This window comes from Pseudomonas sp. NPDC008258, assembly GCF_042956345.1.
Taxonomy (GTDB): Bacteria; Pseudomonadota; Gammaproteobacteria; order Pseudomonadales; family Pseudomonadaceae; genus Aquipseudomonas.
Window position 1 is genome coordinate 1 of record NZ_JBIBGE010000039.1, and the last position, 57,481, is coordinate 57,481.

The 57,481-nt window shown below is 60.1% G+C and carries 50 protein-coding genes and 2 pseudogenes; 24 read left to right on the plus strand and 28 right to left on the minus strand.

Translation table 11 applies throughout. From position 1 onward, the window contains the following. Positions 1–184: 184 nt before the first annotated feature. The 3 genes from ACFY9W_RS24845 to ACFY9W_RS24855 form a co-directional block, all read right to left on the minus strand. Complete coding sequence (locus ACFY9W_RS24845; protein WP_391136102.1) at positions 185–2,674, minus strand: TonB-dependent siderophore receptor; 2,490 nt, start codon at positions 2,672–2,674, stop codon at positions 185–187. Positions 2,675–2,769: 95 nt separating this feature from the next. Next, a complete protein-coding gene (locus tag ACFY9W_RS24850; protein ID WP_391136105.1) occupies positions 2,770–3,702 on the minus strand; it encodes a FecR domain-containing protein in 933 nt (310 codons plus the stop codon). After that, entirely contained in the window at positions 3,699–4,226 is a 528-nt protein-coding gene (locus ACFY9W_RS24855) for a sigma-70 family RNA polymerase sigma factor (RefSeq protein WP_391136108.1), read from the minus strand. Before ACFY9W_RS24855 ends, ACFY9W_RS24850 begins: the two co-directional genes overlap by 4 nt. Before the next feature lie 166 nt (positions 4,227–4,392). Here ACFY9W_RS24855 and ACFY9W_RS24860 point away from each other — a divergent pair, with 166 nt between their 5' ends. From ACFY9W_RS24860 to ACFY9W_RS24880, 5 genes are all read left to right on the plus strand, one after another. Beyond that, the gene (locus ACFY9W_RS24860) at positions 4,393–4,962 is read left to right on the plus strand and encodes a TetR family transcriptional regulator (RefSeq protein ID WP_391136238.1); all 570 of its coding nucleotides are present in this window, start codon (positions 4,393–4,395) and stop codon (positions 4,960–4,962) included. A gap of 60 nt (positions 4,963–5,022) precedes the next feature. Then, a complete protein-coding gene (locus ACFY9W_RS24865) occupies positions 5,023–5,499 on the plus strand; it encodes a DUF1348 family protein (RefSeq protein ID WP_391136111.1) in 477 nt (158 codons plus the stop codon). 260 nt (positions 5,500–5,759) lie between these two features. Beyond that, complete coding sequence (locus ACFY9W_RS24870; protein ID WP_391136113.1) at positions 5,760–6,353, plus strand: GNAT family N-acetyltransferase; 594 nt, start codon at positions 5,760–5,762, stop codon at positions 6,351–6,353. Beyond that, entirely contained in the window at positions 6,350–6,709 is a 360-nt protein-coding gene (locus ACFY9W_RS24875; RefSeq protein WP_391136116.1) for a cupin domain-containing protein, read from the plus strand. Before ACFY9W_RS24870 ends, ACFY9W_RS24875 begins: the two co-directional genes overlap by 4 nt. A 202-nt stretch (positions 6,710–6,911) precedes the next feature. After that, entirely contained in the window at positions 6,912–8,567 is a 1,656-nt protein-coding gene (locus ACFY9W_RS24880; RefSeq protein WP_391136119.1) for an ABC transporter substrate-binding protein, read from the plus strand. Between the two features lie 299 nt (positions 8,568–8,866). Here the strand turns inward: ACFY9W_RS24880 and ACFY9W_RS24885 are convergent, their stop codons facing one another. From ACFY9W_RS24885 to ACFY9W_RS24895, 3 genes are all read right to left on the minus strand, one after another. After that, positions 8,867–12,898: a YCF48-related protein gene (locus ACFY9W_RS24885; RefSeq protein WP_391136122.1), complete on the minus strand. Its 4,032-nt coding sequence runs from the start codon at positions 12,896–12,898 to the stop codon at positions 8,867–8,869. 630 nt (positions 12,899–13,528) lie between these two features. After that, a complete protein-coding gene (locus ACFY9W_RS24890; RefSeq protein WP_391136125.1) occupies positions 13,529–14,893 on the minus strand; it encodes a Dyp-type peroxidase in 1,365 nt (454 codons plus the stop codon). 74 nt (positions 14,894–14,967) lie between these two features. After that, positions 14,968–15,417, minus strand: a complete 450-nt coding sequence (locus ACFY9W_RS24895; protein ID WP_391136128.1) for a hypothetical protein — start codon at positions 15,415–15,417, stop codon at positions 14,968–14,970. A 402-nt stretch (positions 15,418–15,819) separates the two neighbouring features. On the opposite strand from ACFY9W_RS24895, the gene ACFY9W_RS24900 reads away from it, so the two are divergent. Continuing rightward, positions 15,820–16,242 carry a hypothetical protein gene (locus tag ACFY9W_RS24900; RefSeq protein WP_391136131.1) on the plus strand — a complete coding sequence of 141 codons (423 nt, stop codon included), beginning with the start codon at positions 15,820–15,822 and terminating at the stop codon, positions 16,240–16,242. Next, positions 16,239–17,426, plus strand: coding sequence for an MBL fold metallo-hydrolase (locus ACFY9W_RS24905; protein ID WP_391136134.1), 1,188 nt, complete (start codon positions 16,239–16,241; stop codon positions 17,424–17,426). The genes ACFY9W_RS24900 and ACFY9W_RS24905 overlap by 4 nt, the downstream gene beginning before the upstream one ends. A gap of 640 nt (positions 17,427–18,066) precedes the next feature. Here ACFY9W_RS24905 and ACFY9W_RS24910 read toward each other — a convergent pair. After that, positions 18,067–18,249, minus strand: coding sequence for a hypothetical protein (locus tag ACFY9W_RS24910; protein WP_391136137.1), 183 nt, complete (start codon positions 18,247–18,249; stop codon positions 18,067–18,069). A gap of 732 nt (positions 18,250–18,981) precedes the next feature. On the opposite strand from ACFY9W_RS24910, the gene ACFY9W_RS24915 reads away from it, so the two are divergent. Continuing rightward, positions 18,982–21,252 (plus strand): C1 family peptidase, encoded by a 2,271-nt coding sequence (locus ACFY9W_RS24915; RefSeq protein ID WP_391136140.1) that lies wholly within the window; start codon positions 18,982–18,984, stop codon positions 21,250–21,252. A 55-nt stretch (positions 21,253–21,307) separates the two neighbouring features. On the opposite strand, the pseudogene ACFY9W_RS24920 reads toward ACFY9W_RS24915, so the two are convergent. Further along, positions 21,308–21,624: pseudogene (locus tag ACFY9W_RS24920) on the minus strand (GTP-binding protein); the annotation flags it as partial. A 1,035-nt stretch (positions 21,625–22,659) separates the two neighbouring features. Between ACFY9W_RS24920 and ACFY9W_RS24925 the strand changes: the two are divergent. Then, positions 22,660–23,319: a hypothetical protein gene (locus tag ACFY9W_RS24925; RefSeq protein ID WP_391136143.1), complete on the plus strand. Its 660-nt coding sequence runs from the start codon at positions 22,660–22,662 to the stop codon at positions 23,317–23,319. Positions 23,320–23,581: 262 nt separating this feature from the next. Here ACFY9W_RS24925 and ACFY9W_RS24930 read toward each other — a convergent pair whose 3' ends face one another. From ACFY9W_RS24930 to ACFY9W_RS24940, 3 genes are read right to left on the minus strand one after another with little or no spacing between them, the layout of a single operon-like run. Next, positions 23,582–23,887, minus strand: coding sequence for an NIPSNAP family protein (locus ACFY9W_RS24930; protein WP_391136146.1), 306 nt, complete (start codon positions 23,885–23,887; stop codon positions 23,582–23,584). Further along, the gene (locus ACFY9W_RS24935) at positions 23,884–24,615 is read right to left on the minus strand and encodes a hypothetical protein (protein ID WP_391136149.1); all 732 of its coding nucleotides are present in this window, start codon (positions 24,613–24,615) and stop codon (positions 23,884–23,886) included. The genes ACFY9W_RS24930 and ACFY9W_RS24935 overlap by 4 nt, the downstream gene beginning before the upstream one ends. A gap of 47 nt (positions 24,616–24,662) precedes the next feature. Beyond that, entirely contained in the window at positions 24,663–25,223 is a 561-nt protein-coding gene (locus ACFY9W_RS24940; protein ID WP_391136152.1) for an isochorismatase family protein, read from the minus strand. Positions 25,224–25,423: 200 nt separating this feature from the next. On the opposite strand from ACFY9W_RS24940, the gene ACFY9W_RS24945 reads away from it, so the two are divergent. From ACFY9W_RS24945 to ACFY9W_RS24955, 3 genes are all read left to right on the plus strand, one after another. Beyond that, positions 25,424–26,401: a threonine/serine dehydratase gene (locus tag ACFY9W_RS24945; RefSeq protein WP_391136155.1), complete on the plus strand. Its 978-nt coding sequence runs from the start codon at positions 25,424–25,426 to the stop codon at positions 26,399–26,401. Next, positions 26,398–27,345 (plus strand): ornithine cyclodeaminase family protein, encoded by a 948-nt coding sequence (locus ACFY9W_RS24950; protein WP_391136158.1) that lies wholly within the window; start codon positions 26,398–26,400, stop codon positions 27,343–27,345. The genes ACFY9W_RS24945 and ACFY9W_RS24950 overlap by 4 nt, the downstream gene beginning before the upstream one ends. A 158-nt stretch (positions 27,346–27,503) precedes the next feature. Next, a complete protein-coding gene (locus ACFY9W_RS24955; RefSeq protein ID WP_391136161.1) occupies positions 27,504–28,013 on the plus strand; it encodes a ProQ/FINO family protein in 510 nt (169 codons plus the stop codon). 48 nt (positions 28,014–28,061) lie between these two features. Here the strand turns inward: ACFY9W_RS24955 and ACFY9W_RS24960 are convergent, their stop codons facing one another. The 3 genes from ACFY9W_RS24960 to ACFY9W_RS24970 form a co-directional block, all read right to left on the minus strand. Continuing rightward, on the minus strand, positions 28,062–28,568 hold the full coding sequence (locus tag ACFY9W_RS24960) for a GNAT family N-acetyltransferase (protein ID WP_391136241.1): 507 nt from the start codon (positions 28,566–28,568) through the stop codon (positions 28,062–28,064). Positions 28,569–28,687: 119 nt separating this feature from the next. Continuing rightward, positions 28,688–29,872: an amidohydrolase gene (locus tag ACFY9W_RS24965; RefSeq protein WP_391136164.1), complete on the minus strand. Its 1,185-nt coding sequence runs from the start codon at positions 29,870–29,872 to the stop codon at positions 28,688–28,690. A 1-nt stretch (position 29,873) separates the two neighbouring features. Next, on the minus strand, positions 29,874–31,175 hold the full coding sequence (locus tag ACFY9W_RS24970; protein ID WP_391136167.1) for an MFS transporter: 1,302 nt from the start codon (positions 31,173–31,175) through the stop codon (positions 29,874–29,876). Positions 31,176–31,549: 374 nt separating this feature from the next. Between ACFY9W_RS24970 and ACFY9W_RS24975 the strand changes: the two genes are divergently transcribed. Continuing rightward, on the plus strand, positions 31,550–32,680 hold the full coding sequence (locus ACFY9W_RS24975; protein WP_391136170.1) for a porin: 1,131 nt from the start codon (positions 31,550–31,552) through the stop codon (positions 32,678–32,680). Here ACFY9W_RS24975 and ACFY9W_RS24980 read toward each other — a convergent pair. The 3 genes from ACFY9W_RS24980 to ACFY9W_RS24990 all read right to left on the minus strand — a co-directional run bounded on the left by ACFY9W_RS24980 (position 32,657) and on the right by ACFY9W_RS24990 (position 34,397). Beyond that, positions 32,657–33,595: a LysR family transcriptional regulator gene (locus ACFY9W_RS24980; protein WP_391136173.1), complete on the minus strand. Its 939-nt coding sequence runs from the start codon at positions 33,593–33,595 to the stop codon at positions 32,657–32,659. The genes ACFY9W_RS24975 and ACFY9W_RS24980 overlap by 24 nt on opposite strands. Before the next feature lie 57 nt (positions 33,596–33,652). Further along, positions 33,653–34,153 carry a redoxin family protein gene (locus ACFY9W_RS24985; protein WP_391136176.1) on the minus strand — a complete coding sequence of 167 codons (501 nt, stop codon included), beginning with the start codon at positions 34,151–34,153 and terminating at the stop codon, positions 33,653–33,655. Positions 34,154–34,256: 103 nt separating this feature from the next. After that, positions 34,257–34,397 carry a hypothetical protein gene (locus ACFY9W_RS24990; RefSeq protein ID WP_391136179.1) on the minus strand — a complete coding sequence of 47 codons (141 nt, stop codon included), beginning with the start codon at positions 34,395–34,397 and terminating at the stop codon, positions 34,257–34,259. 416 nt (positions 34,398–34,813) lie between these two features. Here ACFY9W_RS24990 and ACFY9W_RS24995 point away from each other — a divergent pair, with 416 nt between their 5' ends. The 7 genes from ACFY9W_RS24995 (at position 34,814) to ACFY9W_RS25025 (ending at position 42,836) form a co-directional block, all read left to right on the plus strand. Beyond that, positions 34,814–35,743, plus strand: coding sequence for a LysR substrate-binding domain-containing protein (locus ACFY9W_RS24995; protein WP_391136182.1), 930 nt, complete (start codon positions 34,814–34,816; stop codon positions 35,741–35,743). A 405-nt stretch (positions 35,744–36,148) separates the two neighbouring features. Then, complete coding sequence (locus tag ACFY9W_RS25000) at positions 36,149–37,558, plus strand: circularly permuted type 2 ATP-grasp protein (RefSeq protein ID WP_391136185.1); 1,410 nt, start codon at positions 36,149–36,151, stop codon at positions 37,556–37,558. A 3-nt stretch (positions 37,559–37,561) separates the two neighbouring features. Beyond that, positions 37,562–38,512 carry an alpha-E domain-containing protein gene (locus ACFY9W_RS25005; protein ID WP_391136188.1) on the plus strand — a complete coding sequence of 317 codons (951 nt, stop codon included), beginning with the start codon at positions 37,562–37,564 and terminating at the stop codon, positions 38,510–38,512. Continuing rightward, a complete protein-coding gene (locus ACFY9W_RS25010; protein WP_391136191.1) occupies positions 38,509–39,288 on the plus strand; it encodes a transglutaminase domain-containing protein in 780 nt (259 codons plus the stop codon). Before ACFY9W_RS25005 ends, ACFY9W_RS25010 begins: the two co-directional genes overlap by 4 nt. Before the next feature lie 70 nt (positions 39,289–39,358). Continuing rightward, positions 39,359–40,081, plus strand: a complete 723-nt coding sequence (locus ACFY9W_RS25015; protein ID WP_391136193.1) for a peptidase — start codon at positions 39,359–39,361, stop codon at positions 40,079–40,081. Between the two features lie 217 nt (positions 40,082–40,298). Further along, a complete protein-coding gene (locus ACFY9W_RS25020; RefSeq protein ID WP_391136196.1) occupies positions 40,299–41,441 on the plus strand; it encodes an MFS transporter in 1,143 nt (380 codons plus the stop codon). 45 nt (positions 41,442–41,486) lie between these two features. Then, positions 41,487–42,836, plus strand: coding sequence for a D-serine ammonia-lyase (locus ACFY9W_RS25025; RefSeq protein WP_391136199.1), 1,350 nt, complete (start codon positions 41,487–41,489; stop codon positions 42,834–42,836). A 57-nt stretch (positions 42,837–42,893) separates the two neighbouring features. Here the strand turns inward: ACFY9W_RS25025 and ACFY9W_RS25030 are convergent, their stop codons facing one another. From ACFY9W_RS25030 to ACFY9W_RS25080, 11 genes are all read right to left on the minus strand, one after another. Further along, positions 42,894–44,156 carry a HipA domain-containing protein gene (locus ACFY9W_RS25030; protein ID WP_391136202.1) on the minus strand — a complete coding sequence of 421 codons (1,263 nt, stop codon included), beginning with the start codon at positions 44,154–44,156 and terminating at the stop codon, positions 42,894–42,896. Beyond that, the gene (locus ACFY9W_RS25035; protein WP_391136205.1) at positions 44,149–44,466 is read right to left on the minus strand and encodes a helix-turn-helix domain-containing protein; all 318 of its coding nucleotides are present in this window, start codon (positions 44,464–44,466) and stop codon (positions 44,149–44,151) included. Before ACFY9W_RS25035 ends, ACFY9W_RS25030 begins: the two co-directional genes overlap by 8 nt. Before the next feature lie 244 nt (positions 44,467–44,710). Continuing rightward, entirely contained in the window at positions 44,711–45,325 is a 615-nt protein-coding gene (locus ACFY9W_RS25040; protein ID WP_391136245.1) for a hypothetical protein, read from the minus strand. Positions 45,326–45,864: 539 nt separating this feature from the next. Further along, the gene (locus ACFY9W_RS25045; RefSeq protein WP_391136208.1) at positions 45,865–46,818 is read right to left on the minus strand and encodes a 2Fe-2S iron-sulfur cluster-binding protein; all 954 of its coding nucleotides are present in this window, start codon (positions 46,816–46,818) and stop codon (positions 45,865–45,867) included. Further along, entirely contained in the window at positions 46,815–47,846 is a 1,032-nt protein-coding gene (locus tag ACFY9W_RS25050) for a Rieske 2Fe-2S domain-containing protein (protein WP_391136210.1), read from the minus strand. Before ACFY9W_RS25050 ends, ACFY9W_RS25045 begins: the two co-directional genes overlap by 4 nt. A 28-nt stretch (positions 47,847–47,874) precedes the next feature. Further along, positions 47,875–48,690: an SDR family oxidoreductase gene (locus tag ACFY9W_RS25055; RefSeq protein ID WP_391136213.1), complete on the minus strand. Its 816-nt coding sequence runs from the start codon at positions 48,688–48,690 to the stop codon at positions 47,875–47,877. A gap of 27 nt (positions 48,691–48,717) precedes the next feature. After that, positions 48,718–49,134 (minus strand): VOC family protein, encoded by a 417-nt coding sequence (locus ACFY9W_RS25060; protein WP_391136216.1) that lies wholly within the window; start codon positions 49,132–49,134, stop codon positions 48,718–48,720. A 32-nt stretch (positions 49,135–49,166) separates the two neighbouring features. Beyond that, positions 49,167–50,222, minus strand: coding sequence for a C45 family autoproteolytic acyltransferase/hydolase (locus ACFY9W_RS25065; RefSeq protein ID WP_391136219.1), 1,056 nt, complete (start codon positions 50,220–50,222; stop codon positions 49,167–49,169). Continuing rightward, a complete protein-coding gene (locus ACFY9W_RS25070; RefSeq protein ID WP_391136222.1) occupies positions 50,219–51,058 on the minus strand; it encodes a polysaccharide deacetylase family protein in 840 nt (279 codons plus the stop codon). Before ACFY9W_RS25070 ends, ACFY9W_RS25065 begins: the two co-directional genes overlap by 4 nt. Positions 51,059–51,162: 104 nt before the next feature. After that, a complete protein-coding gene (locus ACFY9W_RS25075; RefSeq protein ID WP_391136225.1) occupies positions 51,163–52,791 on the minus strand; it encodes an amino acid permease in 1,629 nt (542 codons plus the stop codon). Positions 52,792–53,199: 408 nt separating this feature from the next. Next, positions 53,200–53,667 (minus strand): Lrp/AsnC family transcriptional regulator, encoded by a 468-nt coding sequence (locus ACFY9W_RS25080; protein ID WP_264359558.1) that lies wholly within the window; start codon positions 53,665–53,667, stop codon positions 53,200–53,202. A gap of 202 nt (positions 53,668–53,869) precedes the next feature. Between ACFY9W_RS25080 and ACFY9W_RS25085 the strand changes: the two genes are divergently transcribed. The 4 genes and pseudogenes from ACFY9W_RS25085 to ACFY9W_RS25100 form a co-directional block, all read left to right on the plus strand. Next, on the plus strand, positions 53,870–55,234 hold the full coding sequence (locus tag ACFY9W_RS25085) for a glutamine synthetase family protein (RefSeq protein ID WP_391136229.1): 1,365 nt from the start codon (positions 53,870–53,872) through the stop codon (positions 55,232–55,234). A 22-nt stretch (positions 55,235–55,256) separates the two neighbouring features. Then, entirely contained in the window at positions 55,257–56,567 is a 1,311-nt protein-coding gene (locus ACFY9W_RS25090; protein ID WP_391136232.1) for an FAD-dependent oxidoreductase, read from the plus strand. Then, positions 56,567–57,346: a gamma-glutamyl-gamma-aminobutyrate hydrolase family protein gene (locus tag ACFY9W_RS25095; RefSeq protein WP_391136235.1), complete on the plus strand. Its 780-nt coding sequence runs from the start codon at positions 56,567–56,569 to the stop codon at positions 57,344–57,346. The genes ACFY9W_RS25090 and ACFY9W_RS25095 overlap by 1 nt, the downstream gene beginning before the upstream one ends. Next, positions 57,333–57,481: pseudogene (locus ACFY9W_RS25100) on the plus strand (aldehyde dehydrogenase PuuC); the annotation flags it as partial. The gene ACFY9W_RS25095 and the pseudogene ACFY9W_RS25100, both read left to right, overlap by 14 nt.

A 57,481-nucleotide genomic window follows, 5' to 3' on the forward strand; every position in this document is an offset into this window, starting at 1 on the left:
TCTCCCACGGTCTGTACTGCGCTAACAGTCAGAAGCTGGCTTTGTCCCTCCTCCTCCCTTCAAGTCTAACCATACAAGCTGGCTTGCCGGCGATGAGGCCAGCACAGACGATCGAACCTTGAATGGGTCCTGTCAGCTGCAACCCGAGTGAAATGCTTTCTGGAAAGCTGCTTCAGTTCGCCTTTCAATACTCCCAACGCAATGTGGCGGTCACGCTACGTGGCTCCCCGTAAAGGTCGCTGTAAACACTGGTACTGGCGTAATACTTCCTGTCGAAAAGATTGTTGACATTGACTGTACCGGTGAAATGGTCGTCGAAGCGGTAGCGTGCCAATAAGTCAACCAAGGCATAGCTGCCTTGGCTTGCCTCCAGGGTTGTACCTGGAATCACTTCGGCGTTGCCGTAACTGGTTGCGCTTTCCCAGCGAATGCCGCCGCCCAGGGTCAAGCGATTAAGGTCACCGGTCAGGTCATAGGTAGTGAACAGCTTGAAAGCGTTCTTCGGAAAGCCGACGTTTACGTCGACGCCGTCCGGGTAATAGGTATTGACGTGGCTGTAAGACGCCTGCATCTGCCAGCCTGGCATCAATTCCCCCGCCACTTCCAGCTCAAGCCCTTTGATTTTCACATCCGCAGGCTGTACCAGGGTCGCAAACGACACCGGATCGGTCAGGCCTGAATCGACCGGGTAGTTGCTGACTTTCGATTCGAACAAGGCCGCAGTCAGGTTCAGCTTACCATCATAGTATTCGCCCTTGGCGCCCACCTCGTAGCTGTCACCTTCGGTCGGGTCCATGAAAGTGCCCTGCACAGTTTTGCTCGATTGCGGCTTGAAGATGCTGGTGTAACTGGCATAGACCGAATGGTGGTCATCCAGGTCATAGACAATGCCGGCGTAGGGTGTCAGCTCGCCGTTCTCGCGCTTCTTGCCATCACCCGGCGCGTAGTCGGTAGGGTCGCCGTAGTAGGTCACCGACTGGTCCAGTTTAAAGTAGCTCAGCCGCGTGCCAAGAATGACCGACAACGCATCGGTGGGCTTGAGCCGTAAGGTGCTGTAGGCCGCGTATTGACGCTGGCTGTACTTGACATCCCCCAGGCGGCCGAATGGCGGCTTGTCGATATCGCCGCGCCACTCGAAGACATTGGGGATCGTTGGGTCCCATCCACTGCCACTGCGGTCGACCCAGAGCGGATAGGCGCCTGTGTTGCTGCGGTAGCGCATGGCACTGACCCCAACCACCAATTCGTGCTCGCGCCCCAACAGGTTGAAGGGGCCGGTGATATAGGCGTCCAGCGAGTTCTGCTCGGGCTTGCTCGGCCACTTTGCCATGAACAGCCCGGTACCGGCGCCGGTCTGTTGGTTGGGGTAGCCGAAGCTGCTGAACCAGCCGTATTCGATATCATTGTCGTCACGCACATTGGTGACCGCGACCTTGGCTAGCCAGTTATTGTCGAAGCGGTGCTCGTAGGTGCCAAAGATCGAGGTGCGCTGGCGGTCGGCATGGCTCCAGTCCGCGGCGGAGTTGAACGAGCGCTTGAAGTCGGTGCGTTGGCCATTGCTGTAGAACGCCGGGAAGCCGAAGTACCCGCAAGCGTCACAATTGCGCACCTGGTAGTCGATACCGAAGCTCACGGTATCGCGCTCGCTCAGGTCCGCCTCGATGATGCCGTAGGCCACCTGCCGCTCGGTGCTGAGGCGGTCGGTGAAGGAGTTGGCGGTCTGGTAGGCACCGACCAGGCGCCCACGCACGGTACCGTTTTCCACCAGCGGGCCTGAAACGTCGACCTCGGTGCGGTAATTGTCCCAAGAGCCGACACTGCCCTGGACCGAGGCGGCGAACTCGCGTGTTGGCCGCTTGCGCACCATGTTGATGGTGGCCGAAGGTTGCCCGGTACCGCTGAGCAGGCCGGTGGAGCCGCGCACGATCTCGACCCGGTCATAGACCGCCATGTCGTTCGACTGGCTGCTCATGGAGGGCTCGAATACCGTGGGAATGCCATCCACCTGGAACGTTTCGACCTTCATGCCACGCGAGAAGATACCCACTTCATCGTCCGAAGCATTGCTCTTTTTCTTGTAGAGCACGCCAGGCGCCTGGGCCAGCACGTCCTCCAGGCTGACCAGGTCCTGATCACGCATACGTTGGTTGGTCATCACACTGACCGCCTGGGGTGTTTCGCGGATCGACAGCGGCAGCTTGGTTGCGGTCCGGGCAACCCCTGTGGTGTAGGAGCCAGTGCCTTGCGTAGTATCACCCAGGCCGCTGGCATTGACGTTGGTGGCGCCCAGTTGCAACGCAGTACTGCCTGCGGTTTTTTCCGTCAGCAGATAGTTGCCTCCGGTTCTGAGCGCCTCCAGCCCGGTACCTTGAAGCAGCACGGCGAACCCCTGGTCCACGCTGTAGCGGCCTTGCAGGCCGGGGGTGTGACGACCATCGGTCAATGCGGTTTCGAACGAAAGGACGACCCCTGCATCGCGTGCAAACTGGTTCAATGCCGCGCCGAGCGGGCCAGGCGCAATCCGGTAAGCCTGAAGCGCTTGTTCTGCACAGGCCTGGCTGGCCTTGTTGGTGAGCGGCTGGATAAAACCGACCTGGATTACGACCGCTGCACCCAGTAAAAGCCTGGGCAATGTGCGTGGTGAGGTACTGGCGGGTGGGGTGAGGCGTGGCATGTCTGCTCCTTCAATTGCCATTGGCAGGCTGTTTGAAGGGAAAGCACGAACGAGCTTTAAAAATCGACAATGGCATCGAAACTTTTTTTCAGGTTTTACGAGAAGCGAACCCAGTAGCGGGTGCGTGTTTCCATTTTCAGCTTCAGCGCCTGGCCGATTACAAGCAACGTGCGCTCCATATCGTCCAAAGGGAATACACCGGAAACGCGCACGCCGGCCACTGCATCGCTGCATCGTATGAAACCTGTCCGATAGCGCTCCAGTTCACGCAAGGTTCGGTCAAGTCGCCAGCCGTTCACTACCAGAAGCCCATGGTTCCATTCGCTTACACTCAGGTCAGCGGGCTGTGGTGCAAGCAGTTGCGTGTTGTCAAAGTCCAGGCGCATGCCAGCCTGGACGATGGTTGCCTGGTTGCGGCTGTCGTTACGCACAGCCACCGCATGCTCCAGTACTGTCAGCCGAGTGCGGTCGCTCAATAGCCGGACATTGAAGCGGGTACCCAAGGCTCGCATGTCACCGTGCGAACTGCGCACATGCAAGGGGCGGGAATCGGCTGCGGTTTCCACGAGGATTTCACCTGCGTGCAACACAATAAGCCGATTTTCGGCGTCGTAGCGAATGTCTGCGGCAGAGGCCGTATTGAGATGAAGTCGAGTACCGTCGGCAAGGGTGAGACTACGACGCTCACCCACGCGGGTGCGCAGGTCTGCAAACCATTCCGGCGCCTGCATGTAACCACCGCCAAGGACGGTTGCCGTCCCCAAGCCAAGCATCAGCCCCTTCAGCAGCGCACGCCGCCCCATGGTACTCGCGTCCTGGCTAAGCGTTTGCCGAGCCAGCGCTGCGGGGACGCCTTGCAAGCGGCACTGTAAACGCTCTACCCGTGACCACGCCCACTGGTGCATAGGGTCAAGCCGAAGCCAGTCTTCCTGCTGACGACGTGTGACCAGGCAGTCTGGCAATTCACCTAATCTGGCATGCCATTGTGCTGCGGCGCGCAAGGCCAAGTGCCGATCGGACAAGCTCATGCTTCTGAGTCCAGCTCGAAAAACAGGCAGCGTTCAGTTGCCTTGGCAATGTACTTGGTGACGGAGCTGACCGAAACATTCAAGCGTTCAGCGACCTCCCTGTAGCTGAGCCCGTCCAACTGAACGAAGAAAAATGCTTGCCGTACCTTGCTGCCCAGGCCATCGAGCATTGCGTCCAGTTGCATCAGTGTTTCCAGCACGATCAGACGGTGCTCGGGCGAACACGCCTGTGATGCCGGCTCGTTGGCCAGGTACTCAAGGTACGCTTGCTCCAACTGGCGGCGACGAAGTTGATCGATCATCAACCGCTTGGCCACGGTCGCAAGATAACTCCGGGGCTCTTGAGGAATGCGGGTCAGCGCACCACTTATCAACCGTACGAAGGTGTCGTGAGTAAGGTCTGCTGCACGCTCGTTGTCACCCAGACGTCTGCGTATCCATCCCGTCAGCCACTGACTGTGATCACGGTAAAGGCTGTGAATGCCGTCGCCGATCGAGGCAGGCGGTTGCGGCCCGTTCGACATCCTTGACTCCTCGCGACCACTAATGCAGATAAGAATTGATCGCGATTGTAAACGGCCAATGAAGTTTTGGAAACACAAACGATTTCCTAATCGACCCATGGCGGGCATTCGAAGAAATCACTTTATGGTGCTTGACCGGAGAGAACGATCGTTCTACATTGAACCCATGAGCAGACCAACGATAGATCACACCGCCCAGATCCTGGCCACCGCCGAGAAACTCATCTACGAAAACGGGATTCATGCCACGGGCATGGACCTACTGGTGAAGACCTCTGGCGTGTCAAGGAAGGCTATCTACAACCACTTCGCTACCAAAGATGATGTCGCAGCTGCAGCCTTGAGTGCCCGCGACGTACGCTGGATGCAATGGTTCAGGACTGAATGCGACAAAGCAGCTACGCCGTACGATCGCATACTGAACATGTTTACTGTTTTGAAGGGCTGGTTCGAGACTGATGGTTTCCGCGGCTGTGCGTTCATTAACACCGCAGGCGAGGTAGGGGATCCCGATGACCCCATCCGCCAGATCGCAAAGTTGCACAAGCAAAAGCTCCTGGATTATACGCTTGAACTGACTGAACAACTGAACACCGAGCAACCTTTGGTCTTAGCCAGTCAGCTGTTTATTTTGATAGAAGGCGCAATCACCACGGCTCGTGTTATGGGTGATTATCACGCTGCGGATAATGCAAAGGAAGTTGCGCAGCTGTTGCTGAAATCTCTCGCACCCTAAAGTTTTAGCTTCAGAGGTGTTATTCACACTTATCTATCCAACTAGACTGGAGGCACCACCATGTCCAATACCCAAGCCCGCCCGCCACTTCCTCCTTTCACTCTCGAAACGGCGATTGAAAAGGTCCGGCTGGCTGAAGATGGCTGGAATAGCCGCGACGCGGAAAAAGTTTCGCTCGCCTACACGCTGGATACCAAATGGCGTAACCGCACTGAGTTTGCTACCAATCGCGAGGAGGCTAAAGGCTTCCTCACCCGCAAGTGGAAAAAAGAGCTGGATTATCGCCTGATCAAAGAGCTCTGGGCCTTTACCGAGAACCGCATTGCCGTCCGTTACGCGTACGAGTGGCATGATGATTCCGGTAACTGGTTCCGCTCCTATGGTAACGAGAACTGGGAATTCGAAGCTGATGGTCTGATGCACCGTCGCTTCGCTTGCATAAACGACATGCCCATCAAGGAAAGCGAGCGTAAGTTCCACTGGCCACTGGGCCGCCGTCCGGATGACCACCCAGGCCTGACCGAGCTCGGCCTGTAAGTCATCGTTAACCTGATCCTTTTGACTTAAAAGGATCGGGTTTTTTCGTTGCGCTAAAACGTGATCGCGCAACTGGCCAAAGATCGCTGTGAGCTCTCTGGCTTCCGCCACATGGAGATCCGCCTCCGGGGCCAGCGTCGCACTTCGTGCTGACGGTGTTCGCCCTGAGCATGATGGGAACCGTTCAACCCGCCTACCCTGCCCTGTCAAAGGCGTAATCCCTGAACAACCCGCCACCCGATCCCACGGAAGCTCCTTACATGTCTATCGACTTCAGACCCGCTCAAGCCTCGGACGCGCACGATATTGCGCGCTTCTTCCAACTGACATCGGAGGGCATGGCCGACTACATCTGGAGCAAGCTTGCCGCACCTGGCGAAGCATTGCTGAGTGTCGGTGCGTCTCGCTATGCCAGGGAACAGGGCGACTTTTCCTACAAGAACTGCCTGATGGCTACTTTCGAAGGGCGCGTCATCGGCATGATGCATAGCTATGCCTTGGACGAAACCCCTCACAGGCCTGTCGAAACAGACCCGGTCCTCGCGCCTTATTCCGACATGGAAATACCCGGTACCTTGTACATATCCAGCCTGGCCCTGGATGAGGCCTGGCGCAGCCAGGGGCTGGGCGTCCAGTTTCTTCGCCACGCCCAGCAGCGCGCTGAGGACGCTGGCCTGGATGGGCTATGCCTGATCGATTATGCAGAAAACCACGGTGCGCGGCGCTTCTACGAACGTCACGGCTTTCAAGTTGTTAAAACCTGCCAGATCGTTCCGCACCCGATGCTGGGCGTAACCGGTGAAGCCTATTTGATGTATCGCCCTACCCACACTCTGCTCGAGAAAAAACCATGAACAAGAAGCTGACCGTGTTCCGCGAACTGGACATCCAACCGGTGCGCGACCTTCCCTTTTTTGAAGAAGTCCTGGAAGGCACCCCGCATACGCTGACATCCAAGTTCTATCACGATGAACAGCAAGGTCGCATTTCCGGAGAATGGGAAGCCAGCATCGGCGCGTGGCGCATCGACTACAAAGTCTGGGAGTTCTGCCATGTGCTGAGTGGATGCTGCGTCATCGAGCTTGAAGGTTGTGCCCCTGTCACCCTGGCCGCTGGCGACACGTTCATTATCGAACCGGGCGCCAAGGGCAAATGGACCGTGCTGGAAGACATGAAAAAGAACTTCGTGATCCTCTTGCCCGCGAACTAGGCACGGGTTCGCGTTTCATCGAGCGCAGCGCAAGAGCAGTTTGCAGTTACCGCAATGCCTGATGGGGCTGGTGCCACGGGCTATTACCAACGCTGCAGACCACCGCCATGGCGCGTGATTGCTGGCACCGCATCAGTAATGCCACAATGCCGCGCCAAGCCTTGCACGCTAAACGATAAGCGCGATTCACGGACCCTCCTCTATGCCCAGCCTCAGTAGCTGCTCCAACACGCCAGGTCAGCCGCCAAGACATCTTTCGGGTCGGCTGCGTCGGCTGCTGGGTTTGGTGCTGTTCTCGGCTCAGGCTGCATGGGCTAGCCCGGTCACGCAACATGATGGCGTGCTACAGGTGGTTGATGTACAGCTGCGGTGGAAACACCAGTTTCAGTTCGCGGGCTATTACGCCGCCATCGCACAGGGCTATTACCGCGAAGAAGGGTTGGAGGTGCGCTTACACGAGGGTGGCCCCAACATCACCCCCGTTGAAGAAGTGCTTTCCGGGCGCGCTCAATATGGCGAAGCCAACAGCGAACTGCTTTACGCACGCCTGCATGGCAAGCCCTTGGTCGCACTTGCGGTGATTTTTCAGCATTCCCCCTCTGTGCTGCTGGCTCGCACCGACGAAGGGGTACACACCGCGCACGACCTGATCGACAAGCCGGTGATGCTGATGGATGCACAGACCGATGCCGATTTCCTTGCGATGTTCCGCAGCGAGGGTATACCCCTCGAAAAACTGCAACTGCTGCCCAGCAGTTTTCAGGTTGAGGACCTGGCCAACGGCAAAGTGATGGCCTTCAATTCGTACTCGACCAACGAGCCCTTCTACCTGCAACAGCGCGGTGTAGCGTACAACGTTATCTCACCCGTCACCTACGGGATCGACTTCTACAGCGACATCCTGTTCACCACGCAAGCCGAAATTGACGAGCATCCACAACGGGTCGAGGCTTTGCGCCGCGCCACGCTGCGCGGCTGGCGCTACGCGATGGACAACCCTCAGGAAATCATCAATCTGCTGCTCGATGAATACTCGGTGGAGAAAAGCCGTGCGCACCTGGAGTTCGAAGCCCAAGCCATGCGCCCACTGGTGCAATCCGACTTGATCGAGATCGGGCATATGAACCCGGGGCGCTGGCAACGTATGGCTGAAACGTTCCTCGATCTGGGCATGGTCGACAGCATCGACGGCCTGGAAAACTTCATCTACGACGCCAACCCGCCACAGCTTGTCGAGCGGCTGCGCAAAACGATTGTGCTAATCAGTATTGGCGGCGTGCTGGTGCTGATGTTCACACTGGTGCTGTTGAACACTCAGCGCCATCTGCGCAACGAGATCAAGTTACGCAAACGCGCTGAAGAGGAAGTCCGCAAGCTGGCCTTCCATGACAGCCTGACGGGGTTGCCCAACCGCAATAGTTTCATTCCCTTCGTCAGCCAGAAGCTGCTTGGCGCCAAGCGTCGTGGAGAGCATCTGGCCCTGTGCTATATCGACTTGAACAACTTCAAGCAGATCAATGATTGTTTTGGCCACCAGGCGGGCGATGCCGTGCTGGTGCATGTAGCCGCGGCCATCAAATCCCATATTCGCGAGTTTGAAATCGCCGCGCGCATGGGCGGAGATGAATTTGTCTTGCTCCTTGATGGCGCACATCACAAACACGATATCGAACGCATCACCCAGGAAATCTGCAAGGCTATCGAGCTGCCAATGCCATGGAAAGGCAAGCAGATCAAGGTCAGCGCCAGCCTGGGTGTGGCCTGGTACCCGGAAGATGGCGAACACCTTGACGAACTGATGTTCAAGGCCGATACCGCCATGTTCCAAAGCAAAGCCAGTAACGCTGCGCAGGCCTGAGCTATTTTACGAGCAGCGCCTTGGAAAAGACGCTTATGGCGATTAAATGGATCGGAAGCTACCGGTCTTGATTGACGGCTGTCGACCCATTGCAGTCATTCGAGAAAGACAGCAATCTGCCAACCGCGGTCACTGGAGACAAGCAGCATTCGAGCTGCTACCACTCGCTCCCCCAACCGCAAACAGTCGCCCCTAGGCTTCAACGTCACTCTCTTACATTCCTGCTTCCGCTCAAGGGGGGAGCGCCTCCACCCCACCCCACCCCACCCAATGACAAAGCCTTTAGCTAGCTGTTGAAGTCAGTTCAAGGGCACACGAATCCCCTGCAACGACCTTTCGAATCTGTCCATTTCGGTGTCGGTGGGTGGCCAGTGCGTTCCGTCGCCCAAGTGCAAGTGGTCCATAATGGCTTTACCCACAGCCTCCTCCAGACCGACCGGTAAACTCCCTTCTACACACCTTCTCCAACCGGATCCACAGACCTCATAAAGTGCACCAAGTGCAACGATCAAGTCTTCCGCTAAACCATTTCCGCTCAGGGTAAGCGGAGCGATTTCAATAGGTTCGGTCGGTGCAATGCCCTCGCCTTTCGCCTTACACCACCAACTGGAAACTACTCTGGACAGCGCATCAATTCGCGATTCGTCCAAGCGTTCGGCCTGTTGAAGCATCGCGAGGTAACGAATACGATTGCCAAAGCGCTTCAGCGCTCGGGGCGTCTTCCGATGTTGTTGCACAAGCGGCATCCATACACGCAACGCTTCCGAGAACGCACGCGAATCCTTTACCTGGTAAAAATTGGTGCGCAGCCTGATCAATGTAAAGCCTGCGGCCCATATCACAATCATCCCAACTGGGACTGCAAACACAATCCATGCGATCCCTCGATCATCACCAGCCTGCAATTCGGATATAGTTGACGCCGATGGTGCAATCAAATCTGACTGAGGACTAATCGGACGCGAAGGGTCGTCAGGAGTTATCGAGGGGGGCGCAACCTCGCTGGCCTGCCATTCAGTCGCCGGCGGTGGATCAGAAAACTGCAAGCGTGCACCGACATTCCATCCTGCTGAAATCGCTGCTGCTAATAACACGAGCGGCCAAATACTAATGAACGAACGCAGGGCCTGATGCAATCTTCCTGCATTGTCATCCGGAGACTCCAATAACCTTTCAGGTTCTGTGTTAACACTAGTTGGTACGCGGATTTCCAGATTGATCAACTTTTCCATGTACTCACGTGCGTAACTTTGTCTACGCTCGCGCTCGAGACGTTCTTTCTCATCAGCAGCGGGTGCTTCGCTTGGTCTAGTAGCAAGGTCGACCATTTCTGCTGCGATCTTCTCAAAAGACATCGCTAACGCCGCCTGAACACGATTTGTGGCCATTCCGAAAATAACAAAGCACTTACCTGAGCTGACAAGAAAGTTAACCGCCTCCATTACGTCAAGCACGGACTCCGGTCGGCACCGGTCTAAATCGTCGACAACGATGACCATACGGTAGGGCAAGCACTGTGTTACCTCATCAAATTGTGCGGCAAAGCGCGCCCTAAAATTGGTCAAGGCGCTCGCGTCTTTCATTCGAAATTGCTCGGCGGTCGCAGCCAACAACACGGCCGGGTCGGCACCAAAGGCTGTCAGTGCCTTGCGCAAGGCAACCAGTACTGTAATACCGCTGGCAAGTTGCGCCGTGAGTTTTCCCAGATCCCCGGCGGATATCTTGTCGGCATTTCCCGTTGCTGTCGTATCGAGCCAAGGCAGGATTCTAGCAACACTGTTCCAAAGCTTACTCCATACTTCTAAGTCGTGCGTCACAAGAAACGCAATTACCGCAGACACTGCACCCACGGTTAGGAAGGCAAGCAAAAAATGCTTCTTCGAGCGAAGAAATAGTAAACGAAGTCTGAAAATCCAACCGGCGGGGGTAGCCGATGATGGCAAGGCCTGGTTTTGAATGGCATTGAGCAGAGCCGCCAGTAGCTGATCTTCCTTTTGATGGTGCCATGCATTAAACCAGACCGGACGACTTCGATGCCGGCGCAGGTGATTACACACAAGGGCCATCAAACTACTCTTACCAGTGCCCCAATCACCTGAGATAGCCAACGTTAACGAAGGCTCGGTAGAAGCATTGCGCAAGAACCGAGAGATACCTTTGGCCAATGGTCCAAAGCGTAGGCGATCTTGCGCAAAATCGGTGGTAGGCGCGTCAGTCGTGACCATCGTCTCAGCACCTTGCTCCGTCGCATTGGGAGCGGATCGCAAGGAGAGCCACCAGCAAAACGCAGCGGCGATCAGGCTCAACCCGAACCAGGGAGCTGGATAGCGAGAATAGGGCATCGACCATGGCCCGACAGCCCAGTTATGACCGCCATCGTTCGTAGTCAGTATCTTTCCATTCCAGTCCAACACCCAGCCACGCTGGCCATCTGCATTGAACTGCACGTCCCTCAATGTTTCTTCCGGTATCCCACTGGACTGGGCAACCCAAGTGATACCGCCATCGCTCGTGGCCAGGATTGTCCCACGTTCACCCACTACCCAGCCGAGCAAGCCATCGGCGTTGAAATGCACCGCTCGCAGAGTGGTCTGTACACCGCTGGACTGCGACATCCAGGTGAGCCCGCCATCTCTTGTGGCTAGGATTGCACCTTCAGTGCCAACTGCCCAACCACGTACACCATCTGCGCTGAACCGCACCTGCAACAAAGAGCCCTTTACCCCACTGGGCTGCTCTGCCCAACTTCGGCCGCCATCACGCGTAACAAAGATGTTGCCATAGAGATTCACCATCCAGCCGCGCTGGCCGTCTGCATTGAACTGTATCGTGCAGATATTGCCCTTCTCCCCACTGGGTCGTGCGGTCCAGAGACGGCCGCCATCATTTGTGGCCAGGATCGTGCCATAACTACTCACAGCCCAGCCGCGACGGCCATCCTCATTGAACTGCACCGCGCACAGATGATCCGGCAGCCCACTGACCTGCGCGAACCAGTTACGGCCGCCATCGTTTGTGGCCAAGATCGTGCCGTTTTCACCCACAGCCCAGCCGCGCTGGCCATCGGCGTTGAACTGCAGCGACTTAAGGCTGGCCTGAGGCAAGTGGGCCTGCTGGACCCAGCTACGGCCGCCATCGCCCGTGGCCAGGATCATGCCATCACTCACAGCCCAGCCACGCTGGCCATCTGCATTGAACTGCACTGCCGCTAGAGTGGGCTGGAGTACACGAGTCTGCGACCCCCACGTACGACCGCCATCGCTCGTGGCAAGGATCGTACCTCTATCACCTACTGCCCAACCGCGCTGGCCATCATAGTTGAACTGCACTGACCTCAGATGGGCTTGTATCCCACTAGGCTGCACTACCCAATTATGACCGCCATTGCTCGTGAACAGGATCCTGCCGTAACTACCCACTGCCCAGCCGTGCTGGCCATCGGCGCTGAACTGCACTGCGCACAGAGCTTCCTTCACCCCGCTGGGCTGTCTGACCCAAGAATGGCCGCCATCGTTTGTGGCCAAAATAGTGCCTTCTTCACCCACCACCCAGCCGCGTTGGCCGTCGATGAACTGCACTCCGCACAGAGTGCCCTTCACCCCAATAGCCTTCGCAGCCCAAGTGCGGCCGCCATTGCTCGTGCTAAGAAACATGCCATTGTAACTCACAGCCCAGCCATGCAGACCATCGGCGTTGAACTTCACCCCCGTCACAGTTTCCTGCACCCTACTGGGCTGCTGATCCCAAGTGCGGCCGCCATCGCTTGTGGCCAGGATAGTACCGCCTTCTCCCGCGACCCAGCCGCGCAAGCCATCATCGTTGAACTGTACCGCCCTTAGATAAGTCAGAACCCCACTTTGCTGTGCGGCCCAAGTGTGGCCGCCATCGCTCGTGGTCAAGATAGTGCCGGTCTTGCCCGTCACCCAACCACGCAGGCCATCGCTGTTGAAATCGACTGCAATCAGATCCTCCAGCACCCCACTAGACTGCGAGGTCCAATTGCGACCGCCATTGCTTGTGGACAGGATCGTGCCTCTATCACCCACTACCCAGCCACGCTTGCCATCAGGCAAAAATTTGGCATTTCCAATCCCGCTCGTCACCGTTTGCAGGCGTTGGATCGCGTTGCGTTCAATCGGATATTGAAGCAGCTCAAACCAGCTTCTCTGCGAGATGCTTTTGTACGGGCTTGGGTGGGGTGCCTGTAACGAAGCGATTGTCAGCGAGATCAGTACAAGCGCAATACTCAACAACGCCCATAGTGGTTGAACATGGAGTTGCCTGAATCCGGATCGCTCCGGCTTTTCCCTTGCAGAGTCCCGTTTCTGCATCTCGCACACCTAAACTCTTGATGAAGTGGGAATGAGAACGTTGCACTTCGGATCAGGAAGTAGTCGCCAAAGCCATAACACTTTGAGAGTTAAGTTCAATACTTCCCTCCGGTCAAAAACTCGCAAGTGAACGTCTAGAGACATTTACTCCAGACAGACAACTCAAATTATCAACCGCGCCGATCAGCGTCTTGTGTGACCACAGCTCAATCTCACCACACAGGTACGATCAGGAAAAAAACGATCGTCTTATTTTAGGATCGACTCGGGGCATCCTCGACCGGCCGCAATGGGTCGTAAGCAGCCATCGCGACAGCCCACCAGGCCCCATAGGAGTCGCCCCACGGGCAAGGCTTAGCATGCATTTTAGCCTCGAACTACCAGGTACGGTTAACCATCTCCACTTGCGCTGCAACAGCGCAATTAGACGACCTTTCACCCGCTGCCGGTTTCTGACATAAATGCGACATCTGACAGACAAACGCCTCAATTGGCGGCTTCAGAACTTCGAAATACCTGCGACTGATGATGGCAGTTAATGCGACTGCCCTAAGTTCTGCCGGCTATAGCTGCGACACCTGTGCAATTTTCCATGATCAGTATCAGGCAGGGTCATCCGGTGCAATGCCCCTATTGATACTGACCGTCTGCGAGTTTTTGGAGCGTCCGCACACCGGGGAGCAGGAAAAAGGCGGTACCTTTGGTGGTCACGAAATCCCGCAATGTCACTGTTCGATTGCCGGTCGCCGTCGGGATCAGGAACTCACTGGAGGCATCCGGAGTCAAGCGATTAGCCAAGGGGTCTTGCGAGTGCTGGTTGGGAAATGCTGGACTGAAATTGTTTGCCTTCATCCAACCGGTCAGCTTGTAGAACTGTCGCAGAATGCTAGCGCAGAGGAACATGCCCACCAACCCTCGTTCGACCTGATCATCAACGGTCCCTGTGAGCTTCGGCCCATACGGTGCGCCGCGCCGAATCACACGTGGGACGCCGCCCATCTGTGAAATGACATCGAGTTCCTGATCGCGCGGATTCGACACACGGATATGTGCCGAGAATGGACATTGGCGCCCTTTGGTATCGTTGGCATAGCCAAAATCATTCCTGGTGTTCAAGTCTTGATTTGGTGCGTTGGGAGACATTACCAGCGGTGTTCCGTCACGCCACCGCCCCATCAACTTTGCGGCGAGCAATTCCTCGGCGTCTGTAGGCGACAGATCCGGAAATGCATTGGGGCCTTCCGAAATAAGGAAGCGGTTGAACAGCGCCACGTCCTGGTAGAGCCATCGAAAGACCGAATACGTGCCATTGCGCCCCAGTTCAGCCGCCCGACGTGAATCCGGATCAGAAGCAAACGCCATGGGTGCCGACTGGATCTCATTCGTGGAATAGCCAAGAATAAAATGACGATAGTTAACTTCGGTCGGCTGAAGGGGGGCGTCGTCCCAGCGAACCGTCGGCTGCGAAATACCGTCACGGTAACCAAAGTGAAGTTCGCCTGGTATGTCTCCGAGCCTCCCCGCTTCGATTGCCTCACCCGCCTTGGTGGGGAGCAGTTCACGATTCCCGTCGGCCGCTGCACGAACAGCGGCTGTCACTTCGTCAAGGGCTTCGGGGGATTGGCCATACAGATGGACCACCAGATGCACCTGTCGGGTCGTGAATTTTCCGTTCCACCAGTTCACGGGATCGCTTGAGCCGAAATCTCCCATGGTGAGCGGGTCCGGCTCGCTACGAAACTCCAGCGGGAATCCTTTAAGAAACTGGGGGTTCACCTCGAGCGCTTGGAGTCCGCTATACGTGATACCGACGTTGAGCAACGACTCGGGCTTCGGATCGAGCGGGACCGCCGCATGGGTCGTTAGCGGCGCGAGGAACTTGAGCAGACGCATGCCCGCCGGCGGATTGCTGATTGAGAACAAGAGGTGACGCGTTATGGGGTACCCATAGACGTGGTGAATCAAACCTTGAATGTCCGTCAGATCCAACGACATTTGGGTACACCTCTAAGAGTGGTGGAAAACAGGGAGCCGACCGGCTGCCGATCCCCATGCACACATATTGCGTTCTACTTGGCCAGCGCTTCCTTGATGTCCTTCACTGTCTTGGTACCAAAGGCCGAGAACAGCCATCCGGCATCCGGGTCGTCATACTTGGTTCCGAGCGCCCGTAGATTGAATTTCCCAGCGGTTTCAACAAAGAGGTCTTCACTCGCCTCCAACTTATCCCACGACGGAGCACCCTCCACCAGTTCAAAGATGGCCTTGAACACTGCAGGCAGCTGCCTGAAGAAGAAGACCGCGTATTCATGTTTGTCACCGTCAAATTCGGTGAGTACCTGGATGTATTTGTTGCCGATGACTAGGACCCGAGCGAAGTGGACGATCTCTGACCCGGCCAGTGCTTCGGCAATCGCCTGCTGTATCCCGTTTGCGAAATTCGCCTTGAGTGCCTCCAGCTTTTGTTGTGACTGAGCATCCTGCTTCAACGGCATCGTCATGTTCAGCGCGTGTAGCATTGTGAGACTCCTCAAAGAGATGATGTGGAATACCCGCTCGCCGGAAAAACCGGGCTCAAGGTGGGCATCCTTTGGGTGATGCGCCTAGTCGACGGTAGTCACTCTGCGTCATCGGTTCTGAATCGGTTATCAGACCGGTTTCACCTCCCGCCCACCTCATGAGTCTAGCGGCATTTGAAACAGCGACAGTTTTTTGCAGCCGCAAAAGTGCAGCGACTTCCAACCTTCCTTGATACTCCAACCGGATCGGGTGAGATTGCGTTTGACAAGTAACGACGGGGCGCCTAGACACACTTAATGGTCACCCACGTCTTTGGCCAACGACCTCAAAATTTTTGGGTGGTTGGATGAAGCCGCTGATGTCTTTACCAGGTTCAATCCCTTCAACAAATAGGAACAGCCGTGAACGACCTAGCGCTTTCTCCGCCCTTCGGTGCATCACACTTGCTCGTGCAAACCGAGGTTTCATCACGCGACAATTGGGCGGACACCGAGGTCATCCTGGAGCAGGGCACGCGATATTTCTTCAGGGCAACTGGTAAGTGGTGGGATGCCTACATCCGTTGTGATGCTAATGGCTACAGTCGCTGGTACACGAATTTTGCCAAGGACCACCTGCGTTGCCGGAAGGACGGAGCCACCTGGTTCACCCTGATCGGGGCCATCGAAGAGACGAACGACTCATTGTTTGTCATTGGCGATGGCTCGCGTTGGCGCGATGGATGGGTTGCCACCATGAAAGGAAGGCTCACTGTCTTCGCCAACGACATGCCCGGCATGTACTGGAACAACATCTCATCCATCTCGTTGGAGGTGTGGCGATGACCGAGCCCCTGACCCAAACGGGTTGTGCCTGCACCAATAAAACCTTCCCGCAGATGAACAGGCAAAAGCTCCTTGGGTTTGCTGGGTTGATGCTTTTCAGTATCTTCGCCCACGGCTCGGACACTGAGAACCTTGATATTTCCCGTGGCCACGATTTACTCGAGCCAAAAATTCAGTATCTGGGCGTAGGCGGTTGGCTGGTGCACTGGCGTGGAGAGGGCCTGCTATTAGCGCCATCCTTCAGCAACCCTGAAAGTTTCCTGGGCCTTCCACCGTTGCGGGTTGTAGCCAACAAGGGTCGGATCGACAAGTACATGCCTGAAGCTAAGGACGTCACGATGCTTCTTGTTGGACACGGCCACTATGACCACCTGTTAGACGTGCCCTGGGTGATGAAAATGCACTCCCCGAAAGCTACGCTCTACGGCTCAGACACAGTTGTAAACATTTTGCGTTCGATGCGCTTCGAAAACAAAACGGTGGATGACCCTTGGACACACGTGGACCCCAATCGACTCCGGACAGTTAACACGAAAATTGTGGTGAACGGAGAAACCTGGACATCCGGGTATATGGCAACCGTTCAGAGCTGCGAAGGTAGACAGGATGCGTCAACACCTGGACATTGGATTCGCTCAACCGGTGGCCATATCCGAGCAATGCCCATCCAAAGCATGCACGCAAACCACTTTCTGGGTATTACCATCGCTGACGGATCCTACCCGACGGAACTGAACGAGGTGCCGACAAGCGTGTTCAAATGGAAGCAAGGCCAGTCGATGGCTTGGTTGATTGATTTGCTGGATGACACTCAACCAGATGACAGCAAGGCAAAGGTCGAACACCGCATCCACTTCCAGGACAGTGCTGCCAACCCGCCTTGCGGATTCCCCTCACCGTTGCCAGAGAATCATCCCATTGACGTGGAGATCCTCGGCGTAGGGTCATGGGATAACGTGAAAAACTATCCGGATGAGATACTGAAGCTGACAAGACCCAAGCTTGTGCTGCTCGGCCACTGGGAAAATTTCTTCGGGAATGACCCCGGTGACGAAAATCCAAAACCACTACCTCACCAAGACATTATTGGTATGCGCAAGGCAGTGGATAGGGTCGTCAAGGAAGCCGGAATCAATGCAACCGTAAGCATGCCAGCCCCCCTAAAGGAAGTTAAGCTGCCATAACCTAAGTGCCGGCGAGCACTCCTGACCGATGGGCTGAAAATCTGGCGCCAAATTGCTTCATCTCGAAAGAATGTGGTCTGAGCCAACTCTTGTCGCATAAAGCTGACCGGTTTGAAATGACACCCTCATAAGAATCTTCTAGTCAGCCCGTCGACCTCTATGAGTAGGGTTAGCTTTATAGTGGCCGAGTACCACTGGATGCTGGGAAGTTGAGGCAGCCCAGGAAAACGTTCTGGGCGATCCCGTTATTCATGGCCCGAGCATACCGAGCGGTCATTGCACCACACACCCCGGACATTCCTGCCCATCATTAGTACTGAGTGATAGAACGCGCTCGTTGAACTCGAGGTCCCCCTCTGGCGCTTCTACGATCCTAACCGAATCAGCAGCCGGTACTGAACTCATCACTGGCTGATGCAGCATTCTCCTGTTGGGGGCCTTGAACCACTCAATGAGACGGCTCCAGTCGACCAGCTGCACGCTGGTCCCCAAGGCAAATTTCCAAACATCTTTGCAAAGACCCCAGAGGTAACCACGAATCCGCCGGCTGCACCGCGTACGTACATGACGCCGTAAAGCCCGCGCACGATTTGCACGCTTACCTTGGCGGCTTTTCGTGCGGTTATGCGTCTTTTTCCTCTCAATTTGTATTCCGCAAATCTAACAACCCTGCCTGTGTCGCGCCCAGTTCAATACCCGGCATCCGGGAGGCGTCGAGAATCGCCTGTTCGGCGTGGCAGGCATCGGACATTTGAGCAGGCCGTTCGCCATTTTCAAGCGGCAGGCCTGCTGCTTGCCGAATCATCTTGATCGCAAAACGCATGCAGGCTGTCCTGCGGGACGGTGAACTGCTTACTCGGCGCGTGATACAGCATGGTCGTTTCGCGATGTGTGCGACTTGTTTACAGGCGGCTGGGCAGCGGCGAGCTGGCCAATCCTGGCAGCCAGATAACCCACCACCATCCCGCTGGCAAACAACCCGCCAGCACCTACCAACTACAGCGGGAAGCTCTATGACTGCAGCGTGACCATCAGGGCGACGGCAAAGCCGATCATGGCTAGCGCGGCACACTGGTGACGCCGCGCCATTTCAATGCGCCGCTCGAGCGGTTCGAGGGTCATCGGCGGTTTCCTTGATTGGCGGATCAGCGAGAACCCATGCCTGTTTCGACGCACTCAAGGCGCTCAACGAGCCGGTCCAATCGGTGCTCCAGTGCTTCGATGTACTGGACAAGTTCCACATTACCGGGGCAGCCATGCTGCTCCCCTCGCTTCTCCAGACGCGCTTGTGTCTCGGCGGCCCACTTGGCTTTGCACTCATCGCTGTAGGCCTGCAACTCGCCGTGGTGAGCCTCAAAGCCACCAGTCTCTTCAAGATCCCAGCACGGATCTGCAAACCATCCGCGCTTGATCTAGGCTCTGTGGTGCCGTTTGGACAGTGGCGATGCCTTCATCCTGGACCCGGGTGGTAGTGAGCCGAGGCCGGCTTTGCAGTCAGATGGACATGCCATGACCAATGGACCCCACGTCAGGCATTTCCAATGGAGCAACAGACATGCCCAAGGCACCCAGCGCATCCGCCAAAGCGCCACGAAAAACTGCAGCAACCAAAAGCAATGCTATCGCCACCCAGCCACCGAAGCCGCCGGTCCATCGCACCCCCATCGCCGGCCGGGTGTTTGACGCCCGCCCCGACCGCCTTGATTTTCGCGACCTGCCCTACACGCCTCCGCTACGTTCCCTGTCACCCTGCTGGCCATTGCAAACGGACCTGGCACGATACCTCAAAAGCTATGTGGCCGCAGGCCTGGTCCTCGATCAGGGCAGTGATGGCGCGTGTACCGGCTTCGGGCTGGCCTGCGTGGTCAATTACCTGTTGTGGCTGCAGCATCTGTCCCTCGGTGACGGGCACGTCTTCACCGCGGTCAGCCCACGCATGCTCTACGAACTGGCCCGGCGCTACGATGAGTGGCCGGGGGATGACTACGAGGGCTCAAGCTGCCGGGGTGCGCTCAAAGGCTGGCACAAGCACGGTGTCTGCAGCGAAACGCTCTGGCCCTTTTCGCAGAAGGGCTTTGTCCGGCCGCTACCCGGATGGGACAGCGACGCTCCGTCCCGGCCACTGGGTGTCTACTACCGCATCGATCGCACCTCGGTGGTCGACCTGCAGGCGGCGATTCTCAACATTGGTGCCATCTATGTTTCGGCAAAGGTCCATGACGGTTGGGACACACTGATGCGCAGCCGCGCAACCGCCGTACCGAAGAACCATGCCAGCCTTTCGATGATCCCCGCGGCGAAAGACCCAGGCACCCTGGGCGGTCATGCTTTTGCACTGGTTGGCTACAACCAGCGGGGCTTTATCGTGCAGAATTCCTGGGGCACCCGCTGGGGCAACGCGGGGTTTGCCATTCTGCCTTACGAGGAATGGGTGCTGTACGGCACCGACGCCTGGGCCTGTGCCTTGGGCGTTCCACAGCTGCTGCCGGCGGCGCAGCAGAAAGCCGGGGCTGTGGCCATGCGTACGCAGATAGCCTCGGCCTTTCGCCTGGGCTCGGGCCGTTCACTGACCAGCCTCGACCGTAGCGCACGGCAGCCGGCCAACCCGGTGGATGATCCCTGGCCCTTCGATCACCCCTTCCTACAACCTCTGTATCATCCCTTGACCACTCCCCGTGCCTACGAGCTGACCCTGGTCACCGGCAACGACGGCGAAATCGTCCCCACTGATTTTACCCACGATCCGCTGAACCGAGTCGGCCTGGTCCAGGAAACCGTGCACGAGCGGCCACTCGCCTGGCTTGCTACCCAGAACCCGAAGACGACACTACGCTTGGCGATCTATGCCCACGGAGGGCTGAACGCTGAGGATGAGTCGATCCAGCGCAACCGCGTGCTGGCGCCCTACTTCCTGGCCAACGGCATCTACCCACTGTTCCTGACCTGGAAAACCGGCCCCGGCGAAACCTTGGCGAATATGGCCGCTGACTGGTTCCATTCGTTATTCGGTGACCGCGATGCCCTGGCCACCGGAGTCTTCGAGGATCTCAAGGATGCCAAGGACCGCATGGTCGAGGCATTGGGCAATGTGCTGGGCACCGGCATCTGGTCGCAAATGCGCAACAATGCCCGTGATAGCAGTAAGCCGGGGCATGGCATTGACCTGCTGGCCGAGGCTCTGCGCGACCTGTCCAACACCCTGCAGCAACAAGGGGCGACACTTGAACTGCACCTTATCGGGCACTCCGCCGGTTCCATTCTCCTAGGCCACCTGCTTGACCGCCTCGGCCCTGCGGGTGGCAGTGTGGTGAAGGTGCGCAGCTGCGAGCTGTTCGCAGCAGCCTGCTCGTCGCGCTTTGCCCTGGATCACTACCTCAAGGCCCACGCCAACGGCGTATTGCCGCTGGATCAACTGTGGCTGGATGTGCTGCGCGATGAAGATGAGAAAGCCGATGGTCTGCCCACGCCGGGCTTCGCCGCCTATGGCAAATCTCTGCTGTACCTGGTATCCCGCGCCCTAGAGGATGTGCGCAAGCAACCCTTGCTGGGCATGGACCGCGCCCTGGACATGAAGTTTGCCACCAACCAGGACCAATGGGATGCCGGTTCCCTGGCCGATGTGCAGCAATGGCTGGCGAACTGGCCGAGCAAACCGGATCGCTTGCGAGTCTGGCCATCACCCTGGGTCCGGCACACCCGTGATGGCCAGCAAATCCAGGCGACCCATGGCTCTTTTGATAACAATATCGAGGTTATGACCTTCGTGCTCCGGCGCATCCTCGCCGGCAAGAAACTTGTAGGCGATCTGGAGTGGCTTGACTACTGAACTACTCTACAGCCGGTGAAAGATGCAAGCCCGCCGTGAGCTGGCGGGCTTCTCCCTATAGGTCTGGATGACCTTTGCCTGCCTTGAGCAGTCCGCGCTCGACGATAAAGTCGATCAGCGCCTGCAATCCTTGCCCGGTCTTTAGATTGATAAAGCCCCACGGCCGCTGTGGACACATGTGCTGGGTATCTTTTTCCATGACCTCCAGCGAAGTACCGACATAAGGTGCCAGGTTGATCTTGTTGATCACCAGGAAGTCCGACTTGGTAATGCCCACCCCGCCTTTCGCGGAATCTTCTCGTCCTCGGCGACATCGATCACATTGACCGTCAGGTCGGCCAGTTCCGGGCTGAAGGTGGCACTGAGGTTGTCAATGGTGAAGCGAGCGTAGGTCTCATGAGCGTGCGCATGCTCATCCATCAGCTTCAGGACGTAATCGCTGACCAGACCATTGCTGCCTAGGCCGACCTTTCTGTCGGCTTTTTCCAGCTATTGGCGCGCGCCTTCAACTTGGACCATCACCACTCTGAGCGGTGCAGCATCAATCATCAGCGACATAGCGACGGGCTCAACCATCAGTAGATGGGCCTTCAGTTTAGCGCGCCCGTGCTGCCTGGAAACTGGATGCGCGAACGTCACAGAACATCAGATGCGCCCTCAGGCCCGCGTGTGCGGTTTTTTTGTCATCTTTGTAGTCGCAGCTATTTCCAAAATTTCGCATTTATTTCGGAATCCGACACACGCGGCCCCGTATGCGGCCAGCAGGCGGCGATTTTGGGGAGTATCCGGCCACTGCTGATCCAGCTCGAAGTCTGATCTGTTGACTGCATGGGTGCATCATGCCAAGGATAAGGTCGACATCGCTTTACTCCTTCCATCATGGAGTGTGTATTGGGACGGCTCTCAATGCCGCCCCACATAGCCAAGTACACTATCCAAGGATGTCTAGTGTCAGCCGTCTCTGATTTAGTCGGTTGGGTAGTCATTTGTCTGCCTGGCTACGAGGAGTACTGAGGGTGCCGCGCAAAGAGAAAGGCGGCAGGGCATATGTAAAAAACCATTGTGGCAAACAGAAGCTTTCTACGGAGGCACCTAGAAAACGCTACGTGGAGGCTGCCGGAGAGTTCAATCCGCTAGGGCGAGGAACAAGAGGTTGAATTTTTGAATCCAAAACCGCTGGGGTGGAGAGGCTGCTTATGACCCATAGTTGCCCTTCATACAGGGTGGCTTACGGCCAAGAGTGGACGCGCGAGTGGCGATGGATAGTGAGGTCAGAGAGAACGTTTTATCTGAGGCAGATCACTAGCGACCGCCGGGCAAATTCAAAAGCGTATTCCCCGAGCGCTCGCGTCTGGATAGAAATGGACCAAGCTATTTTTGGGTAGCCACTCCTCAGAGGTGCTCCAGATGACTGTCACTAAGAACATACACAACGCTGCCTGGTTGATCTCTCCGGCTTGGATTTTGATGACTACAGCCGCAATGGCGGCTGAGAACCCTGACCTGGGCAATCCATTCTCACCAACCACACTCAAGGACTGGGTATCGGTCTTCAGCACCTTGGTCACCATGATCCTGGCGATATGGGGTATCGGGAGCGGCTTGAATTCAGCCCGAAAAGCGATCCAGGAGAAGCGCAAAGAACACCGTCAGAAGCAGCTCGCCGCTGCACGTGACATGATGAAGGAAATTTTCACAGATCCACTCGCCCGCGCTGCGATGCGAATGATGGACTGGTCGGGCCGAACCTTCACTCATGAAGGCCAGACCTACGTCATTCACTGGAGAAACCTCAAGCCAGCCCTTGTCGTGCATGAGAAGGGAATGGCTTTCAGCAAGCAGCAGGAGTTCATTCGTGACTGCTTTGAGGCTCTATTCGATCACTTGCTGGTGCTTAAGCACTTCCTTCAGCAGGACTACCTGCATGCAGCCGACATTGCTGTGCCCTTGAAGTATTACGCTGGGCGCGTCATGGCATATCCCGATACCTACGAAGGGTTCCTTCGGGCTTATGGGTATAGTGAAGTATATGACCTGATACAACTCCTTGCGGGGGATGGAAAATAGGGGCCGTGGTCACCAAGTTGTTTCAGTTGCTGTTGCGAGAGCGAGCCTGCCGCCCCCAAGCAGTATGATCGAGACGGCGGGGAGGCGCGCACGATATGGAGTCAAGTCGCAATTGGCAATGATGCTTACCTGGCCGCCGTCAGAGCCATCGAGGCCAATGCATGAATTGCGAGGGGCCGCTTCACGCCCTGAGGAAGTCAGTCACTCCTGCACGCATGCTTGCGCCCCTTTGTCTGGATTAGTTGATACAGCCCGGCCTACCTCACTCCAGCACAGCCCGAAGAAAGCTCCGCTCGTAACTGACAATAAACTTCAACTCGCAAGCTTCCGCGACCAGCCGCCGACCCTCAGCATCCTGCGCAGCCTCCAGGCGATAGCGCTCGTAGTCGCAAAGGCTGGCGAAACTGAACAGGCAGTAAGCGACGTTATTCGCCCCTTCCGCCGGCAGGAAATACCCGTGATGCTGCCCACCCAGACGGGTTACCACCGCAATCCAAGCGCGCGAGTAACGTTCAAAGGCATCGACTTGATACGGGTCGATGATGTATCGGACATGGCAGGTAATCATGAAATCGCTCCTTGATCAGAGTGTCTGGTTTTATGGGGTGCCTGCGCTTGGTCGAGCGTGACTGATTCCGAATACTCCAGATCCCAGCCCGCCATGTCCAGATAGCGCTTTATCCAGGCTTTCTGATAAGCCCCGCTGTAGATGCCATCCAGTACCAGCCAATAAATGAACATCGCAACAACCCCGATCATCACCAAGGCCAAGCCCTGGCTGGTGAACACGTCGGCGTTCTTGATCAGTTCCGTGCTGATGGCAATCATGAACGCGACCAGCGACGCAAAGCCCAGGTTTTGCGACACTGGTGGCCTTGCAGGTTTGCCGATCAGGTCGGAATACGCTGACAACTCACGGGCCTTGGCCCCCGTGTAGCCTTCATTGCGCAGGCTCTCGAGGAAAAAGGCGTAACAGAGGGTGCTTTCGCGATGGTGGAATGCCTGCCTGTCGATCACATGGTCGTCGAACGCCTGCGCATGCGTGGCGCGCAACCCCATCAGGCGCGTGAAATAAAGCGCGAGGCCCCAGGGTAGCAACGCCATGTAGGCATAAGGCAACAACACCGGGCGGGCCATGGCCACGAGCGCAAAGGCTACCAGCAATACCGTCGAGGCCAAGGCAGCCCACATCGGCCACAAGCGGCGGGCGTTGGCCAGGTTGAACAACCGCTTGTTCGGTTGCCGACGGCTGCGTTTATAGATTTCCTGCACCTGCGCCCACTCTGCCAGTTTCATGACGGCTCATTCCCTCGAAGTCGTTGATATATGCGCCAGGTAAACAGCTAAGGCTGCTCGCCCGCCAAGAAGGCTTTGCTGATTTCCCGGAACTGTTCGTGGCTGGCGGTACGCAGCAGTTCGAACACGACCATTTCCCGAGTGACTACCTGAACACCCAACGCCGCCATGCGCTGGAGCGCCGCAAGGTGGTTTTCCGCCGTGCGGCTCGACGTGGCGTCGGCAACCACGAACACCTGCTTGCCGCTGGCCACCAGGTCGAGCGCAGTCTGCAGCACGCACACATGGCTTTCGATACCACAGAGAACAACCTGCCCGCGCTGCATCAGCGATTGCGACAGGCAGTCGGCAGGTACGCAGGAAAAATGCAACTTCTCCACCACCGGCGCCGAGGCGCAGGCCTCTTTCAACCGTGACAGGGTCGGGCCCAGGCCCTTCGGGTACTGCTCGGAAAAAACCACAGGCAGCGCCAGCCGTGTGCAGGCTGCCACCAGCCACTCGATTCGTGCGGTGAGGCGCTCGGCCTCATGCATGGCGCCGATCAGTTTTTCCTGTACATCGACAACCAGCAATGTCGCCTGGCTTGCATCAATCAAAGCACCGCTCATAAAGCACCTACCCTTTTGTTGTTGTCAGTACCGGTCACAGCACCGCGCTGTTGGCCTTCAGCTTCGCAATCTGCCCGGCAGTGTAACCCGCAGCCTGCTCAAAATCGGCCAGAAGAAAAACACTCGGGATTGAAGGTGCTTGCCGCAAATAGATTGATAGTCTACGGTAGATAGTTATTCTACAAAAGGATTCTGCAAAAATGTCTGTCGACGCCACTTACCTATTGTCGCTTTACAAGGCGATTAGCGAAGCTCACCAGGCGCTGCGCCCGCAAGTGAGTGTTACCCCGCTAACCCACAGCGCCCGGCTGTCCGCAATGACCGGGTGCACAGTCTTGCTCAAATGCGAGCACCTTCAGCACACGGGCTCGTTCAAGTTCCGCGGAGCCAGCAACAAACTCCGGCTGCTGCCGCAAGCCCAGCGCAAGCTGGGGGTGATCACTGCTTCGTCAGGGAACCACGGGCAAGGCCTGGCGCTTGCCGGGAAAATGCTCGGCGTACCGGTCACGGTCTACACCACCACTTCCGCATCCTCGTACAAGCTGGACGCCATCCGGGCCCTCGGCGCCGCCATCGTCGGCCTGGATACGGATCCGCTGAGCGTCGAGCTTGAAGCTGCCCGTCAGGCTCAGGTCCAGCGCATTCCTTTTGTGTCGCCGTACAACGACCCCGAAGTCATCGCAGGCCAAGGTACGATCGGCATCGAACTGTTTGAGCAAGCCCCGGACCTTGACGCGGTGTTCGTCGCCGTTGGCGGTGGCGGGATGATTTCCGGCATCGGTGCAGCGCTTCGCGCACTGAACCCGAACATCGACATCATCGGTTGCTGGCCAGCCAACGCCCCAACCTTGCAGAAATCGCTCGAAGCCGGCGAGATCATAGAAATGCAGGAGGACGACACGCTGTCCGATGGCACTGCGGGTGGTGTCGAACCTGGCAGTATCACTTTCCCCCTCTGCCAGCGCCTCATCACCCGAACCGTGCTGGTCAGCGAGCAAGCAATCAAGGCAGCCATGCGCGATGTCGCCAGCGCTGAGCGCTGGATCATCGAAGGCGCAGCGGCCGTTGCCGTAGCCGGCATGCAAAAGCTGGCGGGTGAATACCAGGGCAAGCGCGTCGCGGTGATCATTTGCGGCCGTAACATCGTGCTTGAAAAGTTCCTGGGGGCCGTTCAATGAAGGTCTACAGCAAAGCGCAAATCATCGCTCGGCTTGACCTGGAGCTCGCCGTAAAGCGCCTTGAAGAAGGCTTTATCGCCTTTTCGGCGGGCAAGGCCCAGGTGCCCCCGGTACAAGCATTTGCGTTCACCGAGGCGAATGGCGACTGCTGCGTAAAGTCGGCTTACCTGGAAGGCAGCGACACCTTTACGGTGAAAGTGTCGACGGGTTTCTATGACAACCCGTCAAAAGGCCTGGAAAGCAACGATGGCTTGATGTTGGTGCTGTCTGCCACCACCGGGCAGCCGCTTGCACTGATGCAGGATGAAGGTTGGCTGACGGGTATCCGCACCGCCTTGGCCGGCCGTATTGCTGCACGCTTGCTGGCCCCCAGTAACGTGACAGCCATCGGCATCCTTGGCACGGGCATGCAGGCACGCCTGCAGCTTGAGCAACTGGGCGCCGTTACGCCCTGCAGGAAAGTGGTCGTCTGGGGCCGTGATGAGCCCGGGCTCGATGCGTACAAGGCCTTCGCGACCGGGTTAGGGTTTCAGGTGCAAACTACCCGAAACGCGGCGGATGTAGCCTACGCAGCCAACCTGATCGTCAGCGCAACGCCCTCTCGCGAGCCACTGCTGATGAGCGAATGGGTACAGCCTGGTACGCATATCACAGCGGTTGGTGCCGACACAGCGGGCAAACAGGAACTCGACGCAGCGCTCGTCGCCCGGGCAGACCGCATCATCGTCGACTCGCTTCGCCAGTGCAGCCAGTACGGTGAGGTGTCACACGCACTCAAGGCCGGTTTGATCTGCGACAACCAACTGGCGGAACTGGGTGCGCTGCTTGCCGGCCAAGTGCGCGGGCGTGACAACGACCATCAAATCACCTTGGTCGATCTGACGGGTGTAGCTGTTCAGGATGCCCAGATTTCGCGTTGTGCATTGGCCTGCATGGAAGGCTGAGAAACACAAACATCACCAGCATTACCAACCATGCAGCCTTCATCAGGCTGCTTGGTATCCCCAGGAAAAATGGGTATTCATCCTGTTTATGCTGATCTGTAGCGCTATATGGAATATCCTTGCGCCACGCAATCAACTTCGAAGCAGTGAATTGAACGATGGGTTTTGAACAACTAGCCGAGCTACGTGACCGCCTGCGGGCAGAAAAGGTGCAGGAAAAGGCCGATACCGCGAAACAGCCAAAGCGCAAGCCCGCCCCAAAGGCGAAGCCTCGTGAGCAGGATCCGGCGGTGGCAGCGATCTGGCCGTTGCAAAAGCACTTTCCGCTGGCCTTCCCAGTGAACCCGGCGCCCAAGGTGCCGCTCAAGGAAGGTATTTTCAAGGATGCCGAGCAACACCTGGAACTGCTTGGGTTAACCCCTGAACAGCTCAAGCTGGGCATCTCGACCTGGTGCCGGGGCAGCCGATACTGGGCAAGCATGGTGGAAAATGCGCCGCGCCTGGACCTGAATGGCCAACCCGCTGGCACAGTGACCGCCTCTCAGGCGATGTATGCCAAGCAGCAAGCATCGCGCCAGCGCAGCCAGGACCGCCGTAACCGTGAAAAGGCCAAAGCACGCGCTGCGGCGCCGGCCGCCGATAGCGCAGTGGAGCAGGCTACGGACTAAACCAGGTCGCAAGCAGCCCGGCCTGGTTTTTTCCGCTTCATGATCCGCTCATTCCGTGGCGTTGAAAGCAGGGTGGTATTCCACCACCCCCGCCGGAAACCCACCACGGAATGAAAGCGCCTGGAAATACGCCTGAGGAACGCCAGGCAGCACCAACCCTGTGTTCGCAATGAAGCCGAAACGGCTGTAGTAAGCAGGGTCGCCAAGCACCACACAGCCGGCTGCACCCTGCTTTTGCAAATCGCTCAACGCAGCCTTCATCAGGGCAGCGCCAACACCCCGGCCTTGCCAGGCAGGCAGCACGGATATGGGCCCAAGCCCGTACCAACCCGCTGCCCCCGTAGACACGGTCACTGGAGAGATCACGACGTGCCCGACGACTTGATCTTCGTCCACTGCTACCAGCGAAACAATCAACTGCCCAGCTTCACGTAGAGCATCGACAATGAATTGCTCGGTGTGACTGGAGTGCTCTGCCTGCTCGAACGCAGCCACAGTCACTGCGGTAATCTGCTTCAGGTCTTCGGCGCGCTCGTCACGGATTTCCAGTTTCATGATGATTTCTCTCAAGAGTCTGGGCCGATCATAACGCGCACTGCGTCGGCAGTGCCTGTCGACAGCAGTTTTGAGCCCAAAACTGCCGCCAACCAGCGACATGGATCAATGAATCGGCATCAAGCCAGGTAATCCTCAACCCACTTCACCCAACACTCGGCCCCAATCTTCACCAATGCATCGTTGAAGTCGTAGTGTGGGTTGTGCACCGAACACCCATGAAACTCACCCGTGCCGTTGCCCAGCATGAAGTAGCAGCCAGGCCGTGCCTGCAACATGTAGGCGAAGTCTTCGGTACCCATCACCTTCTTCGGCATCTTGTCCAGCAGCGCCCCATCGGCGAAAAGCGGCCTCAGGCTTTCACGCAGCAGCGCGCTCTCGTGATCGCTGTTGCACAACGCAGGCGCCAACTGGGTGAACTGCACCTCGATCTGCACGCCAAAGCTTTCGGCGTGCCCCTTCACCAGGGCTTCAATGCGGCTGTTGATCTTCTGCTGGGTCTCGGCCGTGTCGGTGCGCACGCTCAGCAGCATGCAGGCCTCGTCGGGGATGATGTTGTAGACGGTTCCGGCCTGGATCATGCCGATGCTGATCACGGCATATTCCTCCACGCTCAGGTTGCGCGACTTGATGGTCTGGATGCCACCGATCAGGCTGTTCAATGCCATCACCGGGTCCACCGACAGCTCGGGCATCGCACCGTGCCCACCTTTGCCGGTGATACGGATGCTGACGCGCTCGGAGGACGCCATGGTCGGCCCCGCCTGCACCACACAGGTCCCCACCGGCATGCCGGGCATGTTGTGCAGCGCATACACCGAGTCACACGGGAAGCGCTCGAACAGGCCATCGTCGATCATCGCCTTGGCCCCGGCCAGGCCTTCCTCGTCCGGCTGGAAGATCACGTTCAGCGTGCCGTTGAAGTTGCGCGTGGCCGCCAGTTGCGCAGCGGCTGCCAGCAGGATGGCGGTATGCCCGTCATGGCCACAGGCATGCATACGGCCAGGAATTTTGCTGGCATGTTCGAAGGGGTTCTTTTCGCTCATGGGCAAGGCGTCCATGTCGGCACGCAAGCCGATGCTGCGCGGGCTATCCCCCACTTTCAACACCCCGACCACGCCATGCCCGCCTACTTTACGATGCACTTCATAGCCGGCTGCCTGAAGCTTTGCGGCCACCAGCGCCGCCGTGTCTGGCGTGTCGCCGCCAAGTTCTGGCGCGGCGTGGATCCGCCGACGGATCATGACGAACTCATCCAGCTCTGCTGGCGAGCGCCGTGGTTCATTGCTCTGGAAAGTGCCCATGTCACTCGCATCCTTTGTTTTCAGGGAAGTATTTGAGGCAGGCCAGGCTGACAGCTCCCCCGGCCAGCAGGAAGTAGGCCGGCGCCAGCGGGGTGCCCAGTGCGGCAATCAGCCAGGTCGCCACCAGCGGCGAGAAGCCGCCGAAAATCGTGACCCCCAGGCTGTAGCTGACCGAGGTGCCGAAAGAGCGCCGTGCTTTCGGGAAACCCTCCATGATCAGCGCAAAGAACGCACCGGCACCGATGCAGGTCGGCAGGATCAGCACCGCCACGCACATCATCGCCAGGCCCATGTGCTGCACCTGTCCAAGCAGGTAGAACACCGGCAGCGTCAGTACCACCGGGGCGGCAACCGTCCACCCAAGCAGGCGCTTCCTGAGTTGATACTTGTCGGCGAACTTGCCGGCCAACGGGCAGATGATCGCCATGCAGCCGCTGCTGATACAGGCGATCGCCATCGCGCTGCCCGCCGGGTAATGCAGGGCCGTGGTCAGGTAGGTGGGCATGTAGAACACGAACAGATACATGCCAATGGTGGAGCTGGCCATCAGGCCGATGCCTTGGGCGATACGTTTGAGCAACTCGGCATCCAGCCGCTGTTCGGCCTTGTGTGCAGGGGCGGCCTGATGGGTTTCAGGTAGACGCGTGCGGATGTACCAACCGACCGGGCCGATCAGCAGGCCGAAAATGAACGGGATGCGCCACCCCCAGCTTTCCAGCGCAGCAGGGTCGAGCAACTGGCTGAGGGCAAAGCCGAAGCCGGCCCCGACCAATGCCGCATACCCCTGGCTGGCGGCCTGCCAGCTGACGTTCTGGCAGCGGTTGCCGACCGCACTGGACTCCATCAGGAATACCGACGCGGTACCGACCTCCCCGCCCGCCGACATGCCCTGGATCAGCCGCCCGGCTACCAACAGCAGCGTTGCGAAGATACCGATCTGCGAATACGTCGGCGCAAAGGCGATCATTGCAGTGCCCAAGGTCATCAGCCCGATGGTCAGGCTCAATGCTGCCTTGCGCCCGCGCCGGTCGGCGTAGCGGCCGATGACCATCGCCCCGACCGGGCGCATCAGGAAACCGACGCCAAAGGTGGCCAGCGACATCAGCAACGACGCCATCGCCGAGTCGGAGGGAAAGAAATGCTTGCCGATCAACACAGCGAAAAAGCTGTAGATCGTGAAGTCGTACATTTCCAGCGCGTTGCCCAGCGAGCAGGCAATCAAGGTCTTGCGTGAAGACGATGCCTGCGCGGCTGAGGGCGTGCCCGTCTGCATGCGGGCCGGTGCGGGTAGCGGTGTAGTCATTGTTATCTCCGATGGCAAATCGCGGCATGCAGCGAATATCGGCCAATCGGCGGCTCAACACACTTGCAGTTTGGGCATGTGGCTAACCAATGGTTAATTGACCGGGCCGGTCGTTGACCAATTTGCCCTAAGCCGGCGCACAGATTGCCTTGCCCGAGCGCGACGCCCCAATAACGCTCAGCCCGCAGGCCTTGGCGCATGGCCTTGCGCCGTGGTCGAAGCCTGTCTGGAACAGACCTTCCCGCCAACCCGAAGGGCCCCGCCAGGCCTCGATTAACCAATCGGCATGACATGGCCGAATAAGCAATCACACTGCAACGTGTTGTTCACCGACCCTACAGCCACCACATCACTGTGCTGGCCTGGAGTCGTGAATGAACACTCGCATTACGTCGTTGCTGTTGATGATCCAAGGGGCATGCCTTACCGCTCAGGTGCAGGCCGAGGGCTTTCCCGCGCTCGGCCGGATTGCGCCGGGTTTCGGTTACTACGGGGTGGATACCGGTTTCGATGACAAGCTCAAGGTCTACGGAACGCTGGATGCATTCGCCAGCTATCACGACTCGCAACACCAATCGGGCTATCGCCTGGCGGGCGGCGGCGCATGGACCAACAAGCTCGGGCTGTATGCCCGCAAGGGGCTGACCCCCGACACCGTGCTGGAACTCGACGTCGAGGAAGGCTTCAACATCAATGGCAAGGCCCTGGAGGGCACCTGGGACACCATCGGCAGCCTGCGCCTGGCAACCGTTGCCCTGCGCTCGCGCACACTGGGCAAGCTTGAATTCGGCAAGACCTACAACATGGGCACGCCCACCTACGCCGACCCGTTCCTGGCCACCTATGGTTCGCCCTACACCTACCTGGCCCTGCCTGCCGCCGGCAAGGGCGCCTATTACCTGGACATGCGCCCCAAGCACACCCTGGCCTACACCAGCCCGAACATAAACGGTTTCACCGTCGGCACCGCGATCAGTTTCGGCTTCGACGATGCGGCAAGCGCCGGGCGCACCGTGCGCGGTGGCGGCACCAGGCTGCAATACCGCAACAGCAAGGTGATGCTCCTGGCCTCCTACAACCTTTACTACAGCGACCCATGGGACGACGCTGGCACCTCGCGCCAGACGGCCAACTACTTCAAGAGCCTGTCGGCGTTCTACGATTTCGGCCCGCTGGCCACCAGCCTGACCTGGCAACGCCAGGACGTGGACCAGGCCGGCACGCCTGATACCACGCTGTATACCTTCGGTGTGATGGCGCCAGTGGGCGAGCTGGATGTGCTGCGCCTGGCCGTGATGCAGCGCAAGGTCACGGCCCACGACAAGGACGCAACAGGGGTGATGATCGGCTATGACCATTTCATCAACCCGCGCTGGGCCGTGTACGGACGCCTCGGCATGATCGCCAACCAGCGTGCGTCATCGGTGACCTATGCCGGCACCCCGGTGGACCAGGTTGGCGACAACCCGAGCAACGTCTCGCTAGGCATGTACTATCACTTCTGACGCCACTGAACGGGTTTGCCTGAGTACCTGCCCGCGCAAGCTGTGGAACAGCTCCTGGGCAGGTGCCGTAAGGCTGTGGCGGTCGATGCAGACCAGGTTGATCGGGTAATCCGGAATCAGCTCCTGCACCGCCATGGCCACGTACTCGCAATCCACGCCAAAGGTGAACCCCTGGTCCACGGCCAGCTCGCTGATGGTCATCAACGACTCGGTGTTCTTCAGCAGCTTGAGGGCCATCATCACCGAGGTGCATTCCACGGTGTTCTGGGGCACCCGAAGGCCGTTGGCCTCGAACAGCTGGTGAAACTGCGAAGCCTGGTCGGATAGCTCGTCCAGGCTGATCCAGTGGGCGTACTGCAAGGTGCGCAGTGACCTTGAGAACTTTTGCTGGTTCGACGCGTGGCAGATCACCCTGCCCTTGATGCTGCCCAGCGCCTCCCAGTCCAGGCTCAGCCGGCTCAGCGGTTGCTGGGAGGTTATGGCAAAGTCCAGGCTGCCATCGCGCAGCCGTTGCAGGATCTGGCTGGGCCGCAGGTCGGTGATGGTGATCTTCACCCGCGGGTACTTGCGCCGGAAAGCCAGAATGCTTTCATCGACCCCATCCAGCATCGCCGTCAGCGATGTGACCCCGATAGACACCGCACCCAGCGCGGCATCCTGAATGCTCGCGGCCTCGATCTGCAGGCGCCGGATGCTCTCCACCACCAGGTTGGCATGGCGGATGACGCGCTTGCCTTCCTCGGTAAGGGCCATGCCCTTGTGCGACCGCTGCAACAGGGTAAAACCGACCTCCCGCTCCAGCTCCTTGATCGAACGGCTCAGCGCAGGCTGGGTAATGTGCATGAGCTTGGAGGCTTCAAGGATGCTGCCTGCGTTATGGATGGCGACCAGCGCCCTGAGTTGGTGAAGTTTCAACCGTCTGTACCTTGTTGTTATCGGGTCGGTCTGAACTGATGGGGTTGCAGGGTGGAATCAGCGCAGCGCAGCCAGCACGCTCGCTGCATCACTGACCTCGAACTTGCCCGGCGCTTCGACCGCAACATGTGTAACCACCAGGTTGTCGACCACCATGGCATAACGCAGCGAGCGGCGCCCCAGACCGCGCGCCGACAAGTCCTGGATCAGCCCCAGTGCGTCGCTGAACTCACCGTTGCCGTCGCCGATCATCTTCACCGCTTCACCCACTTGCAGGCTGCTGCCCCAGGCGTTCATGACAAAGGCATCGTTCACCGAAACGCAGAGAATCTCGTCAATGCCGGCTGCGAACAACGCAGGTGCTGCAGCGACATAACCCGGTACGTGGCGTTCCGAACAGGTAGGCGTGAACGCCCCGGGCAAGCCGAAGATCACCACTTTTTTCTGCTTGCAGCGCTCGTGAACTGAAAAGGCATTCGGGCCGATCGCGCAGGCGCCTGCGTCGTTGTTGTATTCGTAAAGCTTGACGTCGGGCAGTTGCTCACCAGTCTTGATCATCATGGTCTCCTGGGTGCATTGAAGGATGGGCGCGATATGATGCCGCAGTCCACCAAGCCAGGTACACCGTGCTTGCAGCATTGCCTCCCGGTTGCCTCGCAGCTCAGGGCACCAATATCGCCTGCGCATGATCAATCGCGGGAATCGGCACCTGGCCCCGTTGAGTGGACAGCCATTCGCGCATGCGCCCGGTATCGAAGATCTGCCCCTCTTCCATCATTACCAGGATGAGCGCCTGGGACATTCGGTAACATCCGCATTGAGCACAATGCCGCTCTTCCCATCCCTGTGTGCAGTCGACAGACCGCGCCTGTCCTGCGCAGATCAGACAACTCATGTAAGCCCCCTGTTGTTCTTGTTGCATGGAGGGTGGTAGCAATGCCAAGGAAATAACCACTGGCGCCGAATTGGCATGGGATTTTCGTGCCAACTCCAAAATCCTTGTCGGCCTCTGCCCCGCACAAGCTGCTTCTACTGCGTTTCGCCATGGTCTGCGGCGTTGCGCAGTGCCCGTGAAGAGGCCAGTGCATGCAATGCATCATGAACAGCACTAAAAAAACGGTGAATTATCTTCAATACCTTTCATGCAATGGCCCTGTCTAGAATGCACCCGTATCACCGCGAGGCCGCACCTTTTTCGAGTGACCCGATTTTTTACCCATGATCGATCTACGCCACCTGCGAACCCTCCACGCGCTGCGTGAAACCGACAGCCTGCACGAGGCCGCCGAGCGCCTGCACCTGACCCAGTCAGCCCTGTCGCACCAGTTTCGCGACATGGAAGAGCGCGTCGGCATGCCACTGTTCGTTCGCAAATCCAGGCCTGTGCGTTTCACCAGTGCCGGGCTCAAGCTTTTGCAGTTGGCTGACCAGGTGCTGCCACAGATCCGCAATACCGAACGGGACCTGGGCAAACTGGCCGGGGGGTCGGCCGGGCGGCTGCACATCGCCATCGAATGCCACAGCTGCTACCAGTGGCTGATGCCTTCAGTGGATGAGTTCCGCGGCGCCTGGCCAGAAGTGGAACTGGACCTCGCTTCCGGTTTCTCCTTCGCGCCACTGCCAGCCTTGGAACGGGGCGACCTGGATCTGGTGGTCACCTCCGATCCGGTGACACTGGCGGGTATCAGCTACGTGCCATTGTTCGGTTACGAGGCACTGCTGGCGATCGACAACCATCACCCCCTGCGCCACAAGCCTTACCTGGAACCGGCGGACATCGCCAGCCAGACGCTGATCACCTACCCGATCGAACACGACCGGCTGGATATCTTCACCCGCTTCCTCGACCCTGCCAATGTCGAACCGGCGCAGGTAAGAACTTCGGAACTGACCGTGATGATGATGCAACTGGTGGCCTCCGGGCGCGGCGTTTGCTGCCTGCCGAACTGGGCAGTGCACGAGTACAGTTCGCGTGGCTATGTCACCGCCAAGCGCCTAGGCGAACAGGGCTTGCAGGCGAACCTGTACGCGGCGTTGCGCAGCGACATGCTGGAAGTGCCGTACGTGCGTGATTTCCTGCTGACGGCCAAGGACATATCCTTCACCACGCTGGCAGGTGTGAGCGTGGCTTCAGATCCGCTTCGCTAAAGACCGGGCGGCCGCTGCGCCTGCCCCGCCTGAGCCTGTTCAGCAAACCGGGCAAACGTGACATATGCACTGCACGCCCCACTTTAGGTCAATACCCATGACCGAATGCAAAGCGCCCCCTTTTGATGCGCGATACCCCTATCCAGGCGCCGCCTGGCCATGATCACGGCAAGCAGTGCCCCCGCCTGAGGCCGAACATTTTCAACGTTTCGCGCCCGTTTTCCCGTTTATCCCCTAGCGCACGCCCCTTCCGGCACCTTCATTGCAAAGGCAGTTCGTGCGCATGACGCACTGGCAACCCCTTGCAACCGAGGCTCAAGACACCCACCGACCCCATCAAGGCAGCACCCTCAAAAACCCATAGAACGGCAATGAAGCTGCCGGCAACGGCGGCAAGGAGTGGGTATGTCCCGGGCTTTTTTCAATGAAATGTACGAAGCGAACGGCGATTGCCGCCCGCATTACCAAGAGTTCGCCCGCTGGCTGGCAAACACCCCGCTGGAGTTGCTGGAGCAGCGCCGGCGGGAGGCAGACCTGCTGTTCCACCGGGCCGGCATCACCTTCACCTTGTACGGCGACAGCCAGGACACCGAGCGCCTGATCCCCTTCGATATCATCCCGCGCAGCATCCGCGCCAGCGAGTGGCGCACGGTCGAGCGCGGTTGCATCCAGCGTGTGCAGGCCCTGAACCTGTTCCTGCAGGACATCTACCACGACCAGCGCATTCTCAAGGCCGGGATCATCCCACCCGAGCAAGTGCTGGCCAACGAGGGTTACCAGATCGCCATGCAGGGGCTGGACCTGCACCGTGGGCTGTACGCCCATATCGCCGGTGTCGACCTGGTGCGTGACGGCGATGGCAGCTACTTCGTGCTGGAAGACAACCTGCGCACCCCCAGCGGCGTCAGCTACATGCTCGAAGACCGCAAGATGATGATGCGCCTGTTCCCCGAACTGTTCGCCGCCCAGCGCATCGCGCCCATCGACCACTACCCCAACCTGCTGCTGGACACGCTCAAGAGCGCCAGCCCGCTGGACAACCCCACGGCAGTGGTACTCACCCCTGGCCGTTTCAACAGTGCCTACTTCGAGCATGCGTTCCTGGCCCGGGAAATGGGCATCGAGCTGGTCGAAGGCGCAGACCTGTTCGTGCGTGACGAGCATGTCTACATGCGCACCACCGCTGGCCCCCAGCAGGTGGACGTGATTTACCGTCGGCTGGACGACGACTACCTCGACCCGCTGTCCTTCAACCCGGACTCGACGCTGGGCGTTCCGGGGCTGATTTCGGTGTACCGCGCCGGCAACGTGGTGCTGGCCAACGCCGTCGGCACCGGCGTGGCCGACGACAAGTCGATCTACCCCTATGTCGACGACATGATTCGCTACTACCTCGGCGAAGAGCCGATCCTCAACAACGTGCCCACCTGGCAATGTCGCAAGCCAGCGGACCTGGCCCATGTCCTGGCCCACCTGCCCGAACTGGTGGTGAAGGAAACCCAGGGCTCCGGCGGCTATGGCATGTTGGTAGGGCCCGCATCGACCCGCGCCCAGATCGAGGACTTTCGTGCGCGCATCAAAGCCCGCCCGCATGCCTATATCGCCCAACCCACCTTGTGCCTGTCGACCTGCCCGACCTTTGTCGACAGCGGCATCGCGCCGCGTCACATCGACCTGCGCCCGTTCGTGCTTTCGGGCAGCGAAACCCGCCTGGTGCCCGGCGGCCTGACGCGCGTGGCGCTGACAGAGGGCTCGCTGGTGGTCAACTCGTCGCAGGGCGGCGGTACCAAGGACACCTGGGTGGTGGAGGACTGAACCATGCTTTCGCGAACCGCTTCCGACCTGTACTGGATGTCCCGCTACCTTGAACGTGCGGAAAACCTCGCCCGTATGCTTGAGGTCAGCTATTCGCTGTCGCTGATGCCCCAGGCCGGGCGTAGCGACGGCCATGCCGAGCTGGCGATGTCGCTGCTGGCATCTGGCACGCTGGACGACTACATCCGCCGGCACACCGAGCTCGACACCGAGCGCATGCTGCACTTCTTCGCCCTTGACGCAACCAACCCCAGCAGCATCTATTGCTGCCTGCAGGCCGCCAGGACCAACGCCCATGCGGTGCGCGGCCGCATCACCGCCGACATGTGGGAGAACATCAACGCCACCTGGATCGAGATGCGCAACATCGCCAGCAATGGCCTGGGGCGCTATGGCATCAGCCAGTTCTGCGACTGGGTCAAGGAGCGCTCACACCTGTTCCGCGGCGCCACCTCTGGCACCATCATGCGCAACGACGCCTACAGTTTCATCCGCCTGGGCACGTTCCTTGAGCGCGCAGACAACACCCTGCGCCTGCTCGATGCGCGCTATGAAATGTTCGGTGAGGCCTCCGAAGAGGTCAGCGACGATTCCGCCCGTGGCTATTACCAGTGGAGCGCCCTGCTACGCGCACTGACTTCGTACGAGGCCTTCAACGAAATCTATCGCGCCGCACCCAGCGCTCGCCCCGTATCGGAACTGCTGTTGCTGCGGGTGGACGTGCCACGCTCGCTGCATGCCTGCATCGAGGAACTGGACCTGATCCTGGCCGGCCTGCCCGGCAGCAGCGGGCGCGCCGCCCAACGCATGGCCGCCGAACTCAACGCGCGCCTGCGCTACACCGCCATCGACGAAATCCTCGACGCGGGCTTGCACCCCTGGCTGAGCGACTTCATCGGCCGCATCAACCAACTGGGCCAGGCGGTCCACCACTCCTACCTGGAGGTTGTATGAAACTGTCCATTCGCCACGACACCACCTACAGCTACGCCAGCGACGTCAGCAACAGCATCCAGTTTCTGCGCCTGACGCCACGCAGCAGCGCACGCCAACGCATCAATGAATGGCAGCTGGGGCTGCCCTGCAAGGTAAAAAGCCAGATCGATCCGTACGGCAACATCCTGCATGTGCTTACCCTGGACAAACCCCACGGCCACCTCGCGCTTACCGCCAGTGGCCAGGTAGAAATCGACCCGGATTGCGAGCAGGAAACCGAAGGCCAGTCACCCCTGCCCTTCCTGCGTGACAGCCGCCTGACCCTGGCCGATGACACACTCAAGGCTTTCGCCACCCGGCAGTGCGGCAAGCATCGCGACCGGGCGGCACTGACAGGGCTGATGCAGGGCCTGGCCGCGCATATGCCGTACAGCCCGGGGTCGACTTCCGTGGGTACCACCGCGATCGAAGCGTTCAACGGGGGCGCCGGGGTCTGCCAGGACCACACCCACGCGTTCCTGGCCTGCGCACGCAGCCTGGGGGTGCCAGCACGCTATGTGTCGGGTTACCTGTGCACCGAGGACGAGCAGCACCTGGCCAGCCACGCCTGGGCCGAAGCCTGGATCGGCGACGCCTGGTACAGCTTCGACATCACCAACCGCCTGACCCGGCCAGAACGCCACCTGAAGCTGGCGGTCGGGCTGGACTACCTCGATGCCTGCCCGGTCAGGGGGGTGCGCCGCGGCGGCGGCGTCGAATCGATGCAGGCCAGTGTCCACGTCCATCGCCAGTGACAACTTTGCAGGCCGGCGTTGCCGCGTGGGTGCGGCAAGGCCACTCCAACCGCAACACAAGGGAAACCGCATGACTTACTGTGTCGCCATGCATCTTGAGGACGGCCTTGTCTTCATCAGCGACTCACGCACCAACGCCGGCATCGACCAGATTTCCACCTTTGCCAAGCTGTTCGTGTTCAGCGTACCGGGCGAGCGGCTGATCGTGCTGCAGACCGCAGGCAACCTGGCGACCTCGCAATCGGTGGTGAACCTGTTGCAGCAACGCACCCACGGCAGCGGTTCGCACCTGCTGAACGTTGCCACGCTCTACGATGCAACGGTGCTGGTCGCCGACACCCTGCGTGAAGTGGTCAGCCGTGACCGCAGCAAGCTTACCGCCGATATCGACCTGAGCAGTTCATTCATTGTCGGCGGGCAGATTGCTGGCGGGCCCATGGCCATCTACAACGTCTACGCACAGGGCAACTTCTTCCAGGCAACGCCGGACACCCCGTTCCTGCAACTCGGCGAAAGCAAGTACGGCAGGCCAATACTCGACCGCAACCTGGATTACCGCACACCGCTTGATGAAGCACTGCGTTGCGGCCTGATTTCGTTCGACTCCACCATTCGCAGCAACCTGTCGGTTGGCATGCCGCTGGACTTGCTGGTGTACCGCAAAGACAGCCTGGAAAGCATGACCCGCAAGCGCATCACCAGCGACGATGCCTATTACCAGCAGATTCGCAGGCAATGGAGTGAAGGGCTGAGGGCGCTGCTGGCCCAGCTGCCAGCGCCGCCTTATGGCTGAATGAGTGAACTGTTCAAAATCTCTGCTGCCTGTACTGGCCTCTTCGCGGGCTTGCCCGCTCCCACAGGGTCACCACAGCCTTCAAGGCTTGCACAGTACCTGTGGGAGCGGGCAAGCCCGCGAAGAGGCCGGTACAGGCAACACATCAGTGACGCCAATTGCAATGTTCGAGACGCCGTGGGTTATCCTGCGCCCTCACCCCTGTCACGAGACTGTCATGTCGTCCGCTGCCACCCCGGTGCAAACCCACCGCGCCGACCGAGACTCCCGCAACACCGCCCAGGTGCTCAGCCTGTGCCTGCCCAGTGACGTATTGCTCTACCTGTTGCTGCCCATGTACGCCGCCGACTTCGGCGTAACCCTGGTCGAAGCCGGCGTGCTGCTGGCGGCCAACCGCCTGGTGCGCATCCTCGGCTACGGCTGGGTGGTACGTTTCTACGCCCGCCATGGTGACCGCGCCGCTTGCAGCCTTGCCGCCTTCGCCGCCGCAGTGTGTGCCCTGGGCAACGCAACGCTGTCCGGTTTCGCCGCACTGCTGGTGCTGCGCCTGGTGTGGGGTTTGTGCTTTGCCACCTTCAACCTCAGCACCCAGACCCTCGCCACCGCTGAAGCACAGGGTGCAGCGCGTCGGGCCGGCCGTTCGCGGGCGACCATTTCCATCGGCCCCATGCTGGCCTTGCCACTGGGTGCGCTCATGGCCCAGGCCTACGGCCCGCGCAGTGTGTTCTTCGTGCTCTGCGTCTGCGCCCTGTTCGGGCTGTGGCGCGCCCGCGCCCTGCCCACCCAAGGCCACCCGGTCGCCAACCGCAGCGGCCGGCGCCGGCGCCTGCGCCTGCCAGATAGCATCGCCACCTGGTCCTTCATCGAAGGGGTGACGCTGGACGGGCTGTTTATCTTCGGCCTCTCGCTGTACGCGCAAACCCACCTCGGTGAATCCGGCGTGCTGGCTGCGGGTGTGCTGATGGCGGTGCGTTACCTGAGCGAAATGCTCTTCAGCCCCTTCGGCGGGCGCCTGGCCGACCGTTTCGGCCCGCTGCGCATGCTGGTGGTACTGTCACTGGCCACGTCGCTGGCGCTGCTGCTGTTCGGCAGCCACTGGCTGTTCATCGGCGCGTTCTTCGTGCTGGTGCTGCGCGCCCTGCAATTGCCGCTGGTGATGACACTGGTCGCCCTGCGCAACCCGCAACAGCGTATCCAGGCACTGGCCGGCAACGCCGTGTGGCGCGACATCGGCGCCGGGCTCGGGCCGATGCTTGCGGGTGTGTTGCTGCCCCAGGTTCCAGCGATCTGGGCGTATGCAGGGGCGGCACTGGCGGTTGCAGTGGCAGCCTTGAACTGTGCCTGGTCTGCGCGGCATTGAGCGCACCGTCTCTAATTGGGCGAATACTGCATGACAGGTGAAACCATGATTCACGGAAAAACCCTCCAAGCCTGGGAACAAAGCCACCCGATCATCACCGATCTGGTCGCCCTGAAAGAAACCAGCTGGTTCAACCCTGGCATTGCCAATGCGTCAGCGGCACTGAGCGACGTGGGCCTGACGGCTGAAGATGTACAAGCCACAAGCGAGCGGCTGCTGAGGTTCGCACCCTACCTCGCCACAGTGTTCCCCGAAACGGCAGCTACCGGCGGTGTTATCGAGTCGCACATCGCCCCACTGCCGCAGCTTCGCCAGCATCTGATCGAAGAAGGGGCATTGCAGAACGTGGGTAGCCTGTGGCTCAAGGCAGACAGTGACCTGCCCATTTCGGGCTCCATCAAGGCTCGCGGCGGCATTCATGAGGTGCTCAAGCACGCTGAGGACCTGGCCTTGTCGGCCGGCCTCATCACGCCCTCCGATGACTATGCGGTACTGGCCAGTGAGCAGGCTCGCGCGTTCTTCAGCCAGTACAAGATCGCCGTAGGCTCGACCGGCAACCTGGGGTTGTCGATCGGCATCATGAGCGCCAAGCTGGGCTTTCAGGTCAGCGTGCACATGTCGTCCGACGCCAGGCAGTGGAAAAAGGACAAGCTGCGCGCCAATGGCGTAACGGTCGTTGAACATGCGTCGGACTACAGCGTTGCCGTCGAGCAAGGGCGCCAGCAGGCAGCATCCGATCCTAGCTGCTATTTCGTTGACGACGAGAATTCCCCCCAACTCTTTCTGGGCTATGCCGTAGCCGCCGAGCGCCTGGCTCGACAATTTGACCAGGCCGGCATCCAGGTAGACGCCGACCATCCGCTGTTCGTCTACCTGCCCTGCGGTGTTGGCGGGGGCCCTGGTGGCGTGGCCTTCGGTTTGAAGCTGGTATTCGGTGATGCGGTGCACTGCGTGTTCGCCGAGCCCACCCACTCGCCCTGCATGCTGCTGGGGGTGTACACCGGCCTGCACGATGAAACCAGCGTGCAGGACTTCGGCATCGACAACATCACCGCCGCCGACGGCCTGGCGGTCGGGCGCCCGTCCGGGTTTGTCGGCAAAGCCATGCAGCGGCTGATCGATGGCTACTACACCGTTACCGACGAAGAACTGTATCGCCTGATGGTGATTGCCTTCGAGCAGGACAAGGTCAAGCTGGAACCGTCTGCGCTGGCGGGCGTACCCGGCATGGCACGTGTATTACAATCCCCGGCGTACCTGACGCGCCTGGGCTTTACCCCGGCCCAGCTGCAAAATGCGACTCACCTGGTATGGGGAACGGGCGGCAGCATGGTGCCAGAAACCGAGTTTGAAGCTTACCTGGCGAAAGGCCGCGCCCTGCAGAAGCGCACCTGAGTTGTGCGCAAGTGATGGTGAGTCTTACGTTTTCGACACTCTGAATGCGCCGGATAATCAGCGACGCAGTAAAGCGACGTTCTGGTCAATGCGCCCCTGAACCGTGCGCAAGGTATCGCGCGTAATGGCGCCTGGGTAAAGCTGGCCGGCAACGCTTGCAAACTGATTGGCCACATCACAAATGTGGTCGATCATTTTGCAGGCGACGTCGTGAGGCACCTCGGCCTCTTCCGCAAGCCGAAGCACTTGCGTTCGGGAAATGGCCAGCGCTTCTCCCATCACATCCATCTGGTGATAGCCGCCAGGTCCCTCGCAGAACGTCACATCGTATGCCGGCGCCAGTCGCCATTGACCTTGTTGGGCCATGAGGTATGCAAAGTTCTTGGGGTGATCGTCTCTGTTGTTGAACGCAATATTGAAAACGGCACGCTCGAACGCTATCGCCATTTCACGCACGTCATTGGTACACATCTGCGTTGCCCGTACGAAATTGACGTAGTCCAGAACCCCGGGGGACTGGAAGTCGGCCCCCGTAAAAGCCGCGAGGCTTTGCATCGGTACTCGCAGCCCCTGCTGCCGGTCGAAGCGTTTGCTGGCAAATGCTGCAAGCCCATTGGGCAAGCTGAAGTACTGCGTGTCTGGGGTTTCGATACCGCAGCGGCGCAAGCATTCGGCGTAGACCATCTCGATGGCACACACCTCGGGATGCTCATCCTTGGCCGGAAACTTGACCAACCAGGCCTCAAGGCCCGGGGTGGCAGCAGTGGTAAACCCGCCAGTTTCAGGGTTGCGATAAACCAGGGCCTTGGGCCTGGCACCTTGAGGCGAGCCGCCGACCAACAGCAGTGTCTGCAAAAACTCGCCACCCTCGCCATGGAGCACCTGCGCCACTTCGGCGGCGAGTTTTTCCAGTGGAACATGGACGTCTGGTAACAGCCCTTCAGGTGCAACGGGCTCGAACGTCATGGCACCCATTGCATTGCCTCCAATGTAGGCCAGCCGCTCCAGTGCGCCGATACGCGCGGTGGTAAGCCCGCGCCGCCTGAACATGCGGTCCATCAGCAGCATGCCCCACCCGTCGGGCAACGCGTCATACACCGGGCCTGGCAAGTGAAGCTGATGACCAGGAAAATCCCTGCGTAATGTCGGGCCCTGCAACGGCAGCGTATAGGCGGACAGCTCCAGGCCTCTTCGCCTCGCTTCGTCGCTGTACTCGAACACAATCATCGGGCGACCTGTCAGAGCGGTCGTAGAGGCCAGCGAACCCCATTGCCACCGCTCACCCCAACCTTCGTAGAAGACGTTCACCTGTTCAAGCATTGCCAGGCTTCCTTTTTGACCGCAGACGGTTGGCGCTGTTTTCGTAGCGGCGAATGTCTTCGATGCTGTCGAGCCTGGGAAGGAACAGGGCTTCCAGCTCCTTTACGCGCCCAAGCGCCATCGCCACCCGGACAAGATTCTCAAACCCGACATTTCGGCCGGCTTCGAGGTTGGACACGGTGTTGACGCCGATGCCGGCGCGCCCGGCCAATTCAGCCTGTGTCATGTTCAAAGCCAGGCGCTCTGTGCGTAAACGCTCACAAAGGCGCCTGACGATTTCACCGGGTTTGCTGAAGCTTAAATCCAGCATAATGTGTACTAACCATGAAAATTAGCCGCTAACACCCAAATTATAGGATTTGCGATGCACGCTATCAAGATAGGTAAATCCATTATTGTGTGGGTTAATGGCGATTTTAAGCGTTAACCCACAATATTTTGGGCCTTACCCCAATCCAGCAAACCCTCAGTTTCACTGCACAGGAAAGCAACAACGCCGCGACCCAGCATTACAGGTTCGCGGCGTACTGCGCTCAAAGCCGTTGCTCAGGCTATCAGCAAGGAATGCCCGCCAGCGGCCAGACCGGCGCTTGCGTCGCTTTGGACATAGTGCGTTTTCGCGCCCACTGGGTCAGCGCGGCCATCAGGGCAAAGCCGAGCAGGATCATGACCGGATAAGCCAGCAGCAACTCGGTCAGCGAGTACTTCCAGGCCAGTGGCCGACCGACACCCAACATTGCCGCATACAACCAGGACACACCCGACAGTGCCCCGGAGAACAGTGCGAACATACGCACGCCGATGTTCAGGTCAAGCAAAGAGCCCGCCTTGAGCAATGCCGGCAAGACATAACGATGCAACAACATGCCATTGAACGTCAGCAGCAGCACAATAATAACTTTGGCGTGAAGTTTCGGATTGGCAAAGTAACCCATACCTTTTTCAAGGTAGTCGATACCGATGACGGCAGCCCCGGTGAGCCACAAGAATATCAAGGCGTTCGTTACAGACTTCTGCAAACGCGCCATATGCCTACCGTCATGCCCGGCTTTTTGATGCCCTTTCAACAAGTCCCTGACCATCTCGGCATCGCTGGCAAACACCAGCCCGATGGCGATGCAGCAGGCCAGCAAATGAACATAAATAACCGACAACCGCACCAGTTCCATGGATTCTTTCTGCCCGAACAGGCTAATAATTGTATTAAACTCCACGTCGAATTCTCCACGTAATGCATTAGCGCTAGAAGGCCTTGCTACAGGCGTGCGAACAGCCTGATCACAACAGCATGACCCAATTCATATCGTTAACTGAAACAGCGGACTGATACTTCGATACACAGCGGCTCAACCGTTGAGCCTCGGTTGGGCATAGGCATTACTCCATCATCAGAGGCAATAAAAATCCCCATGTGCATCCCTGCGGCGCACATGAGGTTGAAGGTTTATAACTTCCTGAATGAGTACGAGGTGCAGTGCCAGAGAAATACACCTGCTGGCAAATATGAGCCATCAGCAGGGAAATCGTTCATAGTTTGAACAAAAGCACCGACCAGCGGTATTTAAGATCGCATTAGTTAGCCTGCTAACTTCTTGCAAGCTGACCGAATGGAGAAGTTTTTCTGATCACTGGATCCAAATTTGGCAACAGGCCTTAACGGCTCTACTTCGTTGTTCGCAGTGGGGCCGCTTTTGCAGCCCCGTTATTTTCAAAGGTCCAATGTCAGCGTTGGCGTACGTGCCCGCGACACACACAGCATCATCACATCGCCACGGGCCCGCTCGCTCTCGCTGAGCAGCATGTCACGATGATCGGGTACGCCATCCAGCACCCGCGTCTCGCACATGCCGCACACCCCTTGCTCACAAGATGACGCCACCGTATGCCCGGCGGCGCGCAGGGCGGCCATGATGGTACAGCCGGGCTCAACCAGCACCTCGCCACCGCTGCGCGCCAGGATCACTTTGAAGGTGCCCTCACCCGCGGCGGCTGGTGGCGGCGCAGCCGGGGCAAAACGTTCAAGGTGCAGTTGCCCCTCCAGCCCTGCGGCTGCAAAGCGCGTACTCAACGCATCGAGCAGCGCTGCCGGCCCGCAGCTGTAGACGTGCTGCCCGGCGCGAGCGGCAGCAACCACGGCATCCAGGTCGAGCAAGCCAACCTCATCGGCCGGCAAAATCTCCACCCGCCCGCCGCCCAGCGCGCGCAGCTCGTCAGTAAAAGCCATCGACCGCCGTGAGCGGCCGCCATACAACAGCTGCCACTGTGACCCTGCCCGTTCGGCGGCACGTGCCATGGCCAGGATCGGGGTGATGCCGATGCCACCGGCCACGAACAGGTACGGGCCCTCACCCAGCGGGAAGGCATTGCGCGGACCACGAATGGCCAGCCGCTGGCCGAGGTGCAAGGCGCCGTGCACCTCCCGCGAACCGCCACGGCCGGCCTCTTCCAGCAACACCGCGATACGCAGGCGGCGGCGATCGTCAGGGTCGCCGCACAACGAGTACTGGCGCACCAGGCCCGAGGGCAGCAACAGGTCAACGTGCGCCCCGGCGCTCCAGGCGGGAAGCAGCTGATCCGCCGTCAGCTCCAGCGAGATCACCCCGTCGGCCTCCAGCCGCAGGCAGCTGACGATGACCTCGACGCAATCGCCCCCGCTGCTCACGACAACACCCGCTGGCTTTCTACCAGGCGCACCGGCTGGGCCTGGCCGCGCTCGATGAACTCGCGGAACGCGCGGCGGTAGTTAAGTGTGTACAGGTCGGCAGGCACCGAATGCTCCACGGCCTTGGCGTCCCAGTCGATCTCCGCCGGGGTGATGGTGGCGGCCACCGGCAGGTCTTCCAGGTACAGCAGTTCCTCCACCCGCAGGCACTCCTGCAAATCGCCGCCCGTGTAGTTGCGGTCGTTGGCCACTCCCCAGAAGATCTTCACATGCTCGTAGGATTCCGGGCACGGGAAGCCGGCAACCACGCGCTTGCCCAGGCGCTCGTAGTCGTAGGTGATGGCCACAAGCCCCGGGGCGACAATGTGGTAGTTCATCATGCAGTCGCCATCGTTGGCCCACTCGCCTTCGCAGGCCTGCAACGGGCGGTCCATCCAGATGTCCAGCCCTTCCCGGCGCACGTTCAGCGGCTCCACCACCGGGTTGACATGGCCCATCATGCCGCGGTGAATGTAGGCAAAATGCGCCACGTCGCCAAAGTTCTCGATGGCCACGGCCACGCCGGTTGGCGAGTCCAGTGGCGCAGCTGCGGCCCACTCCAGGTCCAGCTCGCGCCATTCGGCCAGGTCGTAGAGGTCGAACAGTGGCTCCTCCAGCGCGGTCCACACATGGCCGTAGCGTTCCTGACAGGCGTAGGTATGAACCGCTGCGCCCTGGGGAATGCGGCACTGGTCTTCCAGCGACGGAATATGGCTGCACTTGCCGCTGTGGCCGCTGTACTGCCAGCCGTGGTAAGGGCAGGCGATGTTCTCTCCGTGCACCTCACCCAGCGACAGGTCGGCGCCACGGTGCGGGCAGCGGGCAGCCTGCACCACGGCTTTGCCGGAAGCTGTGCGGTACACCACCAGCTTTTCACCCAGCAGGGTGGCCGATTGGGGTGTGGCCAGGTCGCACGAGCGGGCGACCGGGAACCATTGGCGGCGCATGGCCTGTTCGGCGCGCTGGCGTTGGGTCAGTTGAAGGGTCATGGCGTTTTCCTCGTGATTTCTTGTTATGTCAGATGCCGACCAGCAGCGCCCCGCCGTTCACGGGGATGGCCTGGCCAGTGATGAAGGCCGCCTCGTCGCTGGCCAGGAAGGCCACCACGGCAGCAATTTCTTCGGGGTGCACCAGGCGGCCCAAAGGGATGGCAGCCTGCTCGGCGGCGATGTACTGCTCAGGGACCATGCGTGTCAGGATCGCACCGGGGGTAATGGCATTGACCAGGATGCCCTCGCCGACAAACTCCTTGGCCAGCGTTTTCATCAGGCCCAGTTGCCCGGCCTTGCTGACCATGTAGCCGTAGGAATGGCCATCCGGCACCTGGCCCCACTGCGAGTTGATGAAGATCACCCGTGGCGCGCAGCTGGCGCGCAGGTGCGCCAGCGCGGCACGGGTGAGGTACAGGGGCGCTTGCACGTTGATGGCCAGCAGCCGGTCGAAATTGGCATCGTCGGTGGCTTCAAGGCCGGTCATGGAGTAGATCAGCCCGGCGTTGTGCACCAGGATGTCGAGCCCACCCAGTGCTTCGCCTACCTGGGCCACCAGCCGCTCGCCCGCGGCACGGTCGGTGATGTCGCAGGCAAAGGGCAAGGCGCGGCCCCCGGCTGCCTCGATCTCGGCGGCCGTGTCGCGGGCCACCTCGGCGTCAATGTCGACCGCCGCCACGGCAGCGCCGCGGGCGGCCAGCAGGCGGGCGTGGGCACGCCCTGCCCCGCGCCCGGCACCGGTAATCAGCGCCACCCGCCCTTCAAGGCTGCGCGCCTGGGGCGAAAGGTCGATAACACGCTGCGGCACTTGCCGGGTTGTTGCTTGGGTCTGGCTGGAAGACATGTTCAATACTCGTTGGCTGGCGGTGGTTCAGACGGTCTTGTGCGGCTCGGTGACGTAAAGCATGTTGCCGTCCGGGTCGAACATCGGGCGGTAGCGGTACCGGGTGCCGTTGGGGTGCTGCCACTCGATGGGGTTGGCGGTGACCCACTCGACCTTGCCGTCCAGGTAAGCGATGGCCTCGTCGAGGTTCTCCACCTCGAAGGCAAACGAGTCGAAGCCAGGCTTGTCTTCCAGGTTCACTGCGGTGCGGCGCTCTACGGGCACGGTGCTGGTGGTGTGGAACAGGTACAGGGTGACGTTGCCCATTTCGATCGCGGCCCACTTTTCCTCGGCCACGTAGGGCAGGAAGAAGCCCAGGCCGAGGGTGCCGTGGTAGAAGTCGACCAGGCGCTGTACGTCGTTGCTGAGGATGTCCATGTTGTCGAGGCGTTTGAGCTTGAGCATGGGTATGGCTCCAGTGGGTTGGTTGAAAAGGTTTACAGGTGCCGACACGGGCCGCCGGGCAGCGCACGCAGGGTACCGGCGGGCACGTCCAGGCAAATGCTGGCCAGCGTTGCGTACTGGCCGGTTTCCGGCAGTGCCGGGTCGGGGTGGCAGCACAGCGCGCCGGTGCTGCCCAGGTGGCTGTTCAGCGCGCCAAGCAGGTCGCGGGCGCTGAGCTGCGTGCGCCCGGTGAGGCGCCGGTGCAACAGGTCGTGGCGCACCAGGGTGTCGGGGTAGGCGGCAGGCTCGGTGTCGTAAGGGCGCACGGCATCGGCCAGAAAATGGTTGGTGTGGATCAGCAGCCCCCCTGCATCGGGGAACACCAGTGCCGGGCCGCCCGGGTGCAGTTCCACCGACACGGCAGCACTGGCGCCCCGCTCCGCCGCCACCAGGGTCAGTACGCTGGAAGCCGACACCGGTGCGGCGTGGCACAGCTGCAAGGCGTGGTTGATATCGGCGCAGCTGTCCAGCAACCAGCGCGACAGCACATGCACCGGCAGGCCAATGCCTTCGCCATCGCGCTGGTGATGGAGGATGTTGAAATGCACACCCAGGCCGCGGTCGTTCACCCCCGGTTTGCCGACGATGCCGTACTCCGTGACGGTGGTGGTCAGGCGCCCGTCGGCATGGTGGATCTCCCATACCAGCCACAGCCCGGCAAACTCGGCGTACCAGTCCCAGGTCTGGGCCGTGACTGGCGCACCGAAGGGGTCGGCCAGCACCACTGTCGAACACTCGCCGCGCAGTTGCACACCCAGGTACGCCAGGATTTCAGTGCGCGCATTGATGGCGCCCACCTGCTCGGGCGCCAGCCCTGCACCGGCGGCGATACCCAGGATTTCTTCATGCAAGGGCGCAGCAAACGCAGCAATGGCCGCCAGCGCCTGGCCACCCAGGTCATGCAAATCGTAAGGGCGCTTGGCCACACGGGCGAACAAGGCTTCATACGTGTTCACCGTCTGGCGTACCTTGCCGGCGAACACTTCACCGAACTCGCGGCCACGGTTGTAAGGGGTGCACACCTGCGAGCGGAAGATCACCGGGCTCATGCGGCCCCCTTCACAAGCTGAGGCGCTACATGCGCGGCCACGGCATCGAGGCGGGCAAACCACACGTCGCCATCGCTGACCATGCGCTCGACCAGGCGCTCGAGTTGCTCGAAGCGCGCAGCACGGCCGATCACCTCGGGGTGCATGGTGAAGCTGGTGTGACGGGCATCGCGGCGGGCCGATTCGTACTCGGCCAGCCAGGTGTCGAACAGCATGCGCGGGTGGCTGAAGTTGCCCCCGTTGTCGATGCCCCAGCCGAACATCGGGTAGTCGTCCAGCGACCAGTGCACCGGCAGTTCGAGGATCGAAGCACCATTGCAGGTTTCCACGTAGGGGCGGTCGTCGCCCATGCAGCTGGAGTCATAGACAAAGCCATGGCGCAGCAGCAGCGCGAAGGTTTCCGGGGTCAGCTCCCAGGACGACGAGCGATACCCCGCAGGTCTCGGCGCCCCGGCACGGGCCAGGGCTTCCAGGCCACGTTCCATCTCGTCCACTTGCTCCTGCACCGACACCTTGTCGCTGCGCAGGTGCATGTGGCCGTGGTGGCCGATTTCATGCCCGGCGTGCAGCAGGGTTTCGACCAGTTTCGGGTGTTGTTCGGCGGTGTAGCCCGGCACGAAGAAGGTCGCCGCAATACCATGGCGGCGCAGCAGTTCGAGGATGCGCGGCACCCCGCGGGTTACGCCGAAGCGGCCTTCGGACAAGCTGGTCAGGCGCCGGGCGAAGCTTGGGCTTTCGCCCAGGTAACCGGCTTCGGCGTCAACATCGAAGGTGAGCGACACGGCAGTGGACTTGTGCTGCGGCCAGTGCTGCCTGGCCTGGTAATCGGTTTTCATCGGCTTCTCCGGTGGTTCTTGGGCTTTACGTGGGCGCAGGCATCCCCTGGGCTGAACGCATGGAGCGCAGCCTGCACCCGGCTTGGCCGGTGGTTTCTGGAAAGTCAGATAACGGTGAGTTCGGCGCTGATCCACACCACGGCCGCCCCCAGCAGCAACGCCAGGTAGGGCCACAGGCCAGCCCGCGCATGAGGCAGGTCGATGTCGCGACGCATGGATTCGGGGAACTGGCCCTTGTCCTGGATGTAGTGCCGGAAAATGAATACGGGCACGATCAACAGCGCCGCCAGCAGGCCGTTGCGCAAGGTGTTCTCACCCAGGAAGTTGGCACCGGCGCCCACGAATGCCAGGTCGATAAAGCCGCACAGCGCACCCAGGCCCAACAGCCAGGTCGAGCATTTGTATGGGCGCGGCCAGTCGGCGCGGTCCAGGCGGTGGATCCAGCCGGATTGCAGGTTGAGGAACACGAACAGCATGTAGCAGACATTGGAAATGGCCAGCACCGACATGTAGTTGGACATCAGCAACAGCACCACGTTGAAGCCCAGGTCGGTCCACATGGCCCGGGTCGGCGCACCGTGCTCGTTGACGTGCGACAGGTACCTGGGCAACCAGCCGTCCACCGAAGCCTGGTAGAGGGTGCGCGACGACCCCATCATCGCGGTCATCACCAGCAGCAGCACCGACAACACCATCATCACGATGATCACGTTGAACACCACGGCCCCGCCGCCAACGAAATGCGCCATGGCTGCGCCCACCCCGGAGCCGTCGACGATGGCCGGCGCCAGCATGCCCTCAAGGCCCAGCTTGCCCTGGAAGGTCAGCGGCACCACGATGAACATGAACAGGCACAACAGGCCCGAAGCGAAGATGGCCTTGAAGGTGTCTTTTTGCGGGTCTTTGAATTCGCGGGTGTAGCACACCGCTGTTTCGAAGGCGAAGGTGGACCAGCAGGCCAGGAACATCGCGCCCATGGCCAGGCTGATGCCGGCCGCGTTCCAGCTGCCCATCACTGCAGCGCCCGACGCGTCGTGGCTCAGGGGCAGCAACGGCAGGAAATTGCTGGCCGGCATATCACCGGTGAACAGCGGCACCAGCGAAACCAGCAGCAAGGGCGCCAGCGAGGCAATGCCAAGGATGCGCTGCATCCGTGCCGCCGCCGAGGCGCCGCTGTGTTGCAGCCAGAAGGTGACCAGCATGAACAGCAGGCCCAGCACAAAGGTGGCGTTGATCCGCAAGGTCAGGCCTTCGGTGATGACGCCCAGGTCCAGCAGTTTGATTTGCCAGGTGTTAACCAGCGAATCGGCCGGGAACAGGCTGCTGAGCATGTAGCCGGCTGCCAGGCTGGTGCCCAGCGCCAGCATTGGCGACCAGGCCAGCCAGTTGCACCATACCGATACTGGCGCGACGAACTTGCTGTAGCGCACCCAGCCGAGCGCGCCATACACCGAAGCGCCGCCGGACTTGTGAGGGTAAAGGCCGGAAATTTCCGCGTAGGTGAAGCACTGCACGAAGCCGATCAGCATCGCCAGTACCCAGATGAACCACGCGGGCTGGCCGATGAACGCGGCCACCCCGCCGATGGTGAACAGCACGCTGACCGGTACGCCACTGGTCACCCAGAAGGCGTCCCGCCAGGTGAGGCTGCGTTGCAGCTGATGGCCAGAGCCCGACATGCCCGTCACCTCGCCAGCGGCCAGGTTGATTCCGTCCTGAGGAAGAGTACGCACGGCAAGACACCTCGTTATTGTGATTGTAGTGGGCGACGCTGCGATGGGCAGATGGCAAGCCATAATTCTGCGCATGCGTAGAATAAGTAACTACAAAAATACGCAATGCGCAATCATTTGAAGATATTTTTAATGCATGCGTCATTCAGGGGCAAAGCTCACCACAACGGTGCATGCCTTCAAACGGTTGCGCCAGAGCACGCCGCCTTACCCTGTGGGAGCGGGCGTGCCCGCGAACACCGGCGCAGCCGGTGCCATCCACCGCGTCGTATTCTTCGCGGGCACGCCCGCTCCCACAGGGTTTAGCGACGCGCAGCGTGAACCAGAAATCCTTGCGCAACGCGCAAAAAAAACGGCCCACCGGGCAGGCCGGTGGGCCGTTGTCTGCAACACATGGGGCGCTGAGGCTCAGTCCCGCGGATCAAGGCTCGGCAAGGTAAACCGCAACTTGTGCACCTTCACTTCCTGCGTCGACTGCACCTCGTGCACACCCGGCAGGCTGCGCACGCGCTGCTGCAGGTTCCAAAGGCTCTCGTCATCACGGCACAGCACCTGCACGCAGATGTCGGCCACACCCATGATGGTCGACAGGTAGCTGACCTCAGTCCAGCGGCCAAGGGTGTCGATCACCCGGTCGTGGTCCTGCGGGGCAACCTTGACGAACAGCAGCGCAAGCTTTGCATGGCCCAGTTTGGAAGGGTCGGTAAAGGCCAGGATCTGCACCACGCCCTGATCCTGCAGGCGCTTGACGCGGGTGCGGATGGTTGCCTCGGGTACCGAAAGCGTGCGGGCTATTTCGCGGAATGCGCGGCGGCCATCCATCTGCAGTTCGCGGACGATGCCCAGGTCGAGGTCGTCGAGGGTCGATATAGACATGTAAGGGGTTCCGTAGCGTGGCGCCGGGTAGAAATCGGCTGAAAGCCTACCAGATTCGCGGCAGGGCTTGTCGTCCCCGCCATGGGAGGATAGTTGATGCGCAGTTTATTGAGTATTAATTGTTGCAATGCGCAACAACATGCCCATATATTTTGCGCAAACAACAACACAGCACGGCAATCGCCGTGACCGAGGCCTCCCCATGCACTTCGCGGACCTGCACGAAGCCCAGGATTTCCTGGCCCATAACCCCGATATCGAAATGGTCGAGCTGTTCATCCTCGACGCCAACGGCGTGCCCCGTGGCAAGCTGCTGCACCGTGAGGAGCTGCTGGCCGTGTACCAGGCCGGGCGGCCGCTGCCCAGCACCATCCTTGGGTTGACCTTGCACGGTGAAGACGTGGAAGACTCTGGCCTGGTATGGGATGTCGGCGATATCGACTGCCGTGCCTACCCGCTGCCCGGTAGCCTGGTGCGCCTGCCGTGGCGGCAGATTCCCACCGCCGCGATGCAGGTCAGCATGCACCCCGAACAAGGCATGCCGGCCAGCATTGCCGACCCACGTCACGTGCTGCTGCAAGTAATCGACGGGCTCAAGGCCGACGGTTTTCACCCGGTGATGGCCTGTGAACTGGAGTTCTACCTGCTCGACGCCCGCCGTGACGAAAAGGGCCGCCCGCAACCGGCACGGGATGCCGACGGTGGGCGCCCGCAGGCCACCCAGGTGTATGGCCTGCGCGAGCTGGAGCAGATCGAACCCTTCCTCGCCGACCTGTACGCCGCCTGCAAGGCGCAAGGCATTCCGGCCCGCACGGCGATTTCCGAATATGCCCCCGGGCAAGTGGAAATCACCCTTGAACACGGCGATGCGCTCGCCGCCATGGATCAAGCCGTGCGCTACAAACGCCTTGTCAAAGGCGTGGCGCACAAGCACGGGATGCAGGCGTGCTTCATGGCCAAACCGTTCGATGACCTGGCAGGCACCGGCATGCACATGCATGTGTCGCTGGCCGACGTCGAGGGCCATAACCTGTTTGCCAGCGAAGACCCGGCCGGCACCCCGCTACTGCGCCAGGCCGTGGGCGGCATGCTGGCCAGCCTGCTCGACTCGTTGTTGCTGTTCTGCCCCAACGCCAACTCCTACCGGCGCTTCCAGGCCAACAGCTATGCCCCGCTGGCGCCCACCTGGGGCTGTGACAACCGCACCGTCAGCCTGCGGGTGCCCGGCGGCCCGGCGCACACACGGCATGTGGAACACCGCATCTGCGGCGCCGATGCCAACCCGTACCTGGCGGCCGCCGCGATCCTGGCCGGCATCCACCGTGGCATCCGTGAACGCCTGGACCCTGGCGCGCCCGTCGAGGGCAACGGCTATGCCCAGGCCAAACAGCTGCTGCCGACCGACTGGCTGACCTCGCTGCGCGCCCTGGAAGGCTCCAGCTGGGCCCGCGATGCCCTGGGCCATGCGTTCCTGGGGGTGTACCTGAAGGTCAAGCAAGCCGAGTACCGCCAGTTCATGGGCGAAGTTGGCGAACAGGACTGGCGCTGGTACCTGCACCAGGCATAACGGCGAACCCGGAGACCACCGCATGAATGCAGCACTGCACGTCAGGCCTGCGCCCGAGCGCTCGCCGTCCTATTACAGCGCGACGCTGAAAGAGGAAACCCACTACCCCACCCTGCGCGGTGAGGTGGATGTCGACATCGCCATCATTGGTGGCGGCTTTACCGGCATTGCCACCGCCGTGGAGCTGGCCGAGCGCGGCTACCGCGTGGCCCTGGTCGAAACCCACAAGATCGGCTGGGGCGCCAGCGGGCGCAACGGTGGCCAGGTCACCGGCAGCCTGTCGGGCGACACCGCCATGGGCAAACAGATGCGCCGCTGGCTGGGCAACGATGTCGATGACTTCATCTGGCACCTGCGCTGGCGTGGCCACCAGATCATCGAGCAGCGCGTGGCCCGTTACGCCATCGCCTGCGACCTCAAGCGCGGCCACCTGCACGCAGCGGTCAAGCCCTCACACCTGGACGAACTGAAAGCTTCGTACGACGAAGCCTGCCGCCGTGGCATGGGTGAACAGGTAACCCTGCTGGACAGCGCCGGGGTGAACCAGCACCTCGACAGCCCGCTGTACTGCGGGGCGTTGAAGAACACCCGCAACCTGCACCTGCACCCGCTCAACCTGTGCATTGGCGAAGCGCGTGCAGCCGCCAGCCTGGGCGCGCAGCTGTTCGAGCATTCCGAGGTGCTGGAGATCATCCACGGCCCACGCCCGGCGGTGGTTACCTGCGAAGGGCGGATCAACGCCACCCAGGTGATGCTAGCTGGCGACGTGTACCACAAGCTGGAAAACAAGCGGCTCAAGGGCAAGATCTTCCCGGCCATGGGCGGTATCGTTACCACCGCGCCGCTGGGCGAGCTGGCCGAGCGCATCAACCCGCAGGACCTGGCGGTATACGATTGCCGCTTCGTGCTCGATTACTACCGCCTCACGGCCGACAAACGCCTGCTGTTCGGCGGTGGCGCCAACTATTCCGGGCGCGACTCGCGGGATATCGCCGCCGAACTGCGCCCGTGCATCGAACGCACCTTCCCGGCCCTCAAAGGCGTGCCTATCGAGTACCAGTGGAGTTGTGCCATGGGCATTGTGGTCAACCGCATCCCACAACTGGGCAAGCTGTCGCAGAACGTCTGGTACTGCCAGGGCTATTCCGGCCATGGCGTAGCCACCAGCCACGTCATGGGCGAGATCATGGCCACCGCCATGACAGGCACACTCGAACAGTTCGACACCTTCGCCCGCTGCAAGCACATTCGCGTGCCGCTGGGCGATGTGTTCGGCAACGGCCTGCTGGCAGCAGGCATGTGGTACTACCAACTGCTTGAGAGGCTGCGCTGATGGCCGCCCGCAAACCGCTGGTGGCGGTCAATGCCTGCGTGCGCCAGCTGGGCTTGCACCCCTTCCATATCGCCGGGGAGAAATACCTGCGCGCCGTCGTTGAAGGCGCCGATGCACTGCCGCTGGTGGTGCCCGCCCTACCCGGTCTGGTGGACCCGGCTACGTTGCTGGCCAATGTCGACGGCCTGCTGCTGACCGGCTCACCGTCCAACCTCGAACCGCATCATTACGCAGGCCCGCGCAGTGCCCCGGGCACCTTGCACGACCCGCAGCGCGATGCCTTCAACCTGCCGCTGATTCGCGCAGCGCTGGCCGCCGGCGTGCCGTTGCTGGCGATCTGCCGGGGGTTCCAGGAGTTGAACGTGGCCTTGGGCGGCAGCCTGCATGCCTGTGTGCATGAGCTACCCGGCTATCAGGACCACCGCGAACCGGCAGACCAGCCCGTTGCCGTTCAATATGCCGCTCGCCAGCCCTTGAACGTGCTGCCCGGCGGCCTGCTCCAGGCGGCCGGCCTGCCGACGCAGTGCCTGGTCAACTCGATCCATGGCCAGGGCATCGACCGCCTGGCCATGGCCCTGCGCGTCGAAGCCGTGGCCTGCGATGGCCTGGTGGAAGCAGTATCGGTGCGTGATGCCGGTTTCGCCCTCGGCGTGCAGTTCCACCCTGAATGGCAGGTCACTGCCCATCCCCATTACCTGGCCATCTTCCAGGCCTTCGGCGCCGCCTGTCGCAAGCGCGCAGCGCAACGTTCACGAGGAACCAACCATGACATTGGCTGACTGGGAACAACGTGCCCGGCAACTGAAGATCGAAGGCCGTGCCTTCATCAACGGCGAATACACCGATGCCGCATCCGGTGAAACCTTCGAGTGCCTGAGCCCGGTCGACGGACGCTTCCTGGCCAAGGTTGCCAG

Bases quoted from the DNA above. Each gene is read 5' to 3' on its own strand.
- ACFY9W_RS24845 (WP_391136102.1), bottom strand. From the start codon at position 2,674: ATGCCACGCCTCACCCCACCCGCCAGTACCTCACCACGCACATTGCCC.
- ACFY9W_RS24850 (WP_391136105.1), bottom strand. From the start codon at position 3,702: ATGAGCTTGTCCGATCGGCACTTGGCCTTGCGCGCCGCAGCACAATGG.
- ACFY9W_RS24855 (WP_391136108.1), bottom strand. From the start codon at position 4,226: ATGTCGAACGGGCCGCAACCGCCTGCCTCGATCGGCGACGGCATTCAC.
- ACFY9W_RS24860 (WP_391136238.1), top strand. From the start codon at position 4,393: ATGAGCAGACCAACGATAGATCACACCGCCCAGATCCTGGCCACCGCC.
- ACFY9W_RS24865 (WP_391136111.1), top strand. From the start codon at position 5,023: ATGTCCAATACCCAAGCCCGCCCGCCACTTCCTCCTTTCACTCTCGAA.
- ACFY9W_RS24870 (WP_391136113.1), top strand. From the start codon at position 5,760: ATGTCTATCGACTTCAGACCCGCTCAAGCCTCGGACGCGCACGATATT.
- ACFY9W_RS24875 (WP_391136116.1), top strand. From the start codon at position 6,350: ATGAACAAGAAGCTGACCGTGTTCCGCGAACTGGACATCCAACCGGTG.
- ACFY9W_RS24880 (WP_391136119.1), top strand. From the start codon at position 6,912: ATGCCCAGCCTCAGTAGCTGCTCCAACACGCCAGGTCAGCCGCCAAGA.
- ACFY9W_RS24885 (WP_391136122.1), bottom strand. From the start codon at position 12,898: ATGCAGAAACGGGACTCTGCAAGGGAAAAGCCGGAGCGATCCGGATTC.
- ACFY9W_RS24890 (WP_391136125.1), bottom strand. From the start codon at position 14,893: ATGTCGTTGGATCTGACGGACATTCAAGGTTTGATTCACCACGTCTAT.
- ACFY9W_RS24895 (WP_391136128.1), bottom strand. From the start codon at position 15,417: ATGCTACACGCGCTGAACATGACGATGCCGTTGAAGCAGGATGCTCAG.
- ACFY9W_RS24905 (WP_391136134.1), top strand. From the start codon at position 16,239: ATGACCGAGCCCCTGACCCAAACGGGTTGTGCCTGCACCAATAAAACC.
- ACFY9W_RS24910 (WP_391136137.1), bottom strand. From the start codon at position 18,249: ATGCGTTTTGCGATCAAGATGATTCGGCAAGCAGCAGGCCTGCCGCTT.
- ACFY9W_RS24915 (WP_391136140.1), top strand. From the start codon at position 18,982: ATGCCCAAGGCACCCAGCGCATCCGCCAAAGCGCCACGAAAAACTGCA.
- ACFY9W_RS24925 (WP_391136143.1), top strand. From the start codon at position 22,660: ATGACTGTCACTAAGAACATACACAACGCTGCCTGGTTGATCTCTCCG.
- ACFY9W_RS24930 (WP_391136146.1), bottom strand. From the start codon at position 23,887: ATGATTACCTGCCATGTCCGATACATCATCGACCCGTATCAAGTCGAT.
- ACFY9W_RS24935 (WP_391136149.1), bottom strand. From the start codon at position 24,615: ATGAAACTGGCAGAGTGGGCGCAGGTGCAGGAAATCTATAAACGCAGC.
- ACFY9W_RS24940 (WP_391136152.1), bottom strand. From the start codon at position 25,223: ATGAGCGGTGCTTTGATTGATGCAAGCCAGGCGACATTGCTGGTTGTC.
- ACFY9W_RS24945 (WP_391136155.1), top strand. From the start codon at position 25,424: ATGTCTGTCGACGCCACTTACCTATTGTCGCTTTACAAGGCGATTAGC.
- ACFY9W_RS24950 (WP_391136158.1), top strand. From the start codon at position 26,398: ATGAAGGTCTACAGCAAAGCGCAAATCATCGCTCGGCTTGACCTGGAG.
- ACFY9W_RS24955 (WP_391136161.1), top strand. From the start codon at position 27,504: ATGGGTTTTGAACAACTAGCCGAGCTACGTGACCGCCTGCGGGCAGAA.
- ACFY9W_RS24960 (WP_391136241.1), bottom strand. From the start codon at position 28,568: ATGAAACTGGAAATCCGTGACGAGCGCGCCGAAGACCTGAAGCAGATT.
- ACFY9W_RS24965 (WP_391136164.1), bottom strand. From the start codon at position 29,872: ATGGGCACTTTCCAGAGCAATGAACCACGGCGCTCGCCAGCAGAGCTG.
- ACFY9W_RS24970 (WP_391136167.1), bottom strand. From the start codon at position 31,175: ATGACTACACCGCTACCCGCACCGGCCCGCATGCAGACGGGCACGCCC.
- ACFY9W_RS24975 (WP_391136170.1), top strand. From the start codon at position 31,550: ATGAACACTCGCATTACGTCGTTGCTGTTGATGATCCAAGGGGCATGC.
- ACFY9W_RS24985 (WP_391136176.1), bottom strand. From the start codon at position 34,153: ATGATCAAGACTGGTGAGCAACTGCCCGACGTCAAGCTTTACGAATAC.
- ACFY9W_RS24990 (WP_391136179.1), bottom strand. From the start codon at position 34,397: ATGTCCCAGGCGCTCATCCTGGTAATGATGGAAGAGGGGCAGATCTTC.
- ACFY9W_RS24995 (WP_391136182.1), top strand. From the start codon at position 34,814: ATGATCGATCTACGCCACCTGCGAACCCTCCACGCGCTGCGTGAAACC.
- ACFY9W_RS25000 (WP_391136185.1), top strand. From the start codon at position 36,149: ATGTCCCGGGCTTTTTTCAATGAAATGTACGAAGCGAACGGCGATTGC.
- ACFY9W_RS25005 (WP_391136188.1), top strand. From the start codon at position 37,562: ATGCTTTCGCGAACCGCTTCCGACCTGTACTGGATGTCCCGCTACCTT.
- ACFY9W_RS25010 (WP_391136191.1), top strand. From the start codon at position 38,509: ATGAAACTGTCCATTCGCCACGACACCACCTACAGCTACGCCAGCGAC.
- ACFY9W_RS25015 (WP_391136193.1), top strand. From the start codon at position 39,359: ATGACTTACTGTGTCGCCATGCATCTTGAGGACGGCCTTGTCTTCATC.
- ACFY9W_RS25020 (WP_391136196.1), top strand. From the start codon at position 40,299: ATGTCGTCCGCTGCCACCCCGGTGCAAACCCACCGCGCCGACCGAGAC.
- ACFY9W_RS25025 (WP_391136199.1), top strand. From the start codon at position 41,487: ATGATTCACGGAAAAACCCTCCAAGCCTGGGAACAAAGCCACCCGATC.
- ACFY9W_RS25030 (WP_391136202.1), bottom strand. From the start codon at position 44,156: ATGCTTGAACAGGTGAACGTCTTCTACGAAGGTTGGGGTGAGCGGTGG.
- ACFY9W_RS25035 (WP_391136205.1), bottom strand. From the start codon at position 44,466: ATGCTGGATTTAAGCTTCAGCAAACCCGGTGAAATCGTCAGGCGCCTT.
- ACFY9W_RS25040 (WP_391136245.1), bottom strand. From the start codon at position 45,325: ATGGAACTGGTGCGGTTGTCGGTTATTTATGTTCATTTGCTGGCCTGC.
- ACFY9W_RS25050 (WP_391136210.1), bottom strand. From the start codon at position 47,846: ATGACCCTTCAACTGACCCAACGCCAGCGCGCCGAACAGGCCATGCGC.
- ACFY9W_RS25055 (WP_391136213.1), bottom strand. From the start codon at position 48,690: ATGTCTTCCAGCCAGACCCAAGCAACAACCCGGCAAGTGCCGCAGCGT.
- ACFY9W_RS25060 (WP_391136216.1), bottom strand. From the start codon at position 49,134: ATGCTCAAGCTCAAACGCCTCGACAACATGGACATCCTCAGCAACGAC.
- ACFY9W_RS25065 (WP_391136219.1), bottom strand. From the start codon at position 50,222: ATGAGCCCGGTGATCTTCCGCTCGCAGGTGTGCACCCCTTACAACCGT.
- ACFY9W_RS25070 (WP_391136222.1), bottom strand. From the start codon at position 51,058: ATGAAAACCGATTACCAGGCCAGGCAGCACTGGCCGCAGCACAAGTCC.
- ACFY9W_RS25080 (WP_264359558.1), bottom strand. From the start codon at position 53,667: ATGTCTATATCGACCCTCGACGACCTCGACCTGGGCATCGTCCGCGAA.
- ACFY9W_RS25085 (WP_391136229.1), top strand. From the start codon at position 53,870: ATGCACTTCGCGGACCTGCACGAAGCCCAGGATTTCCTGGCCCATAAC.
- ACFY9W_RS25090 (WP_391136232.1), top strand. From the start codon at position 55,257: ATGAATGCAGCACTGCACGTCAGGCCTGCGCCCGAGCGCTCGCCGTCC.
- ACFY9W_RS25095 (WP_391136235.1), top strand. From the start codon at position 56,567: ATGGCCGCCCGCAAACCGCTGGTGGCGGTCAATGCCTGCGTGCGCCAG.